Genomic DNA, 56,635 nt, shown 5'->3' on the forward strand with positions numbered 1-56,635 from the left:
GCGCAGATGGTGAAGCTACCGATAAGAAGGGAAAGAGCGTTCCCGAGAGTGGTGAAAGAGAGGCCCTGGAAATACCCAAAACCTCAGAAGAAAACAGCCAGTCAGTTGCTTAACTGACTGGCATTACGCCCGGAGGCGACGCTTTTAAAGCAGAAAAGATTTAGCCCAGCAGGGACATCACCATGCCGGACATGCTGTTGGACTGCTTCAGCATCGACATGCTGGTTTGCGCCAGCATCTGGTTGCGGGTCATGGAAGACGCTTCGCTTGCGAAATCGGCATCCTGAATATTACCCAGCGCAAGCTCGGTGTTGTCTTTCATGTTCGCAAGGTTCGCCGCGGTGTGGCCCAGACGGTTAATATTGGCACCCAGGCTTGAACGCATAGAACCGATACTTGCCAGACCAGCTTCCAGGTCACTCATCAGACCCTGCGCGCCAGATGCGGTAAACGCACCAGAAGCGTTAAGGCCGGACAGCGTGGCAGCAATTTTGCTGATGCCGGATGCGGTAGTACTCAGCGCGCCAGACAAATCGACGGTCATTTTCTCTTCGGCGCTTGAGCCAATCTGGAAGTTCATCTCTTTCGTCAGCTTGCCGCCGGATGCATTGAGCAGCTTTTCGCCACCGTATGAGGTATTGCTCATGATGTTATTGAGCTCTTTTTGCAGCTCGCCCAGCTCAGAACCGATAGCTTCACGGTCATCAGCGGTGTTGGTGTCGTTCGCCGCCTGCGTTGCGAGGTCTTTCATGCGGTACATGATATTGCTTACTTCATCAAACGCGCCTTCAGCGGTCTGCAGCATGGCGGTGGCGTCAGAGATGTTGCGCTGTGCTACGGCCATGCCGTTAGTCTGGCCCTGCAGACGGGAAGCAATCTGCAGGCCTGCTGCGTCATCTGCCGCGGAGTTGATGCGTTTGCCGGTGCCCAGACGTTCCATCGCGGTGGACAGCATGCTGTTGGACTTATTCAGGGCGTTGGTGGAAGCCATCGATGATGCGCTGGTGAAAATAGATAATGCCATTATTTTATCTCCTTATAGAACCTGCCTACCAGGTTCATCTCGCTAGTACTGAGATAAAACGACACACGCTCTGTAGAAATTAAACCGCCAGAAGAAGAAATTTTTAAATAATTATTTTTTTTCATTATTCACTAAAGACCAACTTAACTATCAGCTTCGTTATTCAAAAAGATGAAAAAATATTAAGCAAGTTTGTAGCCCTGAGAATTCCGCATAAACAAAATAAGAACCCTGGCGACTCAATATGAGAGAAACTTAAATTCAAAGTAATAAAAATAGTTTAAAATTTTTGGTGATTGCGGCAACGTGATGGTGATCACATACAAGAATGAAATATACGTAAACCGATCAAGCACTCAACATCCGATTCATTTTAAATTATTTTTACTACATCGAGCGATATTCTTTAACTTATGGCGTCATTTCTTAAAAGAACATAAGATTTTTCGCAGGTTAATCTGTTGCACATCACATTTTAATAGCGTAAAAATGATGCCGGGAAGCTTATCTTCCTGCCTCCGTGCCGGTAACCGTCGCTTTTTTGCCGCTTTGTTGCCCCCGGAGATAACCTTTAGGGATAAGAACGGATGGTTCTTAAATTCCCTCTGCAGCGAGCAGCCATTCATTGATGAATGCTAAACGGACTTAATGATTAATTTTGATTATGGGTTGTGCTGTTTTTAGCCGCAACTAAAATAAATTAAATCTACAGGAATGGTTTACTGTCCTATTAAAAATGAATAAATCCTATTTCTCTGTAAATAACTGGCTGGTTGATATCCCTTCGGGCTCAATCCTTCACCTGACCACCGGTGAGCGAAAAAGACTGGGAGAATACCAATTAAAACTCCTCGAAGTGTTCATCCAGAACACCGGAATCATTCTCACTCGTGAAGAGCTAACTAACCTGGTTTGGGAAAGAAGGGTTATTGGCAGCAACAGTTTACCGAACGCGATACATGCATTACGGTCAGCGCTTGAAGATGATGGAAAACAACAAAGAATCATTAAAACCATACCTAAAAAAGGGTATTTATTAGAGGCGGAATATTGCTGCTCAATAATAAAAGAAGAGAGCGAAATCGGGGAAAATAGCGACACATTTTTGCCAGAAGGTTCGCTTTTAACGTTTCCGGAACAGCAAATACCCCATTCCACACTGCCAGAACACGAAGACAGCGCTGAGCTTCTTTCAGCGCCCACAAAAATTATCGAAGGACAGGTCACGAACCTCGACTCCGCGTCGCCTCAGGTTCCGGTTCAGCAATATCGCCGCCTGTTTATCGCGCTTGTGATGGTGATTCTGGCGGCGCTGATAGGCTGCGGGGGAATGTGGTATTTCCTTGAAGGCCGACAAAATCGTCTTCTGATTGAAGAACAAGAATCAAACGTTTACAGCAATATCCACATTTACCAGATATCTCCGGCCAGCAGCCCGGATCGCAATACGGAGAAACTGCACGGCAAGCTCAAGGACACGCTCTACCAGCTCAATCAAATGCTCAAAGCGCAGTCCGTCAGCATGAATATCTATTATCTGAGCATCGATCAGACCCTGAATTACACTTTTTCGATGGAGCACCGCTGTGACAGCAAACAGCTAGCCATGGCCATCTACCACTGGCGTATAGACGTCCCGCAGTTAAACAACCTTATCCTGAGAGAAACGAAGAGGAAGCTCAATGAAATGGCTATTTGCGCCAGTGAATAAATGGTTACTCGGCGGAGCGCTATTGTTAGTGATGCTGATAGCGATGAGTTTGCTTCTTTGGCCTGCTAAACCGCCTCTTCCGCAAAAGATTCAGGGCAATGTGCAGATGGGATTTTATGACCTGATGTCACAGCGCAAAGAGATTTACGACTCCAGCATGAAGACCGTCGGCAACACCATCCTGACGACCATTACCAGCCCGGACGACAGCCGCTTCGTGCTAAAAGGCAAGTTCACCCGGCTTGGCCTTGATGACGGAAAAATTTTCTTTTCCTACACGCCGGTTTACTCAAGCACGCTCCGCTCGGGACTAATGATTGACGGCCTGGTGGATTTGCTGCTGCATGTGGATGTCTGGATGGAGCCGCTGCAGTTGAAGGACCAGCCTATCGTAGTCGGCCAGAGCGGAATGATATTTTTGTATCCGTTACATCGCTGAAAAAAGGGCGGTTGCGCCCTTTTTTATCCCAATAAATTCTTCACCGTCGCCAGATGCAGATTCGCCTGCGCGCCCAGCGCTCTGTTGAGTCCGCTGAAGCTCTCTGTGCTTTTTTCCAGTACGTTCCCCAGCGCGCGTGCCGTTTCCTGCGCCTGTTTCGGGGTGTAAGGCGTTGCCATATCGTCAATGCGCGAGCGAACGCGATCCTGGTGAATGCGGAGTTTCCCACGCTGCGACGTTATTTGCTCCAGCGCGCTTTGCATGCGCGCGTTGTTCTCGCGTGCGCTTTCAGGACGAGCGGCGATTTGCACCAGCCCTTCGTGTTGCGCCTGTTCCGGCTGAACAGCCAGCAGGGTAAAAGAGTCGGAAGGGTAATTATGGCCTTCACCTTTAACGCTGAGCTGCTGGCTGACGCGATCCCAGCGCGATTCATCCACGCTGAATTTAACGCGGCCCGTAATATCCTGCCGGGCATTAATTCCCAGGCGTCCCAGACCGACGTTCAGATGCATCAAAACCTGACGCGGCGCGGCTTCCTCTGGAAGAGCTACCGCCGCAAGCTCGCGTTTACTGCCGCCAAGCGAGAACACAAGCGTTTCTCCGCCTGGGTTTTGCAGCAGTTTTTCACTGCCCGCCAGGGTGAAATTCACCTGCGTGTTTTGCTGTAGGGAGACGCTAAAATGGCGATCCACCGTGCCGCCGGAAAGCTGCGGGCGCTTATCCAGCAGGCGCTGTAATCCTGCTGCTTTCTCAGGCAGGTCATGACGTCCGGTGGAATGGCGCAATAGCAATAGCTGCGTTTCCGTTTCCGCCAGATAGTTATCCGCCTGCTGTACCGCGGTGAGCTGCTGATTGAGCTGAACGTTATAGCGAAGAGGACGCGTTGAGATTAGCGCCGCTTCGGGAAACGGATTACGCTTCGCGCTCGTTTCCGTAACGCTGCGTGTTTTGACCGACTGAGGAGCATCAATTGCGCCGCGCGAAAGCGCGGCAGCGGTTGAGGATGTTGCTGTTTTTAACCCGACCTGCATAACCATTACATCATACTAAAAAGTGAAAGTGAGCTGATCATGCTGTAGGCCTTGTTCGATATCTGTATCGAGTTGGTATACAACTGCAAATCGTAGCTGGTCGTCGCCCAGTCGGTATCGGACAAATCGTGCACCACCTGCTGGTTTGCCATGCTGACATCGGAATGGGCGTCTTCAAGCATCGTCAGGCGATTCTGACGGCCGCCCAGGTCGGTAAAAATACTGGAAACGTTGTCGCGCGTGTTTTTCACAAGACCCAGCACGCTGGTCATTTCGTCCTGGTAACTCTCCACCGGGACGTTGGGATCTTTCATTTTGTCACTCAGCGCCTTGAGCTGATTGAGCATATCCAGATCGTTACCAGCAGAAGAAAAGGCACCCGCAACATTCGTGTTCTCGGTGACGTTCACCCCATTTGCGACGGTAGTTTCGCGGGAGCTGTCGTTACCGGCATAAATATATTTCCCGCTCACCTCATCCCACTGCACCGGCTTCGTGCCGGTGTTTGTGCCGGAAAATAAATAGCTGCCGTTCTCGTTTTGCGCATTCATTGTGGCCACAAGAGAATCGATCATCGAATCGATTTCCGCCCCGTAACCTGCCATGTCCTGCTGGCTGTGCGTGCCGTTTGCCGCGGACAGCAGTTTATCGTTAAGAGACAGAAGCTGGTTATTGATTGCCGTGACGTGAGATTCCTGAATAGACAAGGTTCCGCGCAGGCGCGAGATGTTGCTCTGATACTGGTCGATGGCCGATTGTTCACGGTTTAACTGCACCAGACGGGTCGCGGCAATGGGATCGTCAGACGGCACGTTAACGCGTTTTTGCGTTGCCATCTGCTCCATCAGTTTGCTCAGACGGTCGCCGTTGCGGCCCAGTTGGGCCATCATCGCACTGGAATTATAAAGACTGCTGACGCGCATAATTTATCCTCTTCTCACGCCGTCAAAACATATTCAGCAGATCGCTGAAGATCTGGTTGCCGGTGGCGATCACTTTCATGTTCGACTGGTATGCCTGCATATAAATTTGCAGGTTGATCGCCTCTTCGTCCTGATTCACCGCGCTTAGATTGTCGCGCTGGGTTTGCGCCTGTTCGCTAACAGCCTGCGCCGCATCCAGCTCGGTTTGGTTCTGCCGACTGGCAATACCTATGGTTGAGATAATGGCGGCAGCGCCTTCGTTGAGGCTCATATTGCCCAGCCCGTCGATATCAACTTTGGTATTTTTCAGGTCAATCAGCGCCTGCAAATTGTCGCCGTTGCCCTGCTCGTCCGCCTTACCGGAAAGCGCAATCTCGTCCGGCGTAAGATCGGTGACTTTCAACATGCCGGAGGTGTCGCTCGGGTCGAAGACAAACAGCGGCTTACCCGGATTGCCGTTCATGTCGAAACCCTGCGCAAGCTGGTCGTTAAACAGGTTCGCCACCGTTTCCGCCATGCCCTGTACCGAACTTTGCATCTCTTTTAGCGTGCCGGTTTCATAGTCATATAACGACCCTAGCTGGCCGCCCATTGACGGGTTGAGGGAGAACTCGCTGGTTGAGAATTTGAGGCTCATGGTCGGGTTACCGTTCGCATCCTGCCCGGCGCTTAAGGTCCCCGCCGTTTTACCGCTGACCAGCGGCTGCCCGCCTTTAAGCGCAACGGTGTAATTCCCGGCGCTGTCTTCCGTCACTTTGACATCCGCCAGCCCGCTCAATTGTTTAACCAGTTCGTCCCGCTGATCGCGCAGCGCGCTGGTGTTGCCGCCCGTTGATTCCTGCTCGGTGATTTTTTTGTTATAGCTGGCAATGCCTTCGCTCAGCGAGTTGATGCTGTCTACCGTCGCGCCGCGCTGGGTAGAAATAGACGTCTTCTGGCTGTTGATAAAGTCATTCATGTTGTTAAAACGCGTCGCCAGGGAATTTGCCTGGTTGAGCATTTGCTGGCGCAGCGCCGAGGATTCAGGCTGGGTGGTCATTTCGCTAAGCGAGGCGAAGAAATCATCCAGACCTTTGCCGAGACTTGTGGAATCCGTGCCGATAACTTTCTCCAGCGCGCCTATAAATTGCTGGTTTGAAGCGTAGTAGTTCGTTTTAGTATTGGTCTGCCAGACCTGGTTGGTGAGGTACTGATCTGAAATACGACGAATGCTGTCAACCTGTACGCCGTTTCCCGCAGACATGCCAACCTGCCCCATCGGACCAATGGCGCTCTGCATTATACCCTGGCGGGTGTAACCGGATGTCAATCGGTTGGCAACGTTCATCGAGGTAACGTTCATGCCGAACTGCGCGGCCTGAATGCCGCTGTATGCGATATCAATCATGCTCATATTTTTACTCCTGGCCTCGACGCATCACGGGGATGACGGGGGTGGTTAATTCTTTCGGCTGCTCAGTTAAAGCGGCACTTTCCCCGCCAACCTTAAGCCCCTCGCCATTTTGCGAGCCCAACTGCGCGATTATCATGTCGGCGATACCGCTTGAACGCTGAGAGGCAAGCTGCGAGGCGAGCTTATCGTCGTAAAAATCGCGCATCATGCGCTGCTGTTTGCTGTTAAACGGCGAGTCGTCAGCCGCCAGCGCGTCTGAGGCTTTACGCATCTGGGTCATCATGGAACGCAGGAACATCGCTTCAAACTGCTCGGCGGCCTGCTCGATATTCTGCGGTTTAACCTGTCCGGCGATATCGCCCGGCAGGATATTGGTCTGGCGATTAATGGCGTTAAGCATGAGGATTCCTTAAATCACGACCAGTTCGGCATCCAGAGCACCGGCTTCATGCAGCGCCTGCAAAATTGCCATGGTGTCATCGGGAGCGGCGCCCAGACTGTTGATGGTATTGACGATGCTGCGCAGGCTGGTGCCGGCTGGAATGGTGACCATTTGCCCGCGCCCGCGATTCACATCGACATCGCTTTGGGGCGTGGCGACGGTGCGACCCTGGCTGAATGCGCCCGGCTGGCTGACGTTTGTGCTTTCGCTAATCGTCACGGTGAGATTCCCGTGCGAAACCGCCGCGGCTCGAACCACTACGCCATCGCCAATCACCACGGTGCCGGTGCGCGCGTTAAACACCACGCGCGGACGCTGTTTGCCCGCGGTAATCTGCACATCTTCGAGCATCGACATAAACTGTACGCGAGCGCCCGCATCCTGCGGCGCTCTCACCACAACGTTCGTCGCGCTTTGCGCCGTTGCGGTGTTGGCGCCAAACGCATTGTTGAGCGCCACGGCGACGTTGTTCGCGGTTTTAAAACTTGGGCGTTTCAGGTTAAGCATCACCTGATTGTTTTCCTGGAAATCCGTCGGCACCTCCCGTTCTACCGAGCCGCCGTTCGGCACGCGTCCAACGGTTGGGGTATTGATGGTAATGCTCGACCCGCTGTTGCCTTCGGCCTTTACGCCGCCCACAACCACATTGCCCTGCGCCAGCGCATAGACTTCGCCGTCGGCGCCGCGTAGCTGGGTCAGCAACAGGGTGCCGCCGCGTAAGCTTTTCGCATCGCCGATAGAAGAAACGGTCACATCAATGGATTGCCCGCGGGCGTAACCCGGCGGCAACGTTGCGCTGATAGCCACCGCCGCAACGTTTTTAACTTTCGGGTCAATTTTGGTGGGTAGCTGGACGCCAAACTGACGCAGCATATTGGTCACCGACTGGCTGGTGAATTTCACCTGGTTTTTGTCACCGGTGCCGTCCAGCCCGACGACCAGGCTGTAGCCCACCAGTTGGTTACCGCGCACTCCCTGGATATCCACGATATCGCCCAGCGGCTGAGCCAGCACGGCAACACTCCACAGGAGCGTAAAAAACAACATTAGGTTACGCATTTCAGGCTCCGGTTAGATTGGGAACAGCGGGTGGTTGAAGAAACGGGTCAGCCAGCCTGCAGAGTTCGCATCGCTCAACGCGCCGCGACCGGCGTAAGCAATACGGGCGTTGGCAATACGCTGTGAAGAAACAGAGTTATCGCGCTCAACGTCGTCGGCGCGCACAAGCCCGGTAACGCGCATGTATTCGTCACCCTGGTTGAGGGTGAGCCATTTCTCGCCGCGAATCGCCAGCACGCCGTTAGGCAGCACTTTATAAACCGCAACGGTAATCGAACCGCGCAGGCTATTTTGCTGCTGCGAAGCGGCATTGCCGTTGAAATTGCGGTTAGCGTCAATCGAGCCGCTTAGCTTATCGATCGAGTGACCAAAAGCTTCAGGAATACCCATCGAGACGTCATTTTTCTTCCCGAAGTTGGTTCGCGCCTGTTTACTGGCCTGGGTGGATTCATCGAGCTTGACGGTAAGAATATCCCCCACGCGGTAGGCGCGGCGGTCCTGGGTCAACGACCAGTTATAACCGTCGTTATACAGCCCGCCGCCCTTTACCTGCACCGGCGGCTCGATGATATTTTCCGGCGGCGCATAGGCCGCGTCGTCTTTGTGGACCAGCAACGCCGGGCTTTCACACCCGGCAAGCGCCAGCACCAGTAAACTGATAACACACTGCTTTTTCATGACTCTCTTCGCTTCATGTACTCGTCTTTACATCGACTGAGTGACAAACTTCAACATATCATCGGCAGCAGAAACCATCTTGGCGTTCATTTCGTAGGCGCGCTGGACGGTTATCATGTCAACCATTTCCTCCACGACCTGGACGTTTGAACCTTCAAGCGAGCCCTGCTCCAGTTGACCAAATGCTTCTTCACCGGGCACCCCTTCCACCGCTTCGCCGCTGGCGGCGGTTTCGCGATACAGGTTGCCGCCCACCGCTTCAAGACCGGCCGGATTGACGAAGTTGACCAGGGTGATTTGCCCAAGCTCAACCGGCTCCGTTTCGCCGCCGACGGTGGCGGTTACGGTGCCGTCTTTCGCCACCTGCACCTCTTTGGTGTTAGCGGGTAGTTCAATTTGCGGCACCAGCGGCAGTCCCTGCGCGTTGGTTATCACGCCGTCCTGGTTTCTTTGCAGGTTGCCCGCGCGGGTGTAGGCGATGTCGCCGTCCGGCGTTTCCACCTGGAAAAATCCCTGGCCGGTGATGGCCACATCGAGGTTCTGCCCGGTGTTCTGAATGTTTCCCACCGAGAACTCTTTTTGCGTGCCGACGATTTTCACGCCGCTGCCAAACTGAATGCCGGTTGGCGCGGTGTTGTTTTGATCGAGCTGGCCGCCGGGGGTGCGCTGGTTCTGATAGAACAAGTCGGAGAACATCACACGATCGCGCTTAAAGCCGGTGGTGTTGACGTTCGCCAGGTTGTTCGAAATGGCGCTCATTTTCGCGTCCTGCGCCGCAAGCCCGGTTTTACTGATCCATAACGCTGGATTCATGGTTCCTGTTCCTTAAGTCGGGAAAGATTAACTGCCGCGAAGCAGGCGGTTGCCCGCCGTGGCTAAATCGTCTGCGGCCTTCATCATTTTGATTTGGGCTTCAAACTGGCGATTAAGCGCAATGCTCGACACCATCTCGCTGATGGCCGAGACGTTGGAGCTTTCCAGATGGCCTGCCGCAACGGTGACGTCTTCATTACGCGGATTGTTTGCAGCGTTGCTCACGAGAAAACCCAACGGGTTTTTCTGCAGCTCGCCTGGCGGAATATCCACAAGCTTTATGCGATCAACATCGACAGGCGCGGCGATATTGCCGTCGTCGGGCACGATGGTTATCACGCCGTCTTCAGCGATAGAAATTTGCGAGAACGGCGGCAGGACAATCGGCCCCGCGTCCCCTTCCACCGGTAAGCCATTGATGGTCAAATCGCCTTCCGGGCCGACGTCTATCTGCCCGTTGCGGGTATAGACCTCACGGTTACCGCTGGTCAGCGCGATAAGCCCGCTGCCTTTAATGGCGACGTCCAGATCGCGTCCGGTGGCGCGCATGGCGCCCGGAGTCATATCGATGCCGCCGGTGGTTGGCTGCACCTGGAAGCGGGAGGCATAACCCTCTCCCTGAACCTGCTGCGACATAGCGCTTTCCAGATCGTTGCGGAACCCCTGGGTGTTCACATTCGCCAGGTTGTTGGCGTGGATCTGCTGCTGAGACAGGCTGCGGCTGGCGCCGCTGACGGCGGTAAAAATTAAATGATCCATTACACCGCCTGGAACAGCGCCGTCATCATGCTGTCGTTGGTGCTGATAACTTTGGTGTTGGCCTGATAGTTACGCTGCGCGGTCATCAAACCTACCAGCTCGGAGGTCATATCGACGTTGGATGATTCCAGCGCGCCCGCTTTTACCGAGCCCAGCAGGCCGCTGCCCGGCGCCCCCGTCAGCGGCGCGCCGGAGCTGGCGGTTTGCGCCCAGGTCGTCCCATCCTGAGAAGCCAGCCCGTTCGCATTAGCGAAGTTTGCCAGTATTAGCTGGCCCTGCAGCATGCGTTCCCCGTTAGAGAAAGTGGCGTACACGGAACCATCTTCATCAATCTGCTGGCCGGTTTTTTCGCCGGAAGCATAGCCGCTGCCTTTGTTTTTGCTGACCGAGAAGTCCGAACCGTACTGGCTGGTGCCGTTGTAGCTCAGATCGATAGACAGCGACTGCGCGCCCGGAACATCAATCGACAAAGGAACCTTGCCGTTAGGCGTTTTCAGCACGCCCTGATCGGTGAATTCAATCTCCTGGGTAGCCGGATTAGTCAGAGGCTGATCGTCCATGTAGTAATGCACTTCCCACTTGTTGTCATCGGTTTTGACAAAGTACTGGTTGACGGTGTGCTCGCGTCCCAGAGAGTCATAAACCGTCGTGGCGTAGGTGTTGTTATAAGAGGTGTTATCTTTAGGATCGAAGGTGGTGGTTTCCGGCACTTTCGCGTTGGCATCAAGGTTTGCCGTAAAGTCCACGCTGTCCGTCGCTTTTGCAGGAATAGAGCCGCTGCTGATTGCCAGATTGCCTACCGTGCCCACCTGCAGTACGCCGTTGGCATCCACCGGATAGCCCTGCAGATTCATGCCCTGGTTGTTGACCAGATTGCCGCTGGCGTCGGTTCCAAAATAGCCTGCGCGGGTGTAAGCCGTGGTGCCCGCGCTATCGCGAACCACAAAGAATCCGTTACCGGCGATAGCCAAATCCAGCGCGTTCCCGGTAGAAGCTATATTGCCGCCTTTGGTAATACTCTGGGTTACGCCGGTAACGCCGACGCCCAGCGGCTGGCCCTGGGCATAAAGAGCCGCAAACTCGGCGCGGCCGGATTTAAAACCCACGGTGCCGGAGTTGGCGATATTGTTGGAGATAGAGTTAAGCTGCTCGGTAATGGCGTTAAGGCCGGTTGTTGCAATGTTAAAACTCATAAAATTGATTCCTGATTAAGTCTTTTCTGCCCCCGCGCTCAGGCGGAAGCGCTCGGTTTTGAGTTACCGAACTGGGTAATGTTGTTGTAGGCGATTTCGCCAAGTCCTGCGATGTTGAGCATGGTCGCGCTGCCATCGAGCGGAATACGCACGTTGCTCACCACGCCGCCGATTTCCACCGGAACATTTTCTTCCCCGGTGCCGGTCACCACGCTGAGGGTGTATTTCCCTTCCGGCAGGCCAAGCTCTTCAGGATTGATTTTGAAATCCACCTGACCGGCTTCCTGCTTGCCCAGCTCAATTTTGTGTTCAGTGCCCGCTGAGTCCTTAACGATAACGGTGACCACGTCTGCCGGATGTTCCAGCGTCAGGCGCCCGTTCAACTCGGTGCTGCCGTCGCTGTTAATCGTGTCGGTCTGCACCATTACGTTTTGCCCGACCAGATTGCCGGTGGTCAGCGTCTGGAGGTTGTCCATCAGCACGGAGTTATTCGCCATCAGTTGCGACATGGTTTCCATAGACTGCACCTGAGTCAGTTGCGCAAGCTGGCCGACGTACTCGGTGCCGTCGGTTGGATTGAGCGGGTCCTGATTCTGAATTTGCGCGACCAGCAACTGCATAAACAGGTTGTTCATGCTGCCTGCGGTAGAGCCGTTGCTCGCCACCGTGCTGGAATCGCTTGTGGAGACGTCGGTGCCTGCGGCTAGCGTGTTTACGTTCATCTTTATGCTTCTCCGAGTCGCAGCAGGCTTTGCTGCATGCTCTTCACACTGTTAAGGACATCGACGTTGGTCTCAAAACCTCGTGATGCCGACATCATGTCCGCCATCTCTTCCACAACGTTGACGTCGGGGTAGTAGACATATCCCTCGGCGTTAGCCATCGGATGGTGAGGCTCGTAGCGCTGCACCGCGTTGCCGGACTCCACGACGTCCATCACCTGAACGCGCGCACCGGTCAGCGCTTTATTGCCCATCAGCTCATCATTGCGATAAACCGCGGCGAAGACCGGACGGCGCGCTTTATAGACGCTCTCCTCGTTCAGAGCCGGAGATTCTGCATTCGCCAGGTTGCTGGCAATGGTGTTCAGGCGCACGGTTTGCGCCGTCATTGCCGAACCAGAAACACGATAAATATCGGTAAATGCCATTCTTTTTTATTACCTGAGTCAGTTACTTACCTTCGATTGCCTTTTTCAGGCCCACAAATTTCATGTTCAAAAAATGCAGGCTCGCCTGGTAATCCTGAACATTTTTTGAAAATTCAGCCTGCTCGACATCAAGGGCAACGGTGTTGCCGTCGCTTGAGGGCTGATAAGGCACGCGATACATCTCCTGCGCAGATGCGCCTGTTGAAAAACTCAACGATGAGCGTTGCATCTCAGCGGCAAAATCAATATCTTTAGCCTGGAAGTTTGGGGTGTCGACGTTAGCCAGGTTGGCGGATAGCAACTCTGCTCGGGAAAGTCGAAGTGCTACTGCCTGCGGATGAACACCCAATGCCTTGTCAAAAGAAATACTCACAACTCACACCCTCGTGATGAAAACATTCTGCAATTGCTTGCAATACATCCTTGTTTAGCAATAACCATGCCAGAGTTTTAACATCATGAATTTAATAAGTTTCCCAAAGTATTTGCCGCAGAAGCGGAAACCGCTTTTCCGCAAGCCTGCCGGGTCTTTCCGCCTGAGCGTTTTGCTGTCGTTACTGGTCGGCGCGCATGCGGTTTTTGCCGCACCTGCCACCGGCGCGAACACCGCCCGTAAACAAATCCACGCAAGCGTCATTGCCAGCGCCGCATCGTCGATAAAACAGGAAGCCAAACGCCGAAGCTGGCCTGAATATCAGGCAAAAATGAACGTGTTTATTCCGGCCGAGGTCAGCCAGTACCCGGCATGCAACAGCCCGCTTACCGCTTCGCTACCGGGCGGCGACAGGCTGGATTTGAACCGTATTCGCTATGACGTTCGCTGTGGCGACAGCGGAGGATGGGACGTTGCGGTTACCGTCAAACCTGATATTTACCTGCCTGTGCTTGTCGCGAAAGAAACCCTCGAACGCGGGCAGGTGCTCTCGGCCTCGGATATGCAGTTTCGCAAGTACAACATCAGCAGCACGCGCGGAGGCTACATCACTAACCCGGACGATATCGTCGGGCTAACGGTTAAACGTCGCCTGCGTGAATTGCAGCCCATTAGCCTTTCGCAGCTTGAAGCGCCGGTTATGGTGGAACGCGGCCAGCAGGTGGTGATGATTGCCCGGCAGGACGGCATCGAGGCGCGCACAATGGGCGAAGCGCTCAAAAAAGGGCGTAAGGGGGAAATGATTAAGGTGAAAAACAGCAGCAGCGAACGTGTCGTTACCGCCATCGTTGACGGCATGGGCGTGGTGAAAATGGTGTACGCGTCGGGAAACTAATTTTTCGAAATTTTAGCGCGCGGATTAAAGTTTCCTCGCCAGTGGGTCGCTATAGCTAAATCAAGGGAGAAGGAATACAAATTTCCTCCCATGTGGAATCAACCTGCGACTAAAAAGAATGAACAACCCGAACCGGAGAAATACCATGAAAATTACGCCAACCCACTACAACGTGGCGACCGCAATTAACCAGACCAGCGCTGCCGAGCAGACTCGCACCCAGGCGGCAGAAGGGCTGAATATTGAGCGAAGCCGCGCAATCGACCCGGTTCTCGGCGATGCCCAGACGCAGATTGCCGCCCTGCCAGAAGTGGATATGGAAAAAGTAGCGGCCATGAAAGAAGCCATTAGCGCCGGAAAAATCAACGTCAATCTGGATGAACTCACCGGTGCGATGCAGAAATATTATCAGAGGTAAAAAATGAGTAACGCCAGCCTGCGCGTGAAACAGTTGATTCAGGATATGATCGGCGACCGTAAATACTACGTTGAATTAAACGAACTGCTTGAAAAGCAAAGATTGCTGATTATCGCTCGTCAAACCGCCGAGCTTGATGCGCTCAACGCGCAGCTAATTGAAATTTATCAATATCTTTCTCGCAGCGCTCAACAGCGTCATACGCTGTTGCAGCAGCTTGGGGTTCCGTCCGGCCCACAGGGGATTAAAGCGCTGTTCGCCAAATTACCCGCCTCGCACCACAGCAAAGTCAATGCCCTGTGGGAGGATCTGGAACGCCAGGCCAACCGCTGTCATAGCGCTAACGAAAGTAACGGTATCCTGCTCAATATGCAGCAGGAGATCCTGATGAATCTGATCAATACCAGCGAGCCGGAAAACTGGCTTTATCAGCAGGTTTAATTTTCCCTTTTGTTAGCAAACAAAAAGCAGGCCCGTTACCGGGCCTGCTAAAGTCAAACTTCGGCGCAGGCAGACGTAGAATAAAATCGGTCGCTGGCGATGCTTGAATAGAGCGCTTTTTCCATATCGCACTTCGTATCTATTTCAAACGAAACGATTTCCCGCATCGTCAACGGTAAATATTGCGTTAGTTGCTTATAAACTGACTCCCCGGTTCTGACCAGCAGGTCGGGGTGAATAAAGCAGAGGTTTGCCCATTCATACTCTGTTTCCTGTTCACGGGTAAACTGAGTCACCTTACCCATTCGGGATTCAACAAATACCGCATCGCGGGTTTTTGCTTCGGTCACCGCAATAATATTATCCGTAACGTTCTCCATGCAGAATTTTTTAAAATTCATAAAGCTCTCAGGCTCAAAGATAATATCCGCATCCATAAATAAGCAGTTTTCTTTGATTCCCTGCGAGCCCAGCCAGTAACTGGTAAGCGTAGAGGTAGATAAATATTCAGGATTGCGAACGAAAGTGACATCCTTTCGGTAACGCAGAACCTCATCCATTACCTCATGCTCCTGGAAACCAACGACCACTCGCACATCTTCTACATCTTTTAATAAAGCGAGCAGATAAGAAATTAACGGGCGGTTATTTAATTCTAGTAAACATTTTGTTCGCCCCAGCCCCAGTCGGCTCCCTAAGCCTGCCGCAGCAATTATAGCGTGTTTAACAGACGACATAAGGCCTCCTCTTCATAAATAACATAGTTCGATTTTGAAATAAGCACACGGCTCGGTTGATGAGTTAAACCGATAGCAACAGACTTATCTGCCGCCTCAAACATCGGGTAATCATTTAAACCATCGCCGAATGCAATAATATTGTGTTGAGGATAATCTCTTTTTAAAACGTTAATTGCCGTAGATTTGTTTAGTATATAATCTAACGACTGCAACCGATTATCGCTGGCGGTTACCTTTGAGGAAAAATATCGGCAGCCGAGATTTTTCATCAGCGTTTCAATCCAGATATCCAGATTCCCGGTAATAACAAAGCAGCGCTTGCTATTATTACGGATAAACTCAATAATTTTGCCAAACAACTCCGCATGGCAAATGATTTGCTGGACAATATCAACAGGAATATTTTTGAGAATAGCAAACCGCAAACGAAGGGACTCTTCGAAGCTGATGGTGCCTTCAACGGTTAGCTTGGTAAGCACCTCAAATTCATGCTCAAGGCCGACCTCATTGGCAATCAGGGGCAGGAGTTCGCGCCGGGTAAGCGTGCCATCAAGGTCAAAACACAGTAAATTTTTAGTCATTTTCTTTTCAACACATAATAACGTTGCTGAGTCTCTTTACGATTATTAAGTTCATGGGGATACATGTCTCCGGCTTCCACCAGCTCGATATGTATGGCATCTGAACAGGCAGAAATGAGCGCGAAGAGTTCCTGCTGCGTCCGGTAAATAGCGCTGTAATGGCTGTTAAGATCTTCTGACCAGTGTTGATCTAACGTCAGTCTGACATTATTGGCGACGGGCTCGCGCAAAAATATTGTTGTGCCCGGTTGGGTTATCTCCGCCAGATTTTTTAGCATGCGAATGACCTCATTGTCATTCAAATACATAATGACCCCGGTTACGATCACGTGGGTAAACGGAGATTTTCCCTTGCCCACTAGCTGTGGAGAAATTTCATCTGCTTTTCCAGTGTGAAATTGGCAGGAGGGGCTTTCTTTATACTTTTCTTGCGCAATGGCGATAAGGGAAGGAGAAAAATCTATGCCAACGTAATCCAGGCCATCATTTTTAATCGCTTCGTACCAGCGTCCGTTGCCGCAACCAATATCCAGTACGTACGACCTTGCGGATAATGCCAGCTTTGGCAGGATCAACGCCTTTTCGTGCTCATCGCGCCGGGTCGCTAATTCAACGGTCTGGTACATCGTCATTGTCAGAGGGTGGCTGTCTTTGCTTTGCGTCGCCCGCGCCTCAAAAAATTTCAGCACGCTTTGCGTATCTAACTGAACATCCTGGGCATTTTCAAGGCGTGTTTGTTTGGCAATTTTATGTTTGAAATGCCGTGTCAAAACCTGACGAATCTCATCGCCAGCGCCGATGGCGGGTATAAAGAAATTATCATCGAGGGCTTTTAATCTTTTGCTTTGCTTAGGATCTTCTTCAGCCAGAACCATATTAACAAAGTCATCAATATCTTTTTCCGCCCTGGCGATATAATAACTTTTATTCACAAATTGAGCGCTTTTGTTCAATCCTAAACATGATTCATGGGTAAGATAAAGAATAGGTTTTTTGGTGGGTAAAAACTCTAATAAAAATGAACCCGCATCTGCCATCAGGGCATCCGCTTTGCAAAAGGAGTGATGATAAGACGGCTCAAAATCGAAAGTAATATTGCTAATAACTTTAGTATATTCAACAAGTTGAGTAAATTTTTCAACCGCAATTCCGCCAAATGCCTTCAGCCGCCCAATAAACAAAGGATGAGGGCGAACGATAAGATCGACAGGGTAATTCATTGCGATAAACAGCATGGCGTCGCAATAGAGATTAAACGTTGACCATCCTTTGAGATTGCCTTCAACGAAATGTGGCGTCCATAATAAAGTCTTCCGCTCATTTTTATGATTGCGTTGCCACAATTTCAGGCTATCAAATTTGGGATGACCGGTAACATGAACATGTTTATTTCCGGCATGGCAATATCTTTTATAGAAATCTTTATGCTGGCGGGAGCGCACAAAAATCCATGTCGCTAAGTTATGGCAATCCATATTGTACTGAAAGGTAAGATTCTGCTGCCCTTCGCCTACATCAAGGCCGTAGGGAATATAAGCATACTTAATATTATTTTCCTTCAGCGAACGGCAGCTAAATCTGGCTGGACGCGTAAAATCATAAGGGTTTTGAATGAACACCATATCCGGCTGGAAAGTTGAAAAAGCATAATCTTCGTGCCAAATCCAGGCTACGCCCTGCGCATCCAGGAACTCCCTGGCTTGTTTATTCTCATGATCCTCCTTACCGCTGTGGTGAAACGGAAGCAGGATCACGCGGCATAAGAAGTTACCGTCCTGGTTCAGCGCTGATATTACGGACTCAAAATTAGTCCATCCCGGGGCCCACTGGAATAAAAAATCTACTTTAATTTTCACTGCAATTCTCCTGCTAAGTCATCCCTTTATAGCAACTTGTGTGCCAACATTAATATGATTTTTAATATCAATCACTTACATAAACTTCACCAAAATGCGCAGTCGCTTCAGATGATAAGATAATCAAACAGGAAATTCCGTTTCCGCTTTATGCTCATTAGCTGCTTTTTAAATTCCCTGTTGCCCGCCGTATCTACTTTGCCGGGCCATCATTAATACAATGCGGAAATACTGTTTCCTCTTACCGGTAGAAAAAAATAAAATCAACGGCAGATAAAATGAAAATTTATTATTCCTCTGTTTATTGTTAAGATTATTTCTTTTTAAAACCGTTCACTTTACTCGCTCACTAAACAGGCCAATGATGGAAGATCTTATCTTTAACAGGGGAAACAAGCTCCCGATTCATTATCGATTTAAAAAATCAGCCGGGGATGGCGATCATTTGTTAATTGTCATGTCAGGATTTAACATTCCCGATCCCACCATTTATGATTGCAGCAACGTGTTAACCCATTGTGATTCTCATATTCTGTGGATTAAAGACGATTTTAACGGCCTGCCGGCCTATTACCTCTGCAATAATATGTCTTTTGATATTGAATCAGGCGTGAGCCTGCTTATTTCTGGCGTGATTGACTATCTGAAGTGCGGCCGGGTTTCGATCGTTGGTGGTTCGAAAGGCGGCAGCATGGCGCTCTATTACGGCATTAAACATAACCTTAATAATATAATAACTGCCGTGCCGCAGTTTAATATCGGCAGCTATGTCGCCCACGGCAGTTATTGGGAACATGTTGGTAAACAGATGATGGGCACCATTACCGAAACCAACATCGCTCACCTCAACGCGAAGTTGCCCTATATGGTTGAGCAGACGAAACAAAAAAATAGCCATATCTATCTTTTTACTTCCCCTGTTGATGAACAATATCTGAGCGAAATCGTTCCTCACCTGCCCTTATTTTCTCACTATGAACATTTTAATTTAATAGAAAGCAAGTCAAGGCTGCTTACCCAGCATAATCAAGTGATGGGCTTTAACCTCAAGCTTATCCTGGCGCTTATTTATCAGTTTGAAAATGGCATCTCCCCGGCCTGGGGCCACGTGCGAAATGGAAACGGGTGGGATAATAAAGAAGCAGGCGTTTAGAGTGCGTAACGACAATATTCTGGCGGCCAGCTCATGGGGTTGGCCGCGGGTTGCCAGCGTTAAAGCAGCGATAAGCCATAAAGAAGATTGTAATCCGAACTCCTCCCGTCACTCGCCGTCGGTCTGTTGAACTTTGACCAGCTAAACCATGCGCTGAATAACGTCACAATCTGCTCTTCGCTCAGCGTTTGGTTATCGGCAACCCAAATCGCGCTGAGCATTTTAAGCTGGAAGAACTGACGGGTCAGCCCAAGCAGCGCTGCGCCAAAGTTCTGGCAACCCATGCCCGGGAATACATCGCTATAAAGACGATAAATAAGGACATTGCGCAGGATGTGCGGGCGTTCGCTAAACACCGTGCAGTCCAACGCTGCCTGCTCAAGCTCCTGTAAACGTTCGCTCAGGCGGCTTGGCTGCATAATCGATAGTTCGCTGAGCTTAAGCATCATGGTCATTTTTTGCGCCATCGGCAGGTTAAGAGTAAGGCGCATTTGCCCCATCTCTTTAAGCGTCGTCAGGCGGTTTTCTTCGATGGCTGGCAACAGGCTGATTTGCTCTTCCAGTACGCCCTGCTCCGCCAGGATCGCCAACTGTTCGCCCATGGAGATCAACAGTTGCGGCTCATTTTTCCCTTCGTCAAAATACTGCTGCGCTTTACTTAGCAAAACGCCAATAGCATAAAGACTTCCTTCAAGCGACAGCGAAGGGTTAACCGCCAGATTAATACACTGCTGATTAAGCGTTTCGGCCCACGGCGACAAGACCTGCTCTCCAGGAGTTTCACCTTGAGAAACGTGCAGAGTAAAGGCTTGCGGATTGAGCAGCAGTTCGCGCGCAACGCTTTCGCAGCCGGGCTCCAGGCTGTCGCGCTGCTGGTTATGCAGCCAAAGGCTCACCTGCGGCCAGTCGCCTTCGGCTTTCTGGCAGGCAGGACACCGGCACGTCCCGGCAATGGCCTGGTGACGTACAACAAATTCAGGTTGATAACGTTCTATCGTTTCCATTTTCTTCCCCAGCGCCGCCTCGGCGGTACTCGTTAGTTAACTGTGTTTGCGGAAAAACCAGTGCGTGCAGTCGGTTTCACGACCCGTTGTTTCATCATTCGCACGTTGGACAAAAGCAAAAGCGGGATAGAAACCCAGCCAGCAATGCTGTGGCATCAGAAGGTTCCATGCCCGATCCCGGCTTTGCTCCTCGCCCAGCGCAAGACGATAACTTTCAAGCAAAACAGGGATGTAATTACCGTTAACGGCATAAGCGATTCCGCAATCCGCGCTGTAAATCCGGGCGACGCCTTTGAGCGAAGCCATCGGGCGCAAATTGTTGTATCGCGCACCCAGCAACAGGACATGCCAGTCGATATTGCTTAACTGGCTGAGCAAAGCATTGACCAGGTTGACCGAAGATTCTTTTTTGACAAAGCGCACGCTCGCGTCCAGCAGCAGCACGTTTTCCCAGCCCTGCTGCTGCGCCTGTTCCAGCACCGAGATGTGCGTCTTCAGCTCGGCGGTTTTCGCGTTTGTATGCTGCTGACGGGCAACCGGCAGCAGTTTTTCAGCCGGAATACCAAACGCCACCAGTTCCTCGCATTGCTGCATCAGCGCCTCTTCCTGAAGCGGGTCATAAATCACCGCCACTTTTCCGAATGCCGACCACAAAACGGCGGTATTCAGCGGCGCACGGCTCAGACGGCGGTAATGAGCCAGAAGGTTCTGATCTTCAACCAGATCCTCCAGACGCAGATCCACCGGCGTGCTGCTGCCCAGAATAAAATCTTTGTCGTAGGTATTGGCGCTGTGAGAGATGCAGACAATGGCCTGCTTCGGGTCAATTTGCAGCACCGGCGTAGTGAATCCACGCAGGAAGGCCTGCTCTTCAGCAAGCATCGCATCGTCTTCGTAACGATTTTTCTTCAGCAAATTACGGTGCAGGCCAAACGTGCCGTTCAGAGCATGGTTGGCGCCAAAAGAGTTCGTGAGATAGATTTTGTCGAGGTGGCTGTACCAGACATAAATCTGGTCGCTACCCGAGAATAAGGCCTTATGGCTTTGCATTTCGCGAACCTGATAAGAGAGCTTATTCGGCGGATAATAATCGTCGTCATCGAAACAAATGATGTATTCGCCCTGCGCCATCTCGTTGAGCATATTACGCTTTTTCCCCAGCGCCAGACGCTCTTTGCTGTGGATATAGCGTACGTTTTGCAGGCCGCCGTCCACCATCATGTCGATCAAATCCTGATTGCTGCGCTCGGAGTCATCCAGAATGATCAGTTCACGCTTATCCGCCGGGTAGTCCTGATACTGAAAGATATACAGCAGATAGGGCAGAAACTCGCGGCGGTTATAACTTGGGCAAACCACGCTGACGAACGGCGTGCTGGTCGCGACGGCCGCGCGCTGGCGCTTTAACAGATTATCCAGCAGCGAGCTTTGGGGTTGGGTTTTACTCATGGCTTAACTCTTAGCGTTGGGCAAGTTTCTGGCGCAGCCAGCACTGCGCCGACACGGCATCGGTATTTTTCTGGTCGCGACGATTTTCATCCATCGCACGCTGGCGTTTACGCTCGTCCAGCACCAGCTCCAGGCTTTTTTCCCGCTTTGCTTCCTCAAGCAAAGCGCCCTGAATTTTTTGCGCTTCCAGGGAGGCTAAAGCCTGCTCCTGTTTCTGCCAGTCAATGACTCGCTGAAGGTTGCGCTTATAACCGGAATGGTTAGTGAGCAGCGCGGCGCTGGTGCCTGCCGCCTCGCTCATGCCGCAGGCTAACGACCTGAGCGCGGAAATATTCTTTTCAAAACGCTGGCAAAGCTGGCGCTGTGAAGAAAGCTGCCGGCTGAGGTCTTCTACCGCCCGATGACGAAGCAGGTGAAGCTGTTCAAGGGTAAGGATTAACTTGCTCATCGTTGAGTTATCCCGCCTGCGCTAACAGGCTCAGGTCATTAACGGTTTTGTCCATGAGCGCCACGTCGTGCACTTCCTGCTGTAAAAACTGAGTGATTGCCGGGGCGAGGTTCACCGCCCGGTCGGCGGTGGCGTCGGCGCCCGCGACATAACCGCCCAGGGGAATAAGCGGTTTGATACTCTGGTATTCGGCATAAAGTTGCTTGAGGGCGCGCGCGGCGCGCTGGTGTTCCCGCGTAGTTACCTGCGACATACAGCGGCTAATGGACTGGCCAATGTCGATTGCCGGATAATGCCCCGCTTCCGCAAGGTGGCGGGACAGCACGATGTGGCCGTCCAGCACCGCACGGGCGCAGTCAACTATCGGGTCCTGTTGATCATCCCCTTCGGCTAAGACGGTATAAATCGCAGTCATGGTGCCGCTGCCTGAGCTGTTCCCGGCGCTTTCGCACAGACGCGGGATCATGCCAAAGGCTGAGGGCGGATACCCTTTGGTGGCAGGAGGTTCGCCCAAAGACAGCGCGATTTCACGCTGCGCCATGGCATAACGCGTCAGGGAATCCACCAGCAGCAGCACATCTTTGCCTTTATCCCGATAATAGCTGGCGATGGTATGGCACAGCTCGGTGGCCTTAATGCGCATCAACGGCGATTCGTCAGCGGGTGCGGCGACAATCACCGATTTCGCCAGCCCTTCGGCCTGCAACGCATTATCGATAAACTCTTTTACTTCGCGCCCGCGCTCGCCAATCAGCCCCACCACCACCACATCGGCCTGGGTATAACGGGTTATCATGCCCAGCAGCACGCTTTTACCGACGCCGCTGCCGGCCATCAGGCCCACGCGCTGCCCTTTGCCGATAGTCAGCAGACCGTTAATGGCACGCACGCCCACGTCCAGCGGCTCGTCGACCGGTTGACGGGTTAGCGGGTGAACCTGCGGCAAAAGCTGTGCGAGCAAAGTATCGCCACCCAGCTTGCCTTTATCATCCAGCGGTTCGCCCAGACCGTTGACCACGCGCCCAAGCCACCGATCGCCAATCATTACGCTTTCTTGCTTTTCGGCCGGGAAAACCCGCGCGCCCGCAATCAGGCCGGACGGATGTTTAAAGGGCATCAGGTAAGTGACGTCGCGGTCAAATCCCACGACCTGAGCGTCCATCATTTCGCTGTCCGTACTTTCGACCTGGCACATTTGCCCCACCGCCAGCCGGCAACCCACGCATTCAAGCAGGATGCCGTTGACGCGAACCAGCCGCCCTGCCACGCGGGCAAGGTTGATGTGCTCAATGGAGCGCAGCGCCTGCTCGAAATCCAGATCACTCATCTTGCGTTTCCGGCAGCAACGTCTCTTTTAAGACATCAATACACTGATCCATGCGGTGCTGGCAGCCGATGTCCATTTCACTGGTTTCGGTAACCACGCGGCATTCGCCCGCGGCTAAATCCGCATCAGCACAAAGCCCCCACTGCCGGGATTTTTCCGGTTCCGCTTCACTGATGCGCTTAAACTCTTCGCTGTTCATATAGATGCGAATCTGCTCAGGAACCGTCGGCAGGCTTGAAATCGCCTCTTCAATTAACGTCAGCATTTGGGTCGGCTGTAAGGAAAGTTCGCAGCGGATAACCTGGCGAGCAACCTTATCGACAAGCTGTAAAAGCTCTTCGCGGCGACGCTGCTCATAGGCCGTCAGGAATTTTTGCAGCTCGCTCCTCACGCCTTCCAGAGGCTGCGCGGCCTCCAAAAATTGCTGTTTCGCCTGCAGAGTGCCTTCGGCAAGCCCCTTGCGCATTCCGTCTTCAAAACCCAGACGCGCGCCTTCCTGGTAACCTTCGTTTTTGCCCTCTTCCATGCCCTGAGCAAAGCCGCGGTTCAGGCCGTCCTGGAAGCCCTGCATTAATTGTTCCTGCAAAGCTGCCGGGTCCATCAGCTCACCGTGCGCGCCCTGCTCCCCGGCGGTTTGCTGCCAGCTTTTACGCAACGGCGGAAACTTATGCAGCCGCGGTTTGACCACCGCGTGGCGGCGGCTGGTAAGAGCGTCAAGGGAAGTATCCTGCGTTTTTTTAAACATGGCTTACTCCACGGTCTGCTCAGCAAAGAGCTGCACCTGGATTTCGCCCTCTTCCACTAACTGGCGCACCGTTCCCATGATGTCTTTGCGTACCTGTTCGATACGGCTGACCGGCACAGGGCCGAGGCGTGAAGTGGTGCTTTGCAGCAGTTGCACCTGACGCTTTGGCATCACGTTGAAGATGGCGGCACGCAGCACCGGCTCGGTGCCTTTAAGCGCCACGGCCCACTCATCGATTGGGATCTCTTCCATCAGGCGCTGCAACGTGTTGGCGTTCTGGCGGCTGAGGATAAAGAATTCGTACATTTCATCTTTCAGCTCCTCAACCACTTCTTCGTCGCGCTCGCGTAGCTGATCGAGCAGAAGCTGTTGGTTTTCCGGAATGCGGTTGACGATGTTGGCGGCATGTTTTATCCCCACCACTTTCGAACCGTGCTCCGAGAGAACCGCCACGCCGCGGTCGATGAGCCTGTCTAATTCGTCAATGACGTCGCGGTTAACGTCATCGAGTTTGGCAATGCGGTAGACGATTTCATCCTGGCGTTCCTGCGCAAGGTTACTCAATACGCTTGCCGCCACGTCCGGCGGCAAAAAGGCGAGGAACACGGCCTGTAGCTGCAGGTGCTCCTGCTCAATCAGCGCCGCAAGCTGGGGAACGTCAACCCACTGCAAACGAGCCATGCGGTAACGGATTTCGTCGCCGTAAATGCCGTTAATCACGCTGCGGGCAATTTCGCCGCCGAGCGCTTTTTTCAGGATGCTGCGCAGATAAGTGCGCGATGCGCCGTTAATGCCGCTTTGTTCCTGGTAATCCTGGAAGAAGCTGTTTAACGCCAGTCGGGCCTGGGTCACTTTAACGCCGTGCAGCCGCGCCATGGTTTCACTCACCAGAATGACTTCTTCGCGGGTCAGTTTCTGCATCACCTGGGCTGCGGCATCTTCGCCAACGCTGAGCAGCAAAATAGCAGCCTGTTCAATCTTTGAACGACCGGTGCTGCCGCCGACGCTTTTACTGGTCTTGCCTGCTGTTATTTCGCTCATTGCTGTTAATCCACTGTTTTAATACTTCAGCCACACGCTCAGTTTCGCTTTGCGCCAGCACCTGTAAGAACTCCACTTTCGTCTCAAGACCCGAGCTCTGCGGCGGCAAGTCTTCTTCAATCATGAAAGCAGGTTTAGACGTGTTTGTTGCCAGCCCTTCCTCGGTGGTCACCATGGCTTTGTCCAGCATCGGTACCTCCGCCACGTCTTCCGCTACGCTATCCACGATAACCGGCTCGCGACGACCATAACGCTGCGCCAGGGGGCGTACGCCAAACAGCAAAGTCAGCAGGGCCAGCAGACCGATACCGCCGGTTTGTCCCCAGGAATGGATGGCGGGGTCCTGCCACCATTGCATAGTCGGGAAATCCATTGTTTCAGGCGCGGTAAATGTCAACATGTCGAGAGTGAGAGAGTCGCCACGCGCTTTGTCGATACCCGCCGCGTCTTCCACAAGCCTGGTCAGATTCGCCAGTTGCTCAGGCGTAAATTTCGCCAGCGCCGGCGCCGCCTGGTTTAACGCCACGGCGACACGCATTTTTTCTACTTTGTAACCAGGATGACGAATATGGCGAATATCGCGATCGTAGGCGTATTTGCGCTGTTCCTGATTACGGCTGGAGAGCGAGCGAGGATCGCTGGTTGTCGCAGCCGTACTGGCGGCAGGGTTCGCTGCGGCAGCCGCCTGCTGCGGTTGCTGATTGACGGGGCGATTGCTCAGCGAGCCCGGAATACCCATCGCCATTTCGTTGGTGGTATTTTCCTGGCTGATGCTTTCGTCGCTGACGCGCGCGTCTTTGCCGAGGCGTTCCTGGGTCTCTTCCACGCTGCTCATATCCACCTGCGGAGCGACGCTGATGCGGAAATTATTTGCGCCAACCAGCGAAGTCAGCAGGCCGGAAATGTTCTTTTCCGTGTCGGCTTTCAGACGCTGAATAACATCATTGCCCTGACGAATGCCCGCGAGGTTGCTGTTGTTCTGGAAGTTTTCCGACAGCAGATTGCCGCTTTGGTCCACCACGCGCACGCTGCCCGCTTTCATTCCGGGGACGCTGCCGGCAACCAGCTGCACGATGGCCGCCACCTGCTGTTCATCAAGCTGCTTGCCATAGCGCAGTTGGACCATAACCGAGGCGCTGCTTTCAGGCTTGTTGCTCATGACAAACGAGCTTGATTCGCTCAGGCCAAGATGGACGCGGGCGTGTTCGACCGGCTCAAGTCCCATGATGCTTTTGGAGAGCTCGCCTTCCAGGCTGCGTTTATAGCGCACGTTCTGAACGAACTGGCTGCTGCCGAGCATCTCTTCTTTGTCCATCAGCTCGTAGCCTTCCGGCAGAACGGCGGCGATGCCTTTTGCCGCCAGCGCCATGCGCGCGCGGGAAAGTTTGTTTTCCGGCACCAGAATCTGGCCGTTGTCAGGGCTTACGCGATAGGCGATATTTTCCCCGCCCAGCACTTCCACTACCTGCGAAACCGGTAACTGTTCGTTCGCGCCATAAAGCGCCACGTAACCCTGATTGCTGCGCCACAGGGAAACGACGATAGCGCCGGTCAGCAAAACCGCCGCGGCGCCAATCAAGAATTTGCTGTTGTTCAGGCCCGCAGGTAACGCGACGGCGGGCAGCCTGGCTTTAATTTTGTTTAACACGGTAAAAACCTTAGAGCGCAATATTCATCACTTCGTCCAGCGCGGTGGTGAGCTTGTTGCGCACCTGCATCATTGCCGAGAACGCCACGCTGGCCTTCTGGCTTTCGATCATCGCACCGGTTAAATCGTCACTTTGTCCGGTGTCGATGGCGGTCTGGCGGGCGCTCGCGACATGCTGCATCTGGTCAACATTGTCGATAGCCGTGTTCATCACTTTGGCAAATGAAACGGGCTGCGCCGGTGCGCCAATAAGGCTTGTGTCTGCCGGCGCGACAGTAAAAGAGGGGCTGATGGCGCCGGTTTGCGCGAAGGCGGCGGTTTGCTGCATACGCGCCAGTATTTCCTGCTGGGAGGCGCTGATGCCTAATCCTGAAATCTTTTCCATCTTCTGGTCCTCTCGGGCGTCAGGAATAACATTCAATATCAATCCCTTCGTCGCGCATCGACGCCAGCCGATAGCGCAATGCCCGAGGGGTGATGCCTAAAAATTCTGCGGTTTTCGATTTATTGCCTTTGTGGCGTTTCAATAAATCGATGATGTACTGGTATTCCGCCATGCGGCCGTGCAGTTTGACGTTGCGGATGGCGGCCATCGCGCCGCGCACGCCGCCGCTTTTCGTTTCCTCATAAGCCGGCATTACGTCAACGGCAGGAACTTCCGGCAAGGGAGTGCTCTGCTCCAGCCCAAAATCCTGGGAGGTTACTTCCGCGCCGTTACACAAAATCAGTCCGCGCTGGATGACGTTCTCAAGTTCGCGCACGTTGCCCGGCCAGTCGTAGCTCAACAGCGCATGACGCGCCTCGTCGCTGAGATGGATTTTTCCCTGGTGGAAAGCCTGGTATTTGTTGATAAAACGCAGCGCCAGCGGAATAACATCCTGCTTGCGTTCACGTAATGGCGTGATGTGAATCGGTACGACTGAAATGCGATAAAACAGATCCTGACGAAAACGCCCTTCGGCAATCTCAACCTGCAAATCTTTATTTGTTGAGGCCACCAGCCGAATATCTAAAGGAATGCGTTTATGGCTTCCCAGGCGTTCAACCTCCTGCTCTTGCAACACGCGTAATAATTTGGCCTGCAATGCCAGCGGCATATCCCCAATTTCATCGAGCAATAATGTGCCGCCGTTCGCCTGCTCAAACTTACCCGGCACGCTGGCGACGGCCCCGGTAAATGCCCCTTTCTCATAACCGAATAAAATAGCTTCCAGCATGCTTTCGGGGATCGCGGCGCAGTTTACGCCAATATAAGGAGAATTTTTACCAGCGGCGTTCTCATGAATATATTTCGCAACACACTCTTTACCGGTTCCTGTTTCACCGGTAATTAACACAGACACATTAAATCGCGCTACGCGCCGGGCTAAAGCAAATACGCTTACGCTGGCGGGAGCGCTGGCAATAAAACCATTCTCATTTTGTGTTTCGTGGTCAACAGCAATATTCATAAAACGTCACCAACTCATAATTAAAAACCTGACTGACGGAGACAACAAAGAGGCACTAAAATGTGTCTTATACGTTGAGGTAACAAAGGCAAAATTCATACCCGGCGATATTTATGCGGGGCATTTAATGAATTCACTTTGATAGTTAAGATATTCAACCGCTCTCTTGTCAGGTATCACGGCATTCAGTGGGGGCGAGTATACCTGGTGACCAGGAATTGTCTTGTTTTTAATGGGTATTAAAATATTAATTTTTTAAAATCAACAACTTAAACAAGTTATTAACCGTTATTAATTACCCTGAAATAATTCATTAATAAGCCAGAACCCCTTGCATCACGGGGCTAAAGAGAGTCTAATTCTTTTCCTGAAAAAAGATATGAGCGAACCACGTCCTTTGTTGTTTATACCCTCACAATAAACGACACCGCGAATTCATAACTTAACTAGTCAGCTAAAAATTTTTCTTTGATGAATTCAGTCGGCAATAAGCCTGGCAAATACAATGCATCAGAATAATTTGTTATGCGGAACACTTATGCAGCCTGCAACACAACGTATCAGAATCCATCAGCGGGAGAATGTCCCTGACCTGGTGAAATTTGATGTTAACAAGCTCGGACGTCCCTGGCATAAACTGCCAAAAAAGATGAATGACTGCTTTGACATTCTGGACACGCGCTTAAGCATTTATTTCCTGAAAAAGTTTCGTGTTAATGTCTCGTTAAAAAACATGACATTCGCGATGGATAAAACTTATAAAAACACGCAGGTATTCTCCACCTGCCACGGAAATATCGCTTTCGATATTGACCGTATATTATTGTTAAATATTTTGCATGATTATTACGGGCTGAGTAAAGACAGCAACCAGATGACGCCGGATCTCACGCAGCCGGTAACAAAAACAGAAGAGCGCCTGAAAAATAAGCTCGCGCAGGAACTCACGCATCTGATCATTAATAAAGATACCTTTGGCGAGGACCTGGAAATTAAAAATGATTATTCCACGGTTATTAGCCAATGGTCATGGTGCATTACCTTTGAGCTGGAAGGCTATGACAGCGGCGGTTTTACGGTCCTGCTCGATAATCTGCATATCGATCGTATGTTGGCGGAGCTGCGTACGTCCCAGAGCGAAGAAGAGCGCAGCCAGAAGCAGCTCAGCGCCGCGCAAATTGAGCGCATGTTTTACAGCCTGCCGCTGAAGTTACAGGGGCGTCTTGCCAGCCTGAACCTGACGGTTGCCCAACTGACAGACATTGAAGCCGGGGACATTATCCCGATTTCGCTAAACGAACCTTTACCCGTTTTTATCGGTAAAGAGCAGATTTTTAACGCCGTTATCGCAGACGATCGCGGGAAGCTGTTCTTAAGCGAGTTTAACGATAAAACCATCGAGAAGAGTTATGAGTGATTTACATCAGGAGCTGGGCCAGGAGCTGAATCTGGACGATCTCAACCTCAGCGATATGCCGCGCGAAGAGGTTGTGGAAGGCAATATTCGCCTGGATTTGCAGCCCGAGCCGGAAAAAAATTCGCCTTTCGATCGGATGCGCAAAATGTCGCTGTTCAGTCGCATTCCTGTCACTCTGACGCTTGAGGTGGCTTCGGTTGAAATTTCCCTCGCTGAGCTTATGTCGGTGAACAATGATTCCGTTATTGAGCTGGATAAGCTCGCGGGCGAACCGCTGGACATTAAAGTGAACGGCATTTTGTTTGGCAAAGCCGAAGTGGTGGTCCTTAACGACAAATACGGCCTGCGCATTATTGAATTCAACAATAAAGACCTGGGCGAGCTGGCAAGATGAAACGTTTGTTGCTCCGCCTGTTGAAGAACAAAGGCGGTCTGAGCGCCCTGCTGCTTGTAGGGCTAAGCTTCTCGCCGTTGCTTTATGCTGCCCACGGCGACGTCACTCTTTTCAGCACCGCGGGCAACAGCGCGGCGGGACAGGATTACAACGTCAAGATTGAAATTCTGATCCTGATGACGCTGCTCGGCCTGCTGCCGATCATGCTGCTGATGATGACCTGCTTCACCCGCTTTATTATCGTGCTGGCGATTTTGCGCCAGGCGCTTGGTCTGCAACAAAGCCCGCCGAATAAGATCCTCACCGGCATTGCGCTGGCGCTGACGCTGCTGGTGATGCGTCCAGTCTGGACGACGGTTTATAACGATGCTGTCCTGCCCTTCCAGAACGATGAAATCACCATGAAAGAGGCGCTGGTAAAAGCCGAGGTTCCGCTCAAAAAGTACATGCTTGCCCAGACCAATAACAAAGCCATGTCGCAGATGATGGACATCGCAGGCGTGAAAGGCGACGCGCGCGAACAGGATCTCACCGTGGTCACGCCGGCTTACCTGCTCAGCGAGCTGAAAACCGCCTTCCAGATTGGTTTTATGATTTACATCCCGTTTCTGGTCATCGACCTTATCGTTGCCAGTATTCTGATGGCCATGGGCATGATGATGCTTTCGCCGCTGATCGTTTCGCTGCCGTTTAAGCTGATGCTGTTTGTGCTGTGCGACGGCTGGACGCTGATTGTCGGCACGCTCACCGCAAGCGTGCAGGGGCTATAGCCATGATGAACATGGACACCGCCGGGGACATTATGGCTACCGGCATTCAACTGGTGCTGCTTATCTCTGCGGTGGCAATTATCCCCAGCCTGCTGGTCGGCCTGTGCGTGAGTATTTTCCAGGCCACCACGCAGATTAACGAACAGACGTTAAGCTTTCTGCCACGCCTTGTGGTTACGCTGCTGGTGCTGATTTTTGGCGGTAAGTGGATGCTAACTAAGCTTGTGGACTTTACCGTCGAGATTTTTCACCAGGCGGCGAGCCTGGTAGGCTAAATCACCATGGGAATTAACATACACGACTTGCTCAATCCGCTAATGGCGTTGTGGCTGCCGTTTATCCGTATCCTCTCGTTTCTTCATTTTTGCCCGGTGCTCGATAACAAGGCCTTTTCACGCAGGATAAAAATCGCCACGGCGCTTGCGCTGACCGTGTTGATAACGCCGATGCTGCCGAACAATGTAACGCTTAACGAGTTAGTGTCCATGCGCAGCATTATGCTGATTGGCGAGCAGATTCTGTGGGGCTTTTTATTCGGCATGACGCTGCAGCTTGTGTTCGTGGCGCTGCAAACGGCGGGGCATATTTTGTCAATGAATATGGGCCTTGGGATGGCAATGATGAACGATCCGGTAAACGGTTCGTCCACCACGGTTATCTCGCAGATTATTTTCGTCTTTTGCGCCCTGCTGTTTTTTATTATGGACGGGCACCTGCTGGTGGTGACCATTCTGTTTAAAGGCTTTAGCTACTGGCCCATCGGCCAGGCTATCAATCAGCCTACTTTATTGCAGCTTTCGCAAAGCCTCGGCTGGATAATGGCTTCCGCCACGCTTATCGCGTTGCCCACCACCTTTGTGATGATGATTGTGCAGGGCGGATTCGGCCTGCTTAACCGCGTCTCGCCCACGTTGAACCTGTTTTCCCTTGGCTTTCCGATAAGCATGCTGTTTGGGCTGCTGTGCATCACGATGATCGTCGCTCATATCCCGGATCACTACCTCAATCTGACCAATGAGATCCTCGCAAGGCTTGATGCCATAAGGACGCAGTAATGTCGGCATCCAGCGGTGATAAAAGCGAAAAACCTACCGCAGGCAAGCTGCGCAAGGCACGGCAGAAAGGCGATATTCCGCGCTCCAAAGACCTCACCATGGCGGTTGGCCTCGTGGCGTCTTTTATCACCCTGGGTTCTTTCTTCCCCTATTACCGCTCGTTGATTGGCGAGTCTTTTTTATCGGTTGGGATGATGGCGGGCAAGCTCGACGACAGCGGCGCGTTAAGTCAGTTTTTGCTGCTTAACGTGTTTGTCATTCTGAAATTCATCGCCACCCTGGTGCCGATTCCTCTGGCCTGCGTTGTGGCAAGCCTTATCCCCGGCGGCTGGATTTTTACGCCCAATAAGCTTATTCCGGACATCAAAAAAATCAGTCCGATTAGCGGCCTGAAGCGGATGTTTTCCAGCAGCCATTATGTTGAGGTGGGCAAAATGCTCGCCAAGTGCGGGATCATTCTCGCCGTGCTGTACGTGATGGTTCACGACTCGCTTGACGGCCTGCTGTCTCTCCAGCAGCTCTATTTATTGCAGGCGATCGCCGCCGGATTTGGCATTTTCCATCACGTTATCAGCTATTTCATTGCGGTGATTGTGGTATTCGCCCTGCTTGATGTGCCGCTGAGCAAATTCATGTTCACCAAAAAGATGCGCATGACCAAGCAGGAAGTGAAGGAAGAGTACAAAAACAACGACGGCAATCCGCAGGTTAAAGGGCGCATCCGCCAGCTACAGCGGCAGATGGCGATGGGCCAGGTGAACAGCACGGTGCCCACAGCCGATGTCATTATTACCAACCCGACCCACTACGCCGTGGCGTTGAAATACGATCCAGGCAAAGCGGAAGCGCCGTTTATCGTCGCGAAAGGCGTGGATGATATTGCGCTGCTTATCCGTGAAGTGGCGCGCAATCACAATATTGAAGTGGTGGAGTTTCCGCCGCTTGCGCGTGCGGTTTACTACACCACACGCGTAAACCAACAAATTCCGGCACAGCTTTTTCGTGCCATCGCACACGTTCTGACGTACGTGATGCAGGTTAAGTCCTGGCGCGCAGGCCAGGTTGAACAAAAACCCCGCCTGAACAGGCAAATTGACATTCCGAAAGAGGTATTGAAAGCCGATGGCAAACAGTAAGTTTATGCAGGCTTTTGCCGCCCTGAGAAAAACGCATGTCGGCGTGCCGGTCCTGTTACTGAGCGTGCTGGCAATGATTATTCTGCCGCTCTCCCCGCTGGTGCTGGATGTTCTGTTTACTTTCAATATCGTGCTGGCGGTTATCGTGTTGCTGGTGGCGGTCAACAGTAACCGTCCGCTGGACTTCGCCGTCTTCCCGACGATCCTGCTGATAACTACCCTGATGCGTTTGACGCTGAACGTCGCCTCAACGCGCGTGGTTTTACTGCACGGTCACGAAGGGGAAGGCGCGGCCGGTAAGGTTATCGAAGCGTTCGGCCAGGTAGTGATTGGCGGGAACTTCGTGGTGGGCTTCGTGGTGTTCATCATCCTGATGATCATCAACTTTGTGGTGGTCACCAAGGGCGCGGAACGTATTTCCGAAGTGTCTGCACGCTTTACCCTTGATGCCCTGCCCGGTAAGCAAATGGCGATTGACGCCGACCTGAACGCCGGGATTATCAACCAGCAGCAGGCGCAAAAACGACGTAAAGAAGTCGCCAGCGAAGCCGATTTCTATGGCGCGATGGACGGCGCCTCGAAGTTTGTGCGCGGCGACGCCATCGCCGGGATCATGGTGCTGATAATCAACGTCATTGGCGGGATTTGTATCGGCATCTTTAAATACGACCTCGATGCCAGCCACGCCTTCCAGCAGTATGTGCTGCTGACCATCGGCGACGGTCTTGTCGCCCAGATCCCTTCCCTGCTGTTGGCGACCGCATCGGCGATTATCGTGACCCGCGTGAGCGACGGCGGCGACGTTAGCGATGAAATTAAGTCCCAACTGCTCGCCAAACCCAACATTCTCTACACCGCCGCCTTTGTGATGTTTATCCTGGCGATTGTGCCAGGCATGCCGCATATCGCCTTCCTGAGCTTTACCGCTTTGTTGCTGTTTGCCGCCTGGAGGCAAAGCAAGGTGGTCACCCAGGCCGAGCCGGAAACCGATATGGAGGCGATAAGCGAAGCGCTGACGCAGGACAATACGCCTTCGGTAAGCTGGGAGAGCATTCCGCTGGTGGAGCCGATTGGCCTGAACCTTGGTTTTAAGCTGGTGACGCTTGTGGATAGCGCGAAAGGCAGTCCTCTGTCGCAGCGTATACGCGGCGCGCGTCAGGTAATTTCGGAAACCTGCGGCGTGCTGCTGCCGGAGATTCGCATCCGGGAGAACTTCCGCCTTAAACCGGCGCAGTATGCCATTCATATCAACGGTATCCGCGTGGCGCTGGGTGAAGTTCACGCCGATAAGATGATGGCGATTCCTGGCGCTGAACTGTATGGCGAAATCGACGGCGTGCTGGATACCGATCCCGCCTACGGCATGGCAATCGTCTGGATTGATCCGGAGCATAAAGCGCGGGCGCTGAATCTGGGTTATCAGGTGGTGGATTGTGCAAGCGTGGTCGCCACCCACGTTAACAAAGTAGCGCGCGGGCATTTACCGGAGCTCTTTAATTACGACGATATTACCCATCTGCATTCGCGCTTAAGCCAGCAGGCGCCGAAGCTGGCGGAGGATTTAAATAACGCGCTTAATTACAGCCAGCTACTGAGAATTTATCGCCAGTTGCTGCAGGAGCAGGTGTCGCTAAAAGACATTGTAACCATTGCATCTACCCTGCTGGAAAGCTCGGCGGTAACTAAAGATCCGCTGCTGCTGACCGCCGATGTGCGCTATGCCCTGCGCCGCGCCATCATCCATAATATCAACGGCGATCGTAAGTCGCTTTCTGCCTATACAATTGATAATGCATTAGAAACAATGCTGCTGAACGCGCTGAATCAATCCCAACAAGCGGGCAAGGTAACGCTCGACAGCTTCCCGGTCGACCCAAATATTTTGCAGCAGTTGCAAAACACGATGCCGATGATTTACGAGCAGATGAAAGCGAAAGGCATGCCGCCGCTTTTACTGGTAACACCGCAGCTACGTCCGATTCTTTCACGCTACGGCCGCCTGTTCTGCGCCGGGCTGCACGTGCTTTCTTACAATGAGATACCGGACGACAGCGATTTGAATATTGTAGGAACGCTGGCTTGAGGAGATTGAGGGCGCGAATGCACGCGCCCCAGCCTTACTGATCTAAATACCGCATTTTCCAGCTCACTAAAGTACGCGGCATGTACTTCATGTCTTTGCTTTCAGAGGTGTAATAGTGCAATTGCAGTTTGCCCTGCGCCGAAGGCGCAATGCGCGCCGCCCAGATTTTTCCTTCCGGGGTATACATGATAATTGCCGTCTGGCGGTTCGCCGCGCCGCGCACCCACATCGACAGAACCCTGGCGCCGATGTTGTCTATATCCTCCTGGTAGATATAAACGTTCGCGGTGTCGACAAACTTTTGATAATCATCGCCGGCAAGCGCGCGGAACTGTTTATCACGCGCTTCATTGTCAAAAATCCCCATCGATAATAGCGTTGGCTTCGGGCGGGGATCGCTATCTGCTTTTTCGTAACGCCCGTCAAGGAATACCCCGGATGGCATCGACAACCGGCAACCCCAGTCGGCGTTGCTGTGCACCTGAAGAGAACCATCCTTTTTAGGGATAATCAGCATCTTGCAGTTGCTTGTGTCTTTTACTTTTTCGACAACGGCCATGCCGTAGACTTTGCGTGCTTCCGCCGTGAAATCATCTTTATTCAACCCGGCCCAGGCACGCATATTAATCGTCACGCTCCATTCAGCGCTGCGGCTGAACTGGAGGGTGCCGCCACTCATATTAGGCGCGCGCAGGTTCCACCATTGTCCCTTCCAGTCAAAGCTGTCGTTCACGTCCGACATTTTGCTGATCCCTTCGTAATAGGCGCGCTCAATGCAGCTATCTGTCGTACAGTTTTCCAGCGACCTCTCCCAGTCTGAATAATCTTTGTACACTTTTTCGGCGTCGTTTTTGATTAGCATCGTGCGATAGATGGTCGACATTGTGCTGTCCAGCCAGTGGAGGCTGTCGTTATTGCAGATGGTATTTTCAAGAGGAGAGATAGCTCGCTGGCAGTTTACCGCCAGAGCGCTGGCGCTAAAAAAGCTCAGACAAATAAGTAAACCAGGCGCGAAGGGTTTTAACATAGGAAAGAACTCTGGGGGTACGAGGAAACATTTTGTCCAAAAGCACACTTGTTTGCAATATAAAATATAGCCTATTCATAAATTGAAAAATTAATGAAAACGAGACGTTAAGATAAATCCAGTAAAGGTCGCTTTAAATATAAGCTTTTATATTTAAAGGGTGATGAACATATGAAAATCGACGGGAGTAACGCTACCCGGATAGCTTCAACGCACAGGGATATGCGGCGCAAACCTTTAGGCATCGAGCGGGTTAGCGGTCATATCTGCCCGCAAACCGGCTACTGGCAACTGCTCGGCTCTGCTGTCAGTCCTGTAGTTAACGTAAAAAAAGGCACTATTTTGCCCTTTTATCAGGGGCAACCCGTCGGCTGGAAACTAAAAGAATATGATTTAAGCACAGGGATAGACGATTAAAAAACCGGCGACCCGTCTCGTATAAGTTGCATTATCTTTAACACGGACGAGTCGTTTATTATTACATAAGGAATAACGGAATTTATGCTGATTCGCGCAGCACCAGCTCGCCGGAAATAATAATTTTTTGCGCGGGCAGGGCTGGCGCTTTTATTTTATTAACGATAAGGGTCGCCGCCTGGCGCCCCGTTTCTTCACTTGATGCCGAAACGTAGCTAAATAACGGCGAAGTCAGATTGATGTGCATCATATCCTCAAAGCCTATCAGTGAAATCTGCTGAGTCAGAAACACGTCTTTCCCCACGGTGCGCCCTACCTGCTGAATGCCGCTCAGGCAGCCGATAATCACCGGCGGAGAATGGCAAAGAATAGCGGTAATTTTATTGCTTTGCTCAAGCAGCATGCGGGTTGCCGTTGCTGCCGCGAGCGTATCGTTATCGCAGGCTGGCGCCCATTCATCACGAAAGGGTAAACCGTATTGCGCAAGCGCTCCGCGGTAACCTAATAGCCGTTCCTGACGAATCAGGCAGTCCGCGGTGCCGCCGAGCCAGGCGATATTACGATGCCCGCGCTCAATAAGATAACGCGTTGCCTGGTTTCCGGCCTGACGATTATCACGTCCGATAACGTCTCTGGTGCTGATGACGGAAGATTCAGAGATGACCACCGTCGGCAACGGGCATTGCGTTATCAGTTCGGGAACGGACGAAGAGCGATTATCGGCATGCAGATAAATCACCCCCGCAACCCCCTGCTGGGCAAAAGAGGTTAAGCATTGGCGTAGCTGCGAACCCTCATCCTGCGGCTGGCCGAGAAACACCATGAAACCCTGTTTTTCAAGGTGTTGCACTACGCTTGCCGTTACGTTCACGGAAAACGAGTCGGAGAAGTCGCGGATAATCAGGCCAATCAGGTTTGAGGTATTCGAGCGCAGGTTCGCCGCCGCCGTATTATGAACATAGCCAAGCTGCTTTATGGCGGCGTTGACCTTGTCGATAGTGGCTTCGGAGATTTTTCCCTTATTACGCAGCACCAGAGACACCGTCGAGACGGAGACGCCAGCAAGCTGGGCTACATCAATGATATTGACCTTTTTCATCCCGCTCCTTTTATGCAAATTTCCTTGTTATCAATACCATAAAGCCCCCGGTAAACCTACAGGGGGCTGATACATCTTTAACAGGCGCTACTTACCAATCATCGTCGACATGGTCTGGGCGATAAACTGCGCCCTGGCGCCGAATATCACCTGGATACCCGAATCGCCGACAAATACCACTCCCCGCGCGCCGAGGCTGTTCAGACCGTCTTTATCGACTTTGTCGCTCTTATCCACCTCAAGACGCAGGCGCGTAATGCATGACCCGACGGAGCTGATATTCTCCGCGCCGCCCAGCAGACCGATAATATCGCCGGCCAGTTCGGTATCGGTTTTGTCATTGGCATTCGCCGTAACGTCCGCACGACCCGGCGTTTTCACATCGAAGCGACGGATAACAAAGCGGAAGGTGAAGTAGTAAATCAGCGCCATCGGCACGCCCACGATTATCGCCATCAGGAAGTTAGTCTGATAGCCGTTAAACGACGGCAGGATGCCAAAGGAAATATAGTCGATCATACCCGCCGAGAAGGACTTGGCGATATGCGCATGCAGCAGGTACATACACATATATGACAGGCCAGCCATAATCGCGTTAAACACGTACAGAATCGGCGCCACAAAGATAAAGGTAAACTCAACCGGTTCGGTGATGCCCGTCAGGAAGCAGGTCAGCGCCGCAGAGAACAGAATACCGGAGGCAATTTTCTTATTTTTGGTGTTCGCTTCATGGTACATCGCAAGGCATGCGGCCGGCAGCGCAAACAGCATCAGTGGGAACTCACCCTGCATGAATTTACCGGCGTTCTGGTAGCTGTCGCTGCTGAAGGATTTTGTGCCCTCTTCCAGCATCTTGAACCAGATTGTCTGGTCGCCGTGAATCACCTGGCCTGCATGGGTCGTATATTCCCCAAACGAGTACCAGAACGACGGATACCAGATATGGTGCAGGCCAAGCGGGATAAGCGCACGCTCGGTCAGCCCGAAGATAAAGGTGGATAACGCCTGATTGTCGCCGTTCACAATGACCGAGAGCGAATCAATTCCCGACTGGATGTACTGCCAGACCCACGGCAGCGCCATGCCAAGCAGGAAGGAGAGAAACGCCGTCGCGATAGCCACAAATCGCTTGCCGGAGAAGAAGCCCAGAAATTCAGGAAGCTGCATGGTATGGAATTTGTTATAGCACCACGCGGCGAGAATGCCGGAAATCAGCCCGCCGAAGACGCCCATTTGCAGCGTCGGGATGCCCACAACCATGGCGTATTTCCCGCCTGCCGCCGCCATTTCCGGCGTGATGTTCAGTACCGTGCCGATGGTCACGTTGATGATAAAGACCGATACCGCCGCCGACAGCGCCGCAATCCCTGATTCCGCCGCAAGTCCGACCGCAGAACCAATGGCGAACAGCATCGGCAGATTATCGAAGATAACCCCGCCTGCGTTCATCATTAACGGTAAGTGGAATTTATCGCCAAAGGCCAATAACAGGCCTGCGGCAGGAAGCAGCGAAATAGGCAGCATTAATGCGCGGCCTATCATCGACAGCTTAGATAACGATTTCGTAATGCTCGATAACACACTCATAGACAATCCCCCGGTGTTGACGCTGCCATCGCGTTTTGTTTATTTACGCGTTTTTATGGTAAGTAGAACGTTCTACTAGAACGTTCTACTTATAGTGGCGAAAGGATTTTTGCCCGGCAACTAAAATCTGAGTTGTAGCCATACTGTTATCGAATATTTGAAGTTGCGCAGGTTTTAGCCTGCTCTTTATAGGGGATTGTGGCGAGAGATAGCGACTGAAAGTCCCTCTCCTTTATGGGAGAGGGATAACGCGAAGGTAAAAATTAAGCCTGAACCGTGATGCTCAGACTTTCAAAGCTCACCGTCTGGCCTGCAACGATTTTGCAGCGCTTACGGGTTTCCACTTCGCCGTCCACCGTCACCAGGCCTTCGGCAATCACCGCTTTCGCCTGCGCGCCGCTTTCGCACCAGCCTTCCAGCTTCAGCAGATCGCACAGTTCAACGTGGGGGTGTTTTCCTAATGAGAAGGTCGCCATTTTACTCTCCATCGACATCATGATATTCCTCGCAGGCCTGCAAGGTATTCTGGATAAGAGTGGCGACGGTCATTGGGCCAACGCCACCCGGAACCGGCGTAATATACGAGGCTTTGGCGGCGGCTTCATCATAATTCACGTCGCCGACCACTTTGCCGTTCTCCAGGCGGTTGATGCCAACGTCCACCACAATCGCCCCTTCTTTGATCCACTCGCCCGGAATAAAGCCCGGCTTGCCGACGGCAACGATAACTAAATCGGCGTTCTCGACGTGGTGACGGAGGTTTTTGGTGAAGCGATGGGTGACGGTAGTGGTGCAGCCAGACAGCAGCAGTTCCATGCTCATCGGACGGCCGACAATATTGGACGCGCCAATGATCACCGCGTTGAGGCCATAGGTATCGATATTGTAACGCTCAAGCAGCGTGACAATACCGCGCGGCGTGCAGGGACGCAGGCGCGGCGCACGCTGACACAGGCGGCCAACGTTGTACGGATGGAAACCGTCCACGTCTTTATCCGGATCGATTCGCTCCAGCACTTTTACGTTGTCGATACCCGCAGGCAGCGGTAACTGAACCAGAATTCCGTCAATTTCGCCGTCTGCGTTCAGCTCATCAATCAGCGCTAAAAGCTCGGCTTCGCTGGTGGTGTCCGGCAAATCGTAAGAGCGAGAAACAAAACCGACCTCTTCACAAGCCTTACGTTTGTTAGCGACATAAATCTGGGATGCGGGGTTCGCTCCTACCAGAACGACGGCCAGGCCAGGGGCGCGTTTTCCAGCGGCAATTCGGGCTCGAACTTTTTCAGCAACTTCAAGCCGTACCTGCTGCGCAATCGTTTTACCATCAATAATCTTTGCTGCCATCAGTCGAAGTATTCCGTCTGTAATAAACCAGGAAGGGGATTGTTGCTATTTTGTCAGAAGCTAAGCTTGCTGTCAGGCAAAGTTCTGCCTGGATGCTCAATTGTCGCGCAGGCGGTTGAAAAGCCATTGACTCGAAAGGCGCTGACCGTATAATCCGAGCGTTCCAAAGAATACGTACCAGCCGGAACAGCACTTCTTCAGTGCGCCCTTAGCTCAGTTGGATAGAGCAACGGCCTTCTAAGCCGTAGGTCACAGGTTCGAGCCCTGTAGGGCGTACCATTTCGAAGTAAACAGACGTCAACCGACGTCTTTTTTTATGCCTGAAATTCAGCGCGGCATAACCATAAAAGACTTTCCCCTTCCCTGCCGTTAAATATCAATAACCGGCAGTCGCCTGCGCGGATGGGATTCCGACTGAAATATTGCTCTGGCCATAGCCGCGCCAATTTCTGCACAGACGGTAATGCCCTGTACGAACGGCTGGTCGTGCATCAGGTACGGCAATGCGCCAAACGCGATGCGCCCGCGAGCGGAAGCGGGCTCCAGCAGCGTGTAGTCATCACCCACGTCCGGAATATCATCGCCGGTCAGTTCAAGCTGCTTGCGCAGGGTGGGAAACGGCAGGTCTTTTGTCTTCAAGGGTTTCTGGCCGCGCGCATCGATAAATACATCGAATTCATATGTATTCTGCTGCACGGAAATGACCGTCTGCTCTTCCTTCACATCCATTTTATAATCCTGCCCGAGGGTAAGAATGCTGATTATTCCGGCCTCGCGTAATGCCAGCAATCTGCGAATGGACTGCGACGGAATAGCCGCATAATTATCAATAAAGACGCGGGCAAGCCCGGCATCGAACCTTTTACCGTCGCGTTCATCAAGGTGAGGAACGATTTCCTGAACGACTTCATGTAATCGAAGAACCGTGTAACGCCAGGGAACGGTATGTTTGTCGCGTTTGTTGCGTTCGACTTCAAGGAGATTGGATTCCGCCCAGTGGAAGGAGTCGTTATTTTTCCGATCGGCAAAATAAGCATCGGAAAAGCTGTCCGCATTCTGCGCGCTGAGGGCGATGCGTTCGCTCCATAGCGGATCGGCCCGTTCAAGTTCCTTCGCGACAAGCCTGAAAATCCGATCGAGCAACCCCTCTGTTCCGGCGGCAATTTCAGCTTTAACCACGTCATCCGTGACGATGCTTAATGGCTCATAGGGAATGGGGCAGTAAAAATCCGCCTCCGGCAGGATGCCTGAACGGGACATGAGTACGATATTAAGCGCCTCGCTTCCCTCATCAAGTTTGAAATAAGAGGGTTCGCCATCCTTTTCGATAAATGTGCCATGCTGCACGACAACCGCCATTGCTGCGTCAATGCCGCTCAAAGAGGTGCCCATTATCCCGACCTTGCAGGCCCCGATTTTTGCCTCCATCAGGCCTGACCACGGGCTTGGGAAAAATGTACGTACTGAAGGATCTTCATCAGGCCAGACATGCCCGGTCGCGATAACCGCCAGATCGAACAATTCCGCCGCCGGTTGCCGCTGCGCCCACAGTCTCACCCCTTCTGAGGTGGTTTCGAGATCGGTGACCTGGCAGGACTCATGCACCTCCACCTCGAAGCCCTGTTTTTTCGCCTGCGCAACTAATTGCAGAAACTGGTCGCGAAAATACTCCCCGAGCAGGATGCGCGGCAGAAACTGCCGGTCGTGAAGTGAAGGCGGCTGAACGCCATAACGAGCCAGATGCTCCTCGCTCAGGCTTCGCAGCCAGTCGAGATAGGTCGAAAAAATAGCGGGGATTTCGATACTGGCAATATTTGCCAGCATCATTCGAGAGTTATCTTCAAAGCTGTAAGGCATGCCGACGCCCGCCTCATGGGCCTGCTCAAAGAGCGAAATCGAAAGCGGCTCGTTGTGCTTAAGAAGCGAGTAAAAAGTATAGATACCCGTTGGCCCCGTGCCGATAATAGCGATCTTTTTCATCAATTTTCACCCGCGTTATTGTTATATCGCTCTTTCCTTTATCAGGATTTCAGTTCGCCGAAACATCGAAGGCCAGCAAGCCATGCAGGGGAAATTTGCATCCGAATCCTTAGAAGTAAGTGTGGTAGAAAAAGTGAATTGAGCCAAGTTGACTGGTTTGTGATACGCCCGCTCAAAGACCGGGCCGCCCTTTGGCGCACGGCCGCAGAAAACACCGTTGACGTTTCATCCTCTCGCCATAACAGGCTGGAAATAAAATTCACTAGTGATAAATGCCAGTCCGTTTATCTGCCGGCTGGCTTTTGAGAATTATATTCCATAAAGATATCTATCTTTGGCTGTTAGCTTTGTGGAAATAATCACATTAGTGAACCATATTCAAAGGGTTGGGTTGAGTTTACTTTTTCTTTTGATAACTAATCATTGAGGTTCAACATGAAGATAGCGCAGGCCATTATTACAGCAGTTGCATTAGGCACCCTCTCTTTTGGCGCTGTGTCCGCAGAGCTGCTTACCAAAGAAGCGCTGAAAGAGCATCCTGATATGTACACAAAAATCGGCACTATCGTCACCGACGGCGAGCTGGCGCCGAGTGATGCAAAAGAAGAGTTAGCTAAAAAGGCAGATGAAAAAGGCGGCGATTTTTACGTCGTCACCTCTGCAGATACCCAGAGCAAAATTCACGCTACTGCAGACGTTTACAAGAAAAATTAAGCCAGTCGAATTTTAATGAGAAATGGGCAGCCCGAAGCTGCCCATTTTTTTGTCCAACGCTTTATTAAAATTCGATACGCGCACCGAGGTTATAACGACGACCTTCAACCAGGCCGTAACCCCCCCTGGCTGACCCGCTGCGGATCGGCATCGAACAGGTTGTAGATCCCCGCCATTAGCTGGGTATTTTTATTAAGCTGATGTCGCTCAACTGTACGGTTTTAATCTCTTTGCCGCTGCGCGTATCAATAAGCGAAACCAAGCCTTCAAGCGTATTGCCGATATATACGTAAACGCCATTGCCCGCGCGGCCCTTGTTTCCTGCCGGACTCAGAAGATCCCTTTCTGGCGGATCTTCTTCATTTTTTCGGTCGACGTGGTGATTTCAGCCAGCGCTATTTCCTCCGCATTGCCGTTGCGGGAAGGCTCCTGCGCTGCTGCTTTCTCGCTGCGGCGTAGCTGTGCAAGCTGTAAATTTTGCTTTTCCAGTAAAGCACGCACGCTTTCAAGTTCATTCCGCAAATGCACAAATTCCGCCTGCATTCCCTCGCTCATTTCCTGCGATACGCTTTGCGGCAGGGCCGGTGCGGCAGATACAGGGTCAGGAAGCGCTTTCTTCAGCAATAGTTCCAGCTGCTTAAGCTGCTGCTTTGAAAAATCCTCCGTCGCAGGCGCGCTGACCGGCGTGCCTTCAGGCAGCAATTCACAGCGCGCAAGCTCGGCCACCAGCTCGGGTAACGTCAGATGTTCCCGGCTGATGGATTCCGCAACGTGATGGCAAAGCTGCGGACTGAGTAACTGAAGCTGTAAACCCGCCAGGTAGACGTTGCGGTGGAAAGCGCGCATTTGCATAGCGGCTTCATCGCGCTCCCCCGCATCCTGTTTCAGCGAGTTGTGCCATTGCGTAAGCTTCGCAACGGTTCGCAGGTCCGCCTGCGATTCGCCGGGATTCAGATGCAGCGTGAGATTAACCCGCTTTGTCTGCCCGTTACTCATTTTCCTCTACCTCAAGTAACACCGGCTCCTCAACGGCCTGCGCGCCTGACTCGGAATGGAACAGGCAGATCTCGCGGGACAGCGCGCTCTGAGGTTTTTCAATGGTCACCACCCGATCGCCAAGCGTAGCGTAAGCCGCACGGACAGCCGCTTCGATCAACGGCGCGCCGCCGCCGACCAGGTAAACACGGTTCGGGTTTTTAGCGAATTTTTTGGCTTCATAGGCCACCTGATCGCCAAGTTCGGTGATTTTGGTTTCGATGCGCTGAAGGATATCCCCGATGCGGGATTCATCATTTATCACGCTTTTCACGAACGCCATATCGTCGCGACGTTTGATAAGCTCATTGGCAACCAGATAGCTGGAGTCGCTGTCGGCCGCCGCCAGCGCTTTACGCGTGGCGTCTGTGACCATTGCCACACCGATTTCGTTATTGCCGTAAATGGCCGATACATCGTCAAATTCCCCGACGATTATCCCCATATCAAGCGTGGTGCCGCCGCAGTCGATAACCAATGATTTGGTGAATTCGCTGGTTTCGGAACCCAGAAGATGGGACAGCGCCGCCGGCAGGCTTTCCGGCATCACTTCCACACCGACAATCTTAAACAGCTCGCCTTTATTTAGCGTGATGTCGCGCATCAGGTTACGGCGTTTGGCTTCGATACGGTCTTCGTTGCGCTGGCAGTCGTCCGGGTTGTAGAACTGGGTGATAGGCAGCGTGACCACGATATCCACTTCGCACGGCTCAAGGCCGCTTTGCAACAGCGCATGATGCACCGCCAGCAGGTTGAGATCGTCATACTGGTAGTCGATATGCGTGGTGGAAAGCGCTTTATCGGAGGTGGCATCGTAGGTGTATTTCGTGGTGCCGATGGTGTAGTTGAATACTTTCTGGCCGCGCAACAGCGCCGCGCTTTTCCAGTCTTTGCGGAAGGAGTTCGGCGACACCACCGTTTTAAGGACGCCGTTTTCAATCCAGCTAATTTTGACGTTGGTGGAGCCATCGTCGATGGCAAATTTCATGCGGGTCTGGGTCATATCAAGCATCTCTTCGGCACAGGGACAGCAAGGCCTGGGGGCGGCGCTATCCCAATTTTGACAAAACGGATAAAGGATTTATTTCAGGTAGATGCTAACGAAGATAAAGCGGCAAAGTTATTCCGCCAAAAATGAATAAGCTTTAATTTACTTATTGCTAACATGCCAGCACGGGAACCTGAAAGAGGCGGGAATTATAGCGTGAAAATATAGCGGTTTGAATAAAGGTTATTTATTGCGCTCAATATTTCGATGGAAAAATTACGTAACAGCATATAAAACAGCAAGTTAACAACAAGTCGCATTTATTATAATAATAAAATAAGCATGTAAGTAACGATAAAAATAAAACAAAGCAACAGAAAGGGAAACATATATTCCGGAAAGCAGGAATAAAAAACCCGCAAGGCGGAAATTTTATTTCCTCGCGGACGTTTAATGTTTTATTAACTTATTTTGCGCGAAGCGCTAAAACAACGCTGCGAAGGGAAACTTTAACCTGTTTGCACCCCAGGCCCCTTTCCCGGACAATGCCCGTTTTTAACGTTGACTTAACAGCCCCGGATTACCACAACATGAAGCACCCACTCGAATCCCTGATGAGCGCGGGCGGCATTTTGCTGCTGGCCTTCTTATCCTGCCTGCTGCTCCCGGCTCCCCTGCTGACCCTGACGCTTGCCCATAAGCTGATGGACAGGTTTCATCTGCTCGATCTTAACCAGCTTTACACGATTATTTTCTGTGCGTGGTTCCTGCTGCTGGGCGTGATTGAGTATTTTATCATTCGCTTCGTCTGGCGCAGATGGTTTTCGGTTGAGCGAGGGTAATCATCGGCTTACAGATGAGCAATGGCGGCCAGCGCGGCGCTGAATTCCTCAACCGCTGTCTATACTTGTGTCAGGAAACCAACTGACATTATGGGATAGCGCTATGCCTCTGACCGATTTTGAGCACTCCGAACCTTATACGCTCGGCATTGAACTGGAAATGCAGATTGTTAATCCGCCCACCTATGATTTGAGCCAGGACTCCTCGCTGCTGATTAAGGATCTCAAGGGCCAAATTAGCGCAGGCGAGGTGAAGCACGACATTACCGAAAGCATGCTCGAAGTTGCCACGGACGTGTGCAAAAACGTGGAAGAAGCCAGAACGCAGCTTGCGGATTTACGTCATCGGGTATTGCAGTCCGCCAACAATCATCACCTGGCGATTTGCGGCGGCGGCACGCATCCGTGGCAAAAATGGCAGCGCCAGGAAGTGTGCCAGAACGAGCGCTACAATCGTACTCTTGAGCTCTTCGGCTATCTGATGAAGCAGGCCACGGTATTTGGTCAGCACGTTCACGTGGGCTGTGAAAACGAAGAGGACGCTATTTATTTGCTGCACGGCCTGTCGCGTTTTGTGCCGCATTTTATTGCGCTTTCCGCCTCCTCGCCCTATATCCAGGGCTCCGATACCACCTACGCCTCTTCGCGTCTGAATATTTTTTCAGCCTTTCCGGACAACGGTCACGCGCCTTTTGTCAGCAACTGGCAGGAATTTAACTGGATGTATCAGCGCCTGGAAACCAGCGGCATTATCGAGTCGGTAAAAGACCTGCACTGGGACATTCGCCCCAGCCCCAAATTTGGCACGGTCGAAGTGCGAGTGATGGATACGCCGCTGACAATAACGCGCGCGGTCAATATCGCCGGGTTTATTCAGGCGCTCTCACACTGGCTTCTGAGCGAACGCCCGTTCGTACCGCGTTCCGAAGACTATTTGCTCTACCGGTTCAACCGTTTTCAGGCTTGTCGCTTCGGCCTTGAAGGCATGCTTACCGATGTTCGATCCGGTGAACAACGTACTATCGCCGAGGATCTTTTGCCTCTGCTCGACACGCTCGCCCCCTATGCGGCAGAACTCAAAGGAGACAGCGCGCTGGAGTCGATTCACGACGCCGTTCGCAGTAAAGCAAGCGACACTACACAAATCCGCGAATTCATCGCTAAGGGCGGTTTGCTGACGGAACTGGTGCGGGAAAATTGCGAAATTTGGGCCGGGGAATAATCCCGGCCTGGTCCGCCAAAGCCACGCATCAATAAGGGTTATTAAAAATTTATTTCATCTACTCCTTACGAGGTGTTTACCTGCTCAATCCTTAGCGAATTGATTTTACTCAATATATGCCGCGCGCCAGTTGCTATTTTCGCCGTCGTTAATACGTCATAACAATGAGGTTACGATGGACGTCAGCCGCAGAAAATTTTTTAAAATCTGTGCCGGCGGTATGGCAGGAACTACCGCGGCGATGCTGGGCTTTGCCCCAACCGCCGCGCTTGCGGAAGTGCGCAACTACAAGCTGCTGCGCGCGAAAGAAACCCGCAATACCTGTACTTACTGTTCCGTAGGGTGTGGATTGTTGATGTACAGCCTGGGCGACGGCGCGAAGAACGCCAAATCCAGCATTTTTCATATTGAAGGGGACCCGGATCACCCGGTCAGCCGCGGCGCGCTGTGCCCAAAAGGCGCGGGCCTTCTGGATTATATCCACAGCGATTCCCGCCTGCGCTACCCCGAATACCGCGCGCCAGGCTCAGATAAATGGCTGCGTATCAGTTGGGAAGACGCCTTCGAGCGCATTGCCCGCCTGATGAAGGACGACCGCGACGCAAACTTCGTTGAGAAGAACGAACAGAACGTGACGGTGAACCGCTGGCTGACTACCGGCATGCTGTGCGCATCGGCCGCCAGCAATGAAACCGGCATGCTCACTCAGAAGTTCGCCCGCTCGCTGGGCATGCTGGCAGTTGATAACCAGGCGCGCGTCTGACACGGACCAACGGTAGCAAGTCTTGCTCCAACATTTGGTCGCGGTGCGATGACCAACCACTGGGTTGATATCAAAAACGCCAACGTTGTGATGGTGATGGGCGGCAACGCCGCTGAAGCGCATCCGGTGGGTTTCCGCTGGGCGATGGAAGCCAAAAACAACAACGACGCCACGCTGATTGTGGTCGATCCGCGCTTTACCCGCACCGCTTCGGTTGCGGATATCTACGCGCCAATCCGCTCCGGCACCGACATTACCTTCCTGTCGGGCGTTATCCTGTACCTGATTAACAACAACAAAATCAACGCCGAATACGTTAAAAGCTACACCAACGCCGCCCTGCTGGTGCGCGACGACTTTAGCTTTGATGACGGCCTGTTCAGCGGCTATGACGAAGCAAAACGCCAGTACGACAAAACGAGCTGGAACTATCAGTTCGATGAAAACGGCTATGCAAAACGTGACGACACGCTGACCCATCCGCGCTGCGTGTGGAACCTGCTCAAAGAGCACGTTTCCCGCTATACGCCGGACGTGGTGGAACACATCTGCGGCACCCCGCGGGCGGACTTCCTGAAAGTGTGCGAAGCGCTGGCCTCCACAAGTGCCGCCGACAGAACAACCACCTTCCTGTACGCGCTGGGCTGGACCCAGCACACCGTTGGCGCGCAGAACATCCGCACCATGGCAATGATCCAACTGCTGCTCGGCAATATGGGCATGGCGGGCGGCGGCGTGAACGCACTGCGCGGGCACTCCAACATTCAGGGCCTGACCGATCTGGGGCTGCTGTCCACCAGCCTGCCGGGATATTTAACCCTGCCGTCTGAGAAGCAAACCGATCTGCAAAGCTATCTTGCCGCCAACACGCCAAAAGCCACGCTGCCAGGCCAGGTGAACTACTGGAGCAACTATCCGAAGTTTTTCGTAAGCCTGATGAAAGCGTTCTACGGCGATGCCGCCACGCGGGAAAACAACTGGGGCTTTGACTGGCTGCCGAAGTGGGACCAGGCCTACGACGTGCTGAAGTACTTCGATATGATGGACCGCGACAAAGTCACCGGCTACATCTGCCAGGGCTTTAACCCGGTTGCCTCCTTCCCGGACAAAAACAAAGTCGTCGCAAGCCTGAGCAAACTGAAGTATCTGGTGATTATCGATCCCCTGGTGACCGAAACCTCCAACTTCTGGCAGAACCACGGCGAGATGAACGATGTCGTTCCGGCGAATATCCAGACGGAAGTATTCCGCCTGCCGTCCACCTGCTTTGCGGAAGAGGACGGCTCGATTGCCAACTCCGGACGCTGGCTACAGTGGCACTGGAAAGGCGCAGACGCCCCGGGTGAAGCGCTTAACGACGGCGAAATTCTGGCCGGGCTTTACCACCGTATGCGCGAGCTTTATCGCACAGAAGGCGGCAAAGGCACCGAGCCGCTGCTGAAAATGAGCTGGCATTACGACCAACCCGATCGTCCGGAATCCGAAGAGGTGGCGAAAGAGAACAACGGCTACGCGCTCGAAGATCTCTACGACCCGGCCGGAAACCTGCTGGCGAAAAAAGGTCAGTTGCTGGATTCGTTTGCGTTGCTTCGCGACGACGGCACAACCTCATCCGCCTGCTGGATATATGCCGGTAGCTGGACCGCCAAAGGCAACCAGATGGCGAACCGCGACAACAGCGATCCGTCCGGGCTGGGCAACACGCTGGGCTGGGCCTGGGCATGGCCGCTAAACCGCCGCATCATTTACAACCGCGCTTCCGCAGATCCGCAGGGTAAGCCCTGGGATGCGAAACGCATGTTGATTAAGTGGAACGGCGTGAAATGGGTCGGCAATGATATCCCGGACTACAACACCGCGCCGCCGGGCAGCGGCGTGGGGCCGTTTATCATGCAGCCGGAAGGTCTTGGCCGCCTGTTCGCCATCGACAAAATGGCCGAAGGGCCGTTCCCGGAACACTACGAGCCGTTTGAAACGCCGCTGGGCACTAACCCGCTGCATCCGAACGTTATCTCTAACCCGGCGGCACGCCTGTACGAAGCCGATGCGAAACGCATGGGCAATCGCCGTGAGTTCCCGTACGTGGGAACAACCTATCGCCTGACCGAGCACTTCCATACCTGGACCAAGCATTCGCGGCTTAACGCCATCGTGCAACCGGAACAGTTTGTGGAGATAAGCGAAAAGCTGGCGAAAGCGAAAGGCATCGCCAACGGCGACCAGGTAAAAGTCAGCAGCAAACGCGGCTTTATCCGTGCCGTTGCGGTGGTGACGCCGCGTGTGCGTACGCTGAATGCGGGCGGGCAAGATGTGGAAACCATCGGAATTCCGCTGCACTGGGGCTTTGAAGGCACGGCGCGTAAAGGTTATCTCGCCAACACGCTCACCCCGTCCGTCGGCGACGCCAACTCGCAAACGCCGGAGTACAAGGCGTTTCTGGTCAACATTGAGAAGGCGTAAGGAGCGAACTCATGTCCATGCAATCTCAGGATATTATCAAGCGTTCGGCTACGAACGGCTTTACGCCTGCGCCGCGGGTTCGCGACTACAAAGAAGAAGTCGCGAAGCTGATTGATGTTTCTAGCTGTATCGGCTGTAAAGCCTGCCAGGTCGCCTGTTCCGAATGGAACGACATTCGCGATGAGGTGGGTCACTGCGTCGGAGTTTACGATAATCCCGCCGATTTGAGCGCCAAATCCTGGACGCTGATGCGTTTTTCGGAAACTCAGCAGAACGGCAAGCTGGAGTGGCTTATCCGCAAGGACGGCTGCATGCATTGTGCGGATCCGGGCTGCCTGAAGGCCTGCCCGTCCGCCGGAGCCATTATCCAGTACGCCAACGGCATCGTCGATTTTCAGTCGGAACATTGTATTGGCTGCGGGTACTGCATCGCCGGGTGCCCGTTCAATATTCCGCGCCTGAATAAAGACGATAACCGCGTCTATAAATGCACGCTGTGCGTGGACCGCGTAAGCGTGGGCCAGGAACCGGCCTGCGTGAAAACCTGCCCGACCGGCGCCATTCATTTCGGCACCAAAAAGGAGATGCTGGAGGTAGCCGATGAACGCGTCGGCAAGCTGAAAAAGCGTGGTTATGAACACGCTGGCGTCTATAACCCCCAGGGCGTTGGCGGTACGCATGTGATGTACGTTCTGCACCATGCCGACCAGCCGGAGCTTTATCACAACCTGCCGAAAGATCCGCACATCGATACGCCAGTCAATCTGTGGAAAGGCTTGCTCAAGCCGCTGTCGGCGGCAGGCTTTATCGCGACCTTTGCCGGGCTGGTTTTCCACTACGTGGGGATTGGGCCAAACGAAGAGGTGGATGAAGACGAGGAGGAACATCATGACTAAAAAGAGCAGGATGATTGTCAGGACGAAATTTATCGACCGCGCCTGTCACTGGACGGTAGTTATCTGTTTCTTCCTCGTTTCGCTCTCCGGCATCGCGCTGTTTTTCCCGACGCTGCAATGGTTGACGGAAACCTTCGGCACGCCGCAAATGGGCCGTATTCTGCATCCGTTCTTCGGCGTGCTGATATTCCTGGCGTTGATGTTTATGTTCACGCGCTTCGTGCATCACAACATTCCTGATAAACACGATATTCCATGGGTAAAAGGTATTGTTGAGGTGCTCAAAGGCAACGAGCATAAGGTGGCGAAGGTCGGTAAATACAATGCCGGGCAGAAGATGATGTTCTGGACCATTATGAGCATGATTTTCGTGCTGCTGGTGACCGGCGTTATCATCTGGCGGCCTTATTTTGCCGATTTCTTTCCAATCAGGGTCATACGCTACAGCCTGCTTATTCACGCCACAACGGCGATCATTTTAATCCACGCCATTCTGATCCATATGTATATGGCGTTCTGGGTGAAAGGATCGATTAAAGGCATGATCGTCGGCAAAGTCAGCCGCCGCTGGGCGCAGAAGCATCATCCGCGCTGGTATCGCGATGTGGAAGCGCTGGAGGCGAAGAAAGAGAGCACCGAGGGGCTGTAATTTCCCGGCTGCTAAAGGAGACGGCGCGCAATATTCGCTCTGCAAAGCAATGAACAAGATTGTTTTGGGGCAGATATGGCGCGTCATCTTTTTTGGGTTACGCAGGCTACCTGCACGCAATAGAATATAAATTACTTAGCTTTTTATTTCAGATGATTAATCGAAAGCTTGCGATTCTTCCAGTGGATTCAAATAATTACCTCTTCTGAAATAACAACCAGGGATGTGAATTTTAAGTCGCGAGATGGAATAATGCACGAACGCAGGATGACAAGGGAATGATGTTCACAACTCACTCATGCCCAAAAAAACAAGGCGTGTTCAGTGGGTATATTACGAAACAAAAGGCGATATTTTACCCTCCTTTGAAGTTGCCTGATTATTATACAACGGCATTCCACTGGACATAAATTGATCAATATCGCTGCAATTATTGTAAATAAACTCCAGTAAAAGTCACTTATGTAAATTTTTAAGGCTTAATGGACACATGAAAAACATCCGCTATGCTTAACGCATGGGATAAAGCAGTGACCATAAATACTATCAAGGGAGTTTTATTAATATGGAATGGCATGTAAAGCAGGCTATTGCCTGTCCCGACACCAGCACCGCCTTTGTTCATGTATCTTGTATGCGAAATCTTAACCTCATATTATGGTACCGCGGCGATTACTTCCTGCGAGCAGGTAATATATTATCAACGAGTCCTTTTGGGTTGATTGCCAACGGTAAGAAAAGGGATCTGGAGATCGTTCATGCCTTTCCATACAATCCTGGTTTATGGGACACGTTTATTAATAACGCTGATTGCCCCGGCAATACTTACCCTCTGGTTACTGAATGTTCGAAAAAATCCAAATGCCTTTTTGAAAATTGCCCATATGGCGTCGCAATGAGCCATTAGCGAATACATAACGCTGGTTTATTTCCTTTATCCCATCGCCGCGTAATATATAAGCTCATGGCAGAACTGTTATTAAATAAAACAGTTGCAGGAGTTAGCGTAGCTTTTACAGCGCGTCAGGCTGCGAAACAATACCAATATACGCCTGCTCTTTTTTCGCTGTTATAAGCAGTTTTCGTTTACTGGTATTCCACCATAGAAAATAGCTTGTTTATTTAGCCGAAATAAAAAATCCGAAAGGACAATTAGCCTGGAAAGCGTCGCCTTCTAAGCTGCCTGTACGGCAGTGAACAGGAGCTTTACACGCATAACCGATTGATGCAATACATAAAAGCTCCTTTTTGCGTACCGCTACCCTTTTTCCCGATGACTTAATTACCACCAATAAAATCAATAAGTTAACCAGAATGGTAAAATTAGGGTTTTATTCGCTGGCTAATCCCTGCACTTATTCAATAGCCAACCACATTGTTTCAGGCCTCTGCGGGGTCGGATGCAATTAATGTCCCCAGATAAAACGGCTTTCCTGATTGGTATTTTTGTAATAAAAAATCTCGCCTGCATGGTAATTCACACAGGCGAGATTTTATTTAATATCGACAGGATTTAGCGGGTTAACTGTGCCGCAACTGAACGTATATCATTGCCGGTCGGGGACTGATGGATTCTGAGGCCAAATTCATCAATCACGGCAAAGATATGTTCAAAAATATCCGCCTGAATGGCCTCGTATTCCAGCCAGGCGACGGTATTGGTGAAGGCGTAAATTTCCAGCGGAAGCCCCTCCGTGCCGGGCGCAAGCTGACGTACCATTAACGTCATGTCTTTACGGATGCGAGGATGATTTTGCAAATATTCTGTCAGATAGACTCTGAACGTGCCGACATTTGTCATGTTACGACCGTTGAGCACCGATAGGGTATCGCTATTATGCGTGCGATTATATTCTTCAATTTCTTTGCTGCGCGAATCCATATAGGGCTTAAGCAACCTGGCGTTAATCAGGCGCTGCTGCTCTTGCGGCGAGAGAAAATGAATACTGGTGGTATCAATATTAATGCTGCGCTTAATTCGACGTCCGCCTGATTGCGACATGCCGCTCCAGTTTTTGAACGCATCCGAGACCAGCGCATAGGTTGGAATAGTGGTAATGGTGTTATCCCAGTTGCGCACTTTCACCGTTGTCAGGCCGATATCGGTCACCGCGCCGTCGGCGCCGAACTTTGGCATTTCAAGCCAGTCGCCCAGCTTTAACATTCGGTTAGCCGAAAGCTGAATGCCGGCGACAAGACCAAGGATCGGGTCTTTAAATACCAGCATTAAGACCGCCGCCATAGCGCCCAGGCCGCTGATGAGAATCGCCGGGGATTGACCAATAATGCGAGAAATCATCATGATGCCAATGACAATCGCACTGATTAATTTAACGCCCTGGAAAATACCTTTTAGCGGTATATTAGAAGCAAAAGTCAGCTTTTGTGAGAAATTATAAATAACATCCAACAAAGAGAATAACGAGAGCAGCGAATAAAGCATAATCCACAGTTGGGCGCCAATAATCAAAATGGCGCTGATATCGCTGCCTTTTTGTAGCCACAATACTGCCTGAATGTTGACAATAATCCCTTGCAGCGTTAAAGCAAGCCTTTGAAAGAGTTTATTCTCGGTGATAATTTGCAGCCACAGGTGCTGGCTGGATTTAGCCCGCCTTTCAAACGCGCGCAGCACAAGGCCGTGAAGGATAAAATGCACGACCAGTGAAAATATAAAAATAATACTCAAAACAATAATTAACGAAGTAGTCTGGTTAAGGACAATCCCGAAATTATTTAAAAATAACGCCAACTCTTTCATCATATCTCCTTTTGATCAGGGCATATGATGCCGCGTCACGCCTGGCGCTGCAACTTTCAGGCTTCCTTTTATTATGCTGAATTAAATTTTCAGTATTTTCTCTTCATTTGCCTTGGACAAAAAATTTCCTGTCTATTTGTCACAGCCAGGTGCAGACACGCCCTAACGCTATAAGCGCAAGGCTTCAACAAATAACGAAAATGCCGTGTTGCGAATATTTCCTGCCGGACGAGCGCGCATTTCGCCCAGCGCTTCAAGCTCGCTTTCAATTATGAGCTCACCTCATAGCTCCTTTCATATTTAGCAGGCTAATCGGACACACCGGCAGGCGATAACATGGCTTTCTCAGGCAAGAAGCAGAGAAACTGAACCAGTCTTGCTCAGTTACCTATACTTCTGACGAGTGTTATTTACATTAACCCCGGCAACGTATGCCGAAAGGGAGGAAAAAGTGGAAGACAAACTGAAAATCACCCCAGCGGGCTCTCAGCCTTCTCAGACCGGACCGGAAAATTACTTTACCGGCCGGGTACGCATTGACGCCCCCTTCCAGGCCACAGCACCAGCCCGTGTTGGCGGAGCGGCAATTACGTTTGAACCGGGCGCTCGCACAGCCTGGCATACACATCCGCTCGGCCAGACGCTGATTGTTACTCAGGGGCACGGCTGGCTGCAGGAGTGGGGCCACCCGATAAAAGAGATAAATCAGGGCGATATCGTCTGGATCCCTGAAGATGTTAAACACTGGCACGGCGCTACGCCTGACAATGCCATGACCCATATCGCCATAGCAGAATCGCTCAACGGTAGCCCGGTTGAGTGGATGGAGCACGTCAGCGACGATGAATATAATAACGAACGAGTCATCCAGGAGAAATCATGACGATGAAAGTCCTCGGTTATGCGGCGCAAAGCGCCCAGGTTCCACTGGCCCCTTTCGAATTTATGCGCCGCGACCCGCGTCCGGATGATGTAGTACTTGAGGTAATGTACTGCGGCGTATGCCACTCCGATCTTCACCAGGCGCGCAACGACTGGGGATTTAGCGCCTATCCGCTGGTGCCCGGTCACGAAGTCATTGGCCGGGTTGCTTCAGTTGGCAGCAACGTCACCAAATTTAAACCGGGCGACTACGCCGGGATTGGCTGTATGGTGGATTCCTGTCGCGTATGCCATCCGTGTAAAGAGGGGCTGGAACAGTATTGCGAAGAAGGCAACGTGCAGACCTACAACGGCGTCGATCGTCACGACCACCAGCCAACCTACGGCGGCTATTCCCAGGCGATTGTTGCCTCGGAAGATTTTGTGCTGAAAATGCCGGACGGGCTGGATCTCAAAGGTGCCGCGCCGCTGCTTTGCGCCGGTATCACTACCTGGTCCCCCCTGCGCCACTGGAAGGTCGGCAAGGGCAGCAAAGTGGCGGTTATTGGGCTCGGCGGATTAGGCCATATGGCGCTGAAACTGGCGAATGCGCTGGGGGCGGAAGTTACGCTGTTCACCCGTTCGGCCAGCAAAGAAGCGGATGCCCGGCGTTTAGGCGCGCATAATATTGTGTTATCTACCGACGACGCGCAGATGGCAAGCGTGCAGAATCAGTTTGACCTGATTATCGATACGGTTCCGTATGTTCACGATATCAACCCGTATATGCCGACGCTGACGCTGGATGGCACGCTGGTTTATGTCGGGCTGTTAGGCGAAATAGACCCGCCGGCCAGCACGTTGCCGATGATTCTGGGCCGCCGTTCGGTGTCCGGCTCCGCCATCGGCGGTATTAAAGAAACTCAGGAGATGCTGGATTTCTGCGCCGA

At 52.2% G+C, this 56,635-nt stretch carries 57 protein-coding genes and 1 tRNA gene (1 of these 58 cut by a window edge); 24 read left to right on the top strand and 34 right to left on the bottom strand.

The genetic code is table 11. The features are described 5' to 3' along the window. Positions 1–117, top strand: a 117-nt coding sequence (locus MUA00_RS06995; protein WP_271122610.1) for a hypothetical protein, incomplete at its 5' end; no start/stop codon positions are given. 43 nt (positions 118–160) lie between these two features. On the opposite strand, the gene MUA00_RS07000 is transcribed toward MUA00_RS06995, so the two are convergent. After that, positions 161–1,024, bottom strand: coding sequence for a flagellin N-terminal helical domain-containing protein (locus tag MUA00_RS07000; RefSeq protein WP_271122385.1), 864 nt, complete (start codon positions 1,022–1,024; stop codon positions 161–163). 736 nt (positions 1,025–1,760) lie between these two features. On the opposite strand from MUA00_RS07000, the gene MUA00_RS07005 reads away from it, so the two are divergent. Together MUA00_RS07005 and MUA00_RS07010 are read left to right on the top strand one after the other, a co-directional pair. Continuing rightward, complete coding sequence (locus MUA00_RS07005) at positions 1,761–2,735, top strand: winged helix-turn-helix domain-containing protein (protein ID WP_271122386.1); 975 nt, start codon at positions 1,761–1,763, stop codon at positions 2,733–2,735. Next, positions 2,707–3,174: a hypothetical protein gene (locus tag MUA00_RS07010; RefSeq protein ID WP_271122387.1), complete on the top strand. Its 468-nt coding sequence runs from the start codon at positions 2,707–2,709 to the stop codon at positions 3,172–3,174. Before MUA00_RS07005 ends, MUA00_RS07010 begins: the two co-directional genes overlap by 29 nt. A gap of 23 nt (positions 3,175–3,197) precedes the next feature. Here MUA00_RS07010 and MUA00_RS07015 read toward each other — a convergent pair whose 3' ends face one another. From MUA00_RS07015 to flgB, 12 genes are read right to left on the bottom strand one after another with little or no spacing between them, the layout of a single operon-like run. Next, positions 3,198–4,205 carry a hypothetical protein gene (locus tag MUA00_RS07015; protein ID WP_271122388.1) on the bottom strand — a complete coding sequence of 336 codons (1,008 nt, stop codon included), beginning with the start codon at positions 4,203–4,205 and terminating at the stop codon, positions 3,198–3,200. A gap of 5 nt (positions 4,206–4,210) precedes the next feature. Continuing rightward, the gene (flgL, locus tag MUA00_RS07020) at positions 4,211–5,128 is read right to left on the bottom strand and encodes a flagellar hook-associated protein FlgL (RefSeq protein WP_271122389.1); all 918 of its coding nucleotides are present in this window, start codon (positions 5,126–5,128) and stop codon (positions 4,211–4,213) included. Between the two features lie 22 nt (positions 5,129–5,150). Then, positions 5,151–6,521, bottom strand: coding sequence for a flagellar hook-associated protein FlgK (gene flgK, locus MUA00_RS07025; protein WP_271122390.1), 1,371 nt, complete (start codon positions 6,519–6,521; stop codon positions 5,151–5,153). Positions 6,522–6,525: 4 nt separating this feature from the next. Continuing rightward, positions 6,526–6,921: a rod-binding protein gene (locus MUA00_RS07030; RefSeq protein WP_271122391.1), complete on the bottom strand. Its 396-nt coding sequence runs from the start codon at positions 6,919–6,921 to the stop codon at positions 6,526–6,528. Positions 6,922–6,930: 9 nt separating this feature from the next. Beyond that, positions 6,931–8,022 carry a flagellar basal body P-ring protein FlgI gene (locus tag MUA00_RS07035; RefSeq protein ID WP_271122392.1) on the bottom strand — a complete coding sequence of 364 codons (1,092 nt, stop codon included), beginning with the start codon at positions 8,020–8,022 and terminating at the stop codon, positions 6,931–6,933. A 12-nt stretch (positions 8,023–8,034) separates the two neighbouring features. Further along, positions 8,035–8,700, bottom strand: a complete 666-nt coding sequence (gene flgH / locus MUA00_RS07040; RefSeq protein WP_271122393.1) for a flagellar basal body L-ring protein FlgH — start codon at positions 8,698–8,700, stop codon at positions 8,035–8,037. A gap of 27 nt (positions 8,701–8,727) precedes the next feature. Beyond that, positions 8,728–9,513, bottom strand: a complete 786-nt coding sequence (gene flgG, locus MUA00_RS07045; RefSeq protein ID WP_271122394.1) for a flagellar basal-body rod protein FlgG — start codon at positions 9,511–9,513, stop codon at positions 8,728–8,730. A gap of 27 nt (positions 9,514–9,540) precedes the next feature. Then, a complete protein-coding gene (locus MUA00_RS07050; protein ID WP_271122395.1) occupies positions 9,541–10,272 on the bottom strand; it encodes a flagellar basal body rod protein FlgF in 732 nt (243 codons plus the stop codon). Then, positions 10,272–11,465, bottom strand: a complete 1,194-nt coding sequence (gene flgE, locus MUA00_RS07055) for a flagellar hook protein FlgE (protein ID WP_271122396.1) — start codon at positions 11,463–11,465, stop codon at positions 10,272–10,274. Before flgE ends, MUA00_RS07050 begins: the two co-directional genes overlap by 1 nt. Before the next feature lie 38 nt (positions 11,466–11,503). Next, on the bottom strand, positions 11,504–12,187 hold the full coding sequence (flgD, locus tag MUA00_RS07060) for a flagellar hook assembly protein FlgD (RefSeq protein ID WP_271122397.1): 684 nt from the start codon (positions 12,185–12,187) through the stop codon (positions 11,504–11,506). Positions 12,188–12,189: 2 nt separating this feature from the next. Continuing rightward, the gene (gene flgC, locus MUA00_RS07065; protein WP_271122398.1) at positions 12,190–12,615 is read right to left on the bottom strand and encodes a flagellar basal body rod protein FlgC; all 426 of its coding nucleotides are present in this window, start codon (positions 12,613–12,615) and stop codon (positions 12,190–12,192) included. Positions 12,616–12,637: 22 nt separating this feature from the next. After that, entirely contained in the window at positions 12,638–12,988 is a 351-nt protein-coding gene (flgB, locus tag MUA00_RS07070) for a flagellar basal body rod protein FlgB (protein ID WP_271122399.1), read from the bottom strand. A gap of 85 nt (positions 12,989–13,073) precedes the next feature. On the opposite strand from flgB, the gene flgA reads away from it, so the two are divergent. The 3 genes from flgA (at position 13,074) to flgN (ending at position 14,742) form a co-directional block, all read left to right on the top strand. Next, positions 13,074–13,883: a flagellar basal body P-ring formation chaperone FlgA gene (gene flgA, locus MUA00_RS07075; protein ID WP_333780870.1), complete on the top strand. Its 810-nt coding sequence runs from the start codon at positions 13,074–13,076 to the stop codon at positions 13,881–13,883. 145 nt (positions 13,884–14,028) lie between these two features. After that, positions 14,029–14,301 (top strand): flagellar biosynthesis anti-sigma factor FlgM, encoded by a 273-nt coding sequence (flgM, locus tag MUA00_RS07080; RefSeq protein WP_271122400.1) that lies wholly within the window; start codon positions 14,029–14,031, stop codon positions 14,299–14,301. 3 nt (positions 14,302–14,304) lie between these two features. Continuing rightward, positions 14,305–14,742 carry a flagellar protein FlgN gene (flgN, locus tag MUA00_RS07085; RefSeq protein ID WP_271122401.1) on the top strand — a complete coding sequence of 146 codons (438 nt, stop codon included), beginning with the start codon at positions 14,305–14,307 and terminating at the stop codon, positions 14,740–14,742. Between the two features lie 53 nt (positions 14,743–14,795). Here flgN and MUA00_RS07090 read toward each other — a convergent pair whose 3' ends face one another. The 3 genes from MUA00_RS07090 to MUA00_RS07100 are packed head-to-tail and all read right to left on the bottom strand — an operon-like array spanning position 14,796 to position 17,919. Then, positions 14,796–15,479: an NTP transferase domain-containing protein gene (locus MUA00_RS07090; protein WP_271122402.1), complete on the bottom strand. Its 684-nt coding sequence runs from the start codon at positions 15,477–15,479 to the stop codon at positions 14,796–14,798. Further along, the gene (locus tag MUA00_RS07095; protein ID WP_271122403.1) at positions 15,455–16,063 is read right to left on the bottom strand and encodes an HAD family hydrolase; all 609 of its coding nucleotides are present in this window, start codon (positions 16,061–16,063) and stop codon (positions 15,455–15,457) included. The genes MUA00_RS07090 and MUA00_RS07095 overlap by 25 nt, the downstream gene beginning before the upstream one ends. Then, positions 16,060–17,919 (bottom strand): class I SAM-dependent methyltransferase, encoded by a 1,860-nt coding sequence (locus MUA00_RS07100; protein WP_271122404.1) that lies wholly within the window; start codon positions 17,917–17,919, stop codon positions 16,060–16,062. Before MUA00_RS07100 ends, MUA00_RS07095 begins: the two co-directional genes overlap by 4 nt. A gap of 361 nt (positions 17,920–18,280) precedes the next feature. Here MUA00_RS07100 and MUA00_RS07105 point away from each other — a divergent pair, with 361 nt between their 5' ends. After that, complete coding sequence (locus MUA00_RS07105; RefSeq protein WP_271130462.1) at positions 18,281–19,072, top strand: hypothetical protein; 792 nt, start codon at positions 18,281–18,283, stop codon at positions 19,070–19,072. 59 nt (positions 19,073–19,131) lie between these two features. Here MUA00_RS07105 and MUA00_RS07110 read toward each other — a convergent pair whose 3' ends face one another. The 9 genes from MUA00_RS07110 to MUA00_RS07150 are packed head-to-tail and all read right to left on the bottom strand — an operon-like array spanning position 19,132 to position 28,185. Further along, positions 19,132–20,076 carry a hypothetical protein gene (locus MUA00_RS07110; protein WP_271122406.1) on the bottom strand — a complete coding sequence of 315 codons (945 nt, stop codon included), beginning with the start codon at positions 20,074–20,076 and terminating at the stop codon, positions 19,132–19,134. A 36-nt stretch (positions 20,077–20,112) separates the two neighbouring features. Next, positions 20,113–21,525 (bottom strand): glycosyltransferase family 2 protein, encoded by a 1,413-nt coding sequence (locus MUA00_RS07115; RefSeq protein ID WP_271122407.1) that lies wholly within the window; start codon positions 21,523–21,525, stop codon positions 20,113–20,115. 10 nt (positions 21,526–21,535) lie between these two features. Beyond that, positions 21,536–21,973, bottom strand: coding sequence for a flagellar export protein FliJ (fliJ, locus tag MUA00_RS07120; protein WP_271122408.1), 438 nt, complete (start codon positions 21,971–21,973; stop codon positions 21,536–21,538). A gap of 7 nt (positions 21,974–21,980) precedes the next feature. Continuing rightward, positions 21,981–23,300 (bottom strand): flagellar protein export ATPase FliI, encoded by a 1,320-nt coding sequence (gene fliI / locus MUA00_RS07125; RefSeq protein WP_271122409.1) that lies wholly within the window; start codon positions 23,298–23,300, stop codon positions 21,981–21,983. Next, entirely contained in the window at positions 23,293–24,045 is a 753-nt protein-coding gene (gene fliH, locus MUA00_RS07130) for a flagellar assembly protein FliH (RefSeq protein WP_271122410.1), read from the bottom strand. Before fliH ends, fliI begins: the two co-directional genes overlap by 8 nt. Before the next feature lie 3 nt (positions 24,046–24,048). Further along, on the bottom strand, positions 24,049–25,086 hold the full coding sequence (locus MUA00_RS07135; RefSeq protein ID WP_271122411.1) for a flagellar motor switch protein FliG: 1,038 nt from the start codon (positions 25,084–25,086) through the stop codon (positions 24,049–24,051). After that, positions 25,055–26,734 carry a flagellar basal-body MS-ring/collar protein FliF gene (fliF, locus tag MUA00_RS07140; protein ID WP_271122412.1) on the bottom strand — a complete coding sequence of 560 codons (1,680 nt, stop codon included), beginning with the start codon at positions 26,732–26,734 and terminating at the stop codon, positions 25,055–25,057. The genes MUA00_RS07135 and fliF overlap by 32 nt, the downstream gene beginning before the upstream one ends. Before the next feature lie 10 nt (positions 26,735–26,744). Beyond that, positions 26,745–27,119, bottom strand: coding sequence for a flagellar hook-basal body complex protein FliE (fliE, locus tag MUA00_RS07145; protein ID WP_271122413.1), 375 nt, complete (start codon positions 27,117–27,119; stop codon positions 26,745–26,747). A gap of 19 nt (positions 27,120–27,138) precedes the next feature. Then, positions 27,139–28,185 (bottom strand): sigma-54 interaction domain-containing protein, encoded by a 1,047-nt coding sequence (locus tag MUA00_RS07150; protein ID WP_271122414.1) that lies wholly within the window; start codon positions 28,183–28,185, stop codon positions 27,139–27,141. Positions 28,186–28,723: 538 nt separating this feature from the next. Here MUA00_RS07150 and MUA00_RS07155 point away from each other — a divergent pair. From MUA00_RS07155 to MUA00_RS07185, 7 genes are read left to right on the top strand one after another with little or no spacing between them, the layout of a single operon-like run. After that, positions 28,724–29,602, top strand: a complete 879-nt coding sequence (locus tag MUA00_RS07155; protein ID WP_271122415.1) for a FliM/FliN family flagellar motor switch protein — start codon at positions 28,724–28,726, stop codon at positions 29,600–29,602. Further along, on the top strand, positions 29,595–29,996 hold the full coding sequence (fliN, locus tag MUA00_RS07160) for a flagellar motor switch protein FliN (RefSeq protein ID WP_271122416.1): 402 nt from the start codon (positions 29,595–29,597) through the stop codon (positions 29,994–29,996). Before MUA00_RS07155 ends, fliN begins: the two co-directional genes overlap by 8 nt. Then, complete coding sequence (fliP, locus tag MUA00_RS07165; RefSeq protein ID WP_271122417.1) at positions 29,993–30,766, top strand: flagellar type III secretion system pore protein FliP; 774 nt, start codon at positions 29,993–29,995, stop codon at positions 30,764–30,766. The genes fliN and fliP overlap by 4 nt, the downstream gene beginning before the upstream one ends. A gap of 2 nt (positions 30,767–30,768) precedes the next feature. Next, positions 30,769–31,041 (top strand): flagellar biosynthesis protein FliQ, encoded by a 273-nt coding sequence (gene fliQ / locus MUA00_RS07170; RefSeq protein WP_271122418.1) that lies wholly within the window; start codon positions 30,769–30,771, stop codon positions 31,039–31,041. A 6-nt stretch (positions 31,042–31,047) separates the two neighbouring features. Continuing rightward, positions 31,048–31,821, top strand: a complete 774-nt coding sequence (fliR, locus tag MUA00_RS07175) for a flagellar biosynthetic protein FliR (protein WP_271122419.1) — start codon at positions 31,048–31,050, stop codon at positions 31,819–31,821. After that, positions 31,821–32,957, top strand: coding sequence for a flagellar biosynthesis protein FlhB (gene flhB / locus MUA00_RS07180; protein WP_271122420.1), 1,137 nt, complete (start codon positions 31,821–31,823; stop codon positions 32,955–32,957). The genes fliR and flhB overlap by 1 nt, the downstream gene beginning before the upstream one ends. Continuing rightward, a complete protein-coding gene (locus tag MUA00_RS07185) occupies positions 32,944–35,040 on the top strand; it encodes a flagellar biosynthesis protein FlhA (RefSeq protein WP_271122421.1) in 2,097 nt (698 codons plus the stop codon). The genes flhB and MUA00_RS07185 overlap by 14 nt, the downstream gene beginning before the upstream one ends. A 34-nt stretch (positions 35,041–35,074) precedes the next feature. On the opposite strand, the gene MUA00_RS07190 is transcribed toward MUA00_RS07185, so the two are convergent. Next, entirely contained in the window at positions 35,075–36,067 is a 993-nt protein-coding gene (locus MUA00_RS07190) for a lysozyme inhibitor LprI family protein (protein WP_271122422.1), read from the bottom strand. A 171-nt stretch (positions 36,068–36,238) separates the two neighbouring features. Here MUA00_RS07190 and MUA00_RS07195 point away from each other — a divergent pair, with 171 nt between their 5' ends. Beyond that, positions 36,239–36,484, top strand: coding sequence for a hypothetical protein (locus MUA00_RS07195; protein WP_271122423.1), 246 nt, complete (start codon positions 36,239–36,241; stop codon positions 36,482–36,484). Between the two features lie 82 nt (positions 36,485–36,566). Here MUA00_RS07195 and malI read toward each other — a convergent pair whose 3' ends face one another. The 4 genes from malI to folD all read right to left on the bottom strand — a co-directional run bounded on the left by malI (position 36,567) and on the right by folD (position 40,514). Further along, the gene (gene malI / locus MUA00_RS07200) at positions 36,567–37,583 is read right to left on the bottom strand and encodes a Mal regulon transcriptional regulator MalI (RefSeq protein ID WP_271122424.1); all 1,017 of its coding nucleotides are present in this window, start codon (positions 37,581–37,583) and stop codon (positions 36,567–36,569) included. A gap of 87 nt (positions 37,584–37,670) precedes the next feature. Further along, entirely contained in the window at positions 37,671–39,170 is a 1,500-nt protein-coding gene (locus MUA00_RS07205) for a PTS transporter subunit EIIC (protein WP_271122425.1), read from the bottom strand. A 263-nt stretch (positions 39,171–39,433) separates the two neighbouring features. Next, positions 39,434–39,646 carry a ribosome-associated protein YbcJ gene (ybcJ, locus tag MUA00_RS07210; RefSeq protein ID WP_271122426.1) on the bottom strand — a complete coding sequence of 71 codons (213 nt, stop codon included), beginning with the start codon at positions 39,644–39,646 and terminating at the stop codon, positions 39,434–39,436. Between the two features lies 1 nt (position 39,647). Then, positions 39,648–40,514 (bottom strand): bifunctional methylenetetrahydrofolate dehydrogenase/methenyltetrahydrofolate cyclohydrolase FolD, encoded by an 867-nt coding sequence (folD, locus tag MUA00_RS07215; protein ID WP_271122427.1) that lies wholly within the window; start codon positions 40,512–40,514, stop codon positions 39,648–39,650. Positions 40,515–40,716: 202 nt separating this feature from the next. Here folD and MUA00_RS07220 point away from each other — a divergent pair. Then, a tRNA-Arg gene (locus tag MUA00_RS07220) sits at positions 40,717–40,793 on the top strand. A 90-nt stretch (positions 40,794–40,883) separates the two neighbouring features. Here the strand turns inward: MUA00_RS07220 and MUA00_RS07225 are convergent. Next, positions 40,884–42,494, bottom strand: coding sequence for an FAD-NAD(P)-binding protein (locus tag MUA00_RS07225; protein ID WP_271122428.1), 1,611 nt, complete (start codon positions 42,492–42,494; stop codon positions 40,884–40,886). Between the two features lie 435 nt (positions 42,495–42,929). Here MUA00_RS07225 and yahO point away from each other — a divergent pair, with 435 nt between their 5' ends. Then, positions 42,930–43,208, top strand: coding sequence for a DUF1471 family periplasmic protein YahO (gene yahO, locus MUA00_RS07230; RefSeq protein WP_271122429.1), 279 nt, complete (start codon positions 42,930–42,932; stop codon positions 43,206–43,208). 330 nt (positions 43,209–43,538) lie between these two features. Here yahO and MUA00_RS07235 read toward each other — a convergent pair whose 3' ends face one another. Both MUA00_RS07235 and parM read right to left on the bottom strand, forming a co-directional pair. Next, complete coding sequence (locus tag MUA00_RS07235; protein ID WP_271122430.1) at positions 43,539–44,204, bottom strand: hypothetical protein; 666 nt, start codon at positions 44,202–44,204, stop codon at positions 43,539–43,541. Further along, positions 44,197–45,246, bottom strand: coding sequence for a plasmid segregation protein ParM domain-containing protein (gene parM, locus MUA00_RS07240; protein WP_271122431.1), 1,050 nt, complete (start codon positions 45,244–45,246; stop codon positions 44,197–44,199). The genes MUA00_RS07235 and parM overlap by 8 nt, the downstream gene beginning before the upstream one ends. Before the next feature lie 575 nt (positions 45,247–45,821). Here parM and MUA00_RS07245 point away from each other — a divergent pair. The 5 genes from MUA00_RS07245 (at position 45,822) to fdnI (ending at position 52,063) form a co-directional block, all read left to right on the top strand. After that, a complete protein-coding gene (locus tag MUA00_RS07245; RefSeq protein ID WP_271122432.1) occupies positions 45,822–46,073 on the top strand; it encodes a DUF1158 domain-containing protein in 252 nt (83 codons plus the stop codon). Positions 46,074–46,176: 103 nt separating this feature from the next. Continuing rightward, on the top strand, positions 46,177–47,295 hold the full coding sequence (locus MUA00_RS07250; RefSeq protein ID WP_271122433.1) for a YbdK family carboxylate-amine ligase: 1,119 nt from the start codon (positions 46,177–46,179) through the stop codon (positions 47,293–47,295). A 175-nt stretch (positions 47,296–47,470) separates the two neighbouring features. Next, a complete protein-coding gene (gene fdnG, locus MUA00_RS07255) occupies positions 47,471–50,518 on the top strand; it encodes a formate dehydrogenase-N subunit alpha (RefSeq protein ID WP_271122434.1) in 3,048 nt (1,015 codons plus the stop codon). A gap of 11 nt (positions 50,519–50,529) precedes the next feature. Next, positions 50,530–51,414 (top strand): formate dehydrogenase subunit beta, encoded by an 885-nt coding sequence (fdxH, locus tag MUA00_RS07260; protein ID WP_271122435.1) that lies wholly within the window; start codon positions 50,530–50,532, stop codon positions 51,412–51,414. Beyond that, positions 51,407–52,063: a formate dehydrogenase-N subunit gamma gene (fdnI, locus tag MUA00_RS07265; protein ID WP_271122436.1), complete on the top strand. Its 657-nt coding sequence runs from the start codon at positions 51,407–51,409 to the stop codon at positions 52,061–52,063. Before fdxH ends, fdnI begins: the two co-directional genes overlap by 8 nt. Before the next feature lie 1,513 nt (positions 52,064–53,576). On the opposite strand, the gene MUA00_RS07270 is transcribed toward fdnI, so the two are convergent. After that, positions 53,577–54,824 carry a mechanosensitive ion channel family protein gene (locus MUA00_RS07270; protein WP_271122612.1) on the bottom strand — a complete coding sequence of 416 codons (1,248 nt, stop codon included), beginning with the start codon at positions 54,822–54,824 and terminating at the stop codon, positions 53,577–53,579. A gap of 463 nt (positions 54,825–55,287) precedes the next feature. Between MUA00_RS07270 and MUA00_RS07275 the strand changes: the two genes are divergently transcribed. Both MUA00_RS07275 and MUA00_RS07280 read left to right on the top strand, forming a co-directional pair. Then, entirely contained in the window at positions 55,288–55,707 is a 420-nt protein-coding gene (locus tag MUA00_RS07275) for a (R)-mandelonitrile lyase (protein WP_333780871.1), read from the top strand. Next, positions 55,704–56,635 carry the 5' portion of an NAD(P)-dependent alcohol dehydrogenase gene (locus tag MUA00_RS07280; protein WP_271122438.1) on the top strand. 124 nt of this gene lie beyond the right edge of the window, so only the first 932 of its 1,056 coding nucleotides appear in the window; the start codon lies at positions 55,704–55,706; its stop codon lies beyond the right edge, outside the window. The genes MUA00_RS07275 and MUA00_RS07280 overlap by 4 nt, the downstream gene beginning before the upstream one ends.

The organism is Dryocola boscaweniae, assembly GCF_025215095.1.
Taxonomy (GTDB): Bacteria; Pseudomonadota; Gammaproteobacteria; order Enterobacterales; family Enterobacteriaceae; genus Dryocola; species Dryocola boscaweniae.

Coding starts and splice junctions, on each gene's coding strand:
- MUA00_RS07000 (WP_271122385.1), bottom strand. CDS start 1,024: ATGGCATTATCTATTTTCACCAGCGCATCATCGATGGCTTCCACCAAC.
- MUA00_RS07005 (WP_271122386.1), top strand. CDS start 1,761: ATGAATAAATCCTATTTCTCTGTAAATAACTGGCTGGTTGATATCCCT.
- MUA00_RS07010 (WP_271122387.1), top strand. CDS start 2,707: ATGAAATGGCTATTTGCGCCAGTGAATAAATGGTTACTCGGCGGAGCG.
- MUA00_RS07015 (WP_271122388.1), bottom strand. CDS start 4,205: ATGCAGGTCGGGTTAAAAACAGCAACATCCTCAACCGCTGCCGCGCTT.
- flgL (WP_271122389.1), bottom strand. CDS start 5,128: ATGCGCGTCAGCAGTCTTTATAATTCCAGTGCGATGATGGCCCAACTG.
- flgK (WP_271122390.1), bottom strand. CDS start 6,521: ATGAGCATGATTGATATCGCATACAGCGGCATTCAGGCCGCGCAGTTC.
- MUA00_RS07030 (WP_271122391.1), bottom strand. CDS start 6,921: ATGCTTAACGCCATTAATCGCCAGACCAATATCCTGCCGGGCGATATC.
- MUA00_RS07035 (WP_271122392.1), bottom strand. CDS start 8,022: ATGCGTAACCTAATGTTGTTTTTTACGCTCCTGTGGAGTGTTGCCGTG.
- flgH (WP_271122393.1), bottom strand. CDS start 8,700: ATGAAAAAGCAGTGTGTTATCAGTTTACTGGTGCTGGCGCTTGCCGGG.
- flgG (WP_271122394.1), bottom strand. CDS start 9,513: ATGAATCCAGCGTTATGGATCAGTAAAACCGGGCTTGCGGCGCAGGAC.
- MUA00_RS07050 (WP_271122395.1), bottom strand. CDS start 10,272: ATGGATCATTTAATTTTTACCGCCGTCAGCGGCGCCAGCCGCAGCCTG.
- flgE (WP_271122396.1), bottom strand. CDS start 11,465: ATGAGTTTTAACATTGCAACAACCGGCCTTAACGCCATTACCGAGCAG.
- flgD (WP_271122397.1), bottom strand. CDS start 12,187: ATGAACGTAAACACGCTAGCCGCAGGCACCGACGTCTCCACAAGCGAT.
- flgC (WP_271122398.1), bottom strand. CDS start 12,615: ATGGCATTTACCGATATTTATCGTGTTTCTGGTTCGGCAATGACGGCG.
- flgA (WP_333780870.1), top strand. CDS start 13,074: ATGAATTTAATAAGTTTCCCAAAGTATTTGCCGCAGAAGCGGAAACCG.
- flgM (WP_271122400.1), top strand. CDS start 14,029: ATGAAAATTACGCCAACCCACTACAACGTGGCGACCGCAATTAACCAG.
- flgN (WP_271122401.1), top strand. CDS start 14,305: ATGAGTAACGCCAGCCTGCGCGTGAAACAGTTGATTCAGGATATGATC.
- MUA00_RS07090 (WP_271122402.1), bottom strand. CDS start 15,479: ATGTCGTCTGTTAAACACGCTATAATTGCTGCGGCAGGCTTAGGGAGC.
- MUA00_RS07095 (WP_271122403.1), bottom strand. CDS start 16,063: ATGACTAAAAATTTACTGTGTTTTGACCTTGATGGCACGCTTACCCGG.
- MUA00_RS07105 (WP_271130462.1), top strand. CDS start 18,281: ATGATGGAAGATCTTATCTTTAACAGGGGAAACAAGCTCCCGATTCAT.
- MUA00_RS07110 (WP_271122406.1), bottom strand. CDS start 20,076: ATGGAAACGATAGAACGTTATCAACCTGAATTTGTTGTACGTCACCAG.
- MUA00_RS07115 (WP_271122407.1), bottom strand. CDS start 21,525: ATGAGTAAAACCCAACCCCAAAGCTCGCTGCTGGATAATCTGTTAAAG.
- fliJ (WP_271122408.1), bottom strand. CDS start 21,973: ATGAGCAAGTTAATCCTTACCCTTGAACAGCTTCACCTGCTTCGTCAT.
- fliI (WP_271122409.1), bottom strand. CDS start 23,300: ATGAGTGATCTGGATTTCGAGCAGGCGCTGCGCTCCATTGAGCACATC.
- fliH (WP_271122410.1), bottom strand. CDS start 24,045: ATGTTTAAAAAAACGCAGGATACTTCCCTTGACGCTCTTACCAGCCGC.
- MUA00_RS07135 (WP_271122411.1), bottom strand. CDS start 25,086: ATGAGCGAAATAACAGCAGGCAAGACCAGTAAAAGCGTCGGCGGCAGC.
- fliE (WP_271122413.1), bottom strand. CDS start 27,119: ATGGAAAAGATTTCAGGATTAGGCATCAGCGCCTCCCAGCAGGAAATA.
- MUA00_RS07150 (WP_271122414.1), bottom strand. CDS start 28,185: ATGAATATTGCTGTTGACCACGAAACACAAAATGAGAATGGTTTTATT.
- MUA00_RS07155 (WP_271122415.1), top strand. CDS start 28,724: ATGCAGCCTGCAACACAACGTATCAGAATCCATCAGCGGGAGAATGTC.
- fliN (WP_271122416.1), top strand. CDS start 29,595: ATGAGTGATTTACATCAGGAGCTGGGCCAGGAGCTGAATCTGGACGAT.
- fliP (WP_271122417.1), top strand. CDS start 29,993: ATGAAACGTTTGTTGCTCCGCCTGTTGAAGAACAAAGGCGGTCTGAGC.
- fliQ (WP_271122418.1), top strand. CDS start 30,769: ATGATGAACATGGACACCGCCGGGGACATTATGGCTACCGGCATTCAA.
- fliR (WP_271122419.1), top strand. CDS start 31,048: ATGGGAATTAACATACACGACTTGCTCAATCCGCTAATGGCGTTGTGG.
- flhB (WP_271122420.1), top strand. CDS start 31,821: ATGTCGGCATCCAGCGGTGATAAAAGCGAAAAACCTACCGCAGGCAAG.
- MUA00_RS07185 (WP_271122421.1), top strand. CDS start 32,944: ATGGCAAACAGTAAGTTTATGCAGGCTTTTGCCGCCCTGAGAAAAACG.
- MUA00_RS07190 (WP_271122422.1), bottom strand. CDS start 36,067: ATGTTAAAACCCTTCGCGCCTGGTTTACTTATTTGTCTGAGCTTTTTT.
- MUA00_RS07195 (WP_271122423.1), top strand. CDS start 36,239: ATGAAAATCGACGGGAGTAACGCTACCCGGATAGCTTCAACGCACAGG.
- malI (WP_271122424.1), bottom strand. CDS start 37,583: ATGAAAAAGGTCAATATCATTGATGTAGCCCAGCTTGCTGGCGTCTCC.
- MUA00_RS07205 (WP_271122425.1), bottom strand. CDS start 39,170: ATGAGTGTGTTATCGAGCATTACGAAATCGTTATCTAAGCTGTCGATG.
- ybcJ (WP_271122426.1), bottom strand. CDS start 39,646: ATGGCGACCTTCTCATTAGGAAAACACCCCCACGTTGAACTGTGCGAT.
- folD (WP_271122427.1), bottom strand. CDS start 40,514: ATGGCAGCAAAGATTATTGATGGTAAAACGATTGCGCAGCAGGTACGG.
- MUA00_RS07225 (WP_271122428.1), bottom strand. CDS start 42,494: ATGAAAAAGATCGCTATTATCGGCACGGGGCCAACGGGTATCTATACT.
- yahO (WP_271122429.1), top strand. CDS start 42,930: ATGAAGATAGCGCAGGCCATTATTACAGCAGTTGCATTAGGCACCCTC.
- MUA00_RS07235 (WP_271122430.1), bottom strand. CDS start 44,204: ATGAGTAACGGGCAGACAAAGCGGGTTAATCTCACGCTGCATCTGAAT.
- parM (WP_271122431.1), bottom strand. CDS start 45,246: ATGACCCAGACCCGCATGAAATTTGCCATCGACGATGGCTCCACCAAC.
- MUA00_RS07245 (WP_271122432.1), top strand. CDS start 45,822: ATGAAGCACCCACTCGAATCCCTGATGAGCGCGGGCGGCATTTTGCTG.
- MUA00_RS07250 (WP_271122433.1), top strand. CDS start 46,177: ATGCCTCTGACCGATTTTGAGCACTCCGAACCTTATACGCTCGGCATT.
- fdxH (WP_271122435.1), top strand. CDS start 50,530: ATGTCCATGCAATCTCAGGATATTATCAAGCGTTCGGCTACGAACGGC.
- fdnI (WP_271122436.1), top strand. CDS start 51,407: ATGACTAAAAAGAGCAGGATGATTGTCAGGACGAAATTTATCGACCGC.
- MUA00_RS07270 (WP_271122612.1), bottom strand. CDS start 54,824: ATGAAAGAGTTGGCGTTATTTTTAAATAATTTCGGGATTGTCCTTAAC.